Origin of the sequence: Collimonas sp. OK242, assembly GCF_900107095.1 — a bacterium.
GTDB lineage: Bacteria > Pseudomonadota > Gammaproteobacteria > Burkholderiales > Burkholderiaceae_D > Collimonas.
On record NZ_FNOR01000024.1, the window covers coordinates 1 to 45493 of the forward strand.

General features: G+C 56.2%; 39 protein-coding genes, 2 rRNA genes, 1 other RNA gene and 1 pseudogene. 16 read left to right on the plus strand and 27 right to left on the minus strand.

Annotated features, from left to right (window positions below; genetic code table 11):
- Positions 1-307, plus strand: a 307-nt coding sequence (locus tag BLV81_RS24375) for a hypothetical protein (RefSeq protein ID WP_304441241.1), incomplete at its 5' end; no start/stop codon positions are given.
- 134 nt (positions 308-441) lie between these two features.
- Here BLV81_RS24375 and BLV81_RS24380 read toward each other — a convergent pair.
- The 4 genes and pseudogenes from BLV81_RS24380 to BLV81_RS21200 form a co-directional block, all read right to left on the minus strand.
- Positions 442-573, minus strand: a pseudogene (locus BLV81_RS24380) (ESPR domain-containing protein); the annotation flags it as partial.
- Positions 574-716: 143 nt separating this feature from the next.
- Positions 717-1061 carry a DUF4019 domain-containing protein gene (locus tag BLV81_RS21185; protein WP_092359900.1) on the minus strand — a complete coding sequence of 115 codons (345 nt, stop codon included), beginning with the start codon at positions 1059-1061 and terminating at the stop codon, positions 717-719.
- Between the two features lie 1104 nt (positions 1062-2165).
- The gene (gene ylqF / locus BLV81_RS21195; RefSeq protein ID WP_092359902.1) at positions 2166-3107 is read right to left on the minus strand and encodes a ribosome biogenesis GTPase YlqF; all 942 of its coding nucleotides are present in this window, start codon (positions 3105-3107) and stop codon (positions 2166-2168) included.
- Between the two features lie 165 nt (positions 3108-3272).
- Positions 3273-4214, minus strand: coding sequence for a histone deacetylase family protein (locus tag BLV81_RS21200; RefSeq protein WP_092359903.1), 942 nt, complete (start codon positions 4212-4214; stop codon positions 3273-3275).
- Between the two features lie 247 nt (positions 4215-4461).
- On the opposite strand from BLV81_RS21200, the gene BLV81_RS21205 reads away from it, so the two are divergent.
- From BLV81_RS21205 to mltB, 4 genes are read left to right on the plus strand one after another with little or no spacing between them, the layout of a single operon-like run.
- Positions 4462-5382, plus strand: coding sequence for an AAA family ATPase (locus BLV81_RS21205; protein WP_092359904.1), 921 nt, complete (start codon positions 4462-4464; stop codon positions 5380-5382).
- A 44-nt stretch (positions 5383-5426) separates the two neighbouring features.
- Positions 5427-6428: a DUF58 domain-containing protein gene (locus tag BLV81_RS21210; RefSeq protein WP_092359938.1), complete on the plus strand. Its 1002-nt coding sequence runs from the start codon at positions 5427-5429 to the stop codon at positions 6426-6428.
- 8 nt (positions 6429-6436) lie between these two features.
- Positions 6437-8551: a transglutaminase TgpA family protein gene (locus tag BLV81_RS21215; RefSeq protein ID WP_255365407.1), complete on the plus strand. Its 2115-nt coding sequence runs from the start codon at positions 6437-6439 to the stop codon at positions 8549-8551.
- Positions 8542-9681, plus strand: a complete 1140-nt coding sequence (gene mltB / locus BLV81_RS21220) for a lytic murein transglycosylase B (protein WP_092359906.1) — start codon at positions 8542-8544, stop codon at positions 9679-9681. The genes BLV81_RS21215 and mltB overlap by 10 nt, the downstream gene beginning before the upstream one ends.
- A 2-nt stretch (positions 9682-9683) precedes the next feature.
- Here the strand turns inward: mltB and BLV81_RS21225 are convergent, their stop codons facing one another.
- Positions 9684-10220, minus strand: coding sequence for a YaeQ family protein (locus BLV81_RS21225; protein ID WP_092359907.1), 537 nt, complete (start codon positions 10218-10220; stop codon positions 9684-9686).
- Between the two features lie 186 nt (positions 10221-10406).
- Between BLV81_RS21225 and BLV81_RS21230 the strand changes: the two genes are divergently transcribed.
- Together BLV81_RS21230 and BLV81_RS21240 are read left to right on the plus strand one after the other, a co-directional pair.
- A complete protein-coding gene (locus BLV81_RS21230; RefSeq protein ID WP_092359908.1) occupies positions 10407-10979 on the plus strand; it encodes a DUF1415 domain-containing protein in 573 nt (190 codons plus the stop codon).
- A gap of 410 nt (positions 10980-11389) precedes the next feature.
- Positions 11390-11722: a hypothetical protein gene (locus BLV81_RS21240; protein WP_092359910.1), complete on the plus strand. Its 333-nt coding sequence runs from the start codon at positions 11390-11392 to the stop codon at positions 11720-11722.
- Between the two features lie 46 nt (positions 11723-11768).
- On the opposite strand, the gene cysM is transcribed toward BLV81_RS21240, so the two are convergent.
- From cysM to gyrA, 16 genes are all read right to left on the minus strand, one after another.
- Complete coding sequence (gene cysM, locus BLV81_RS21245) at positions 11769-12671, minus strand: cysteine synthase CysM (protein ID WP_092359911.1); 903 nt, start codon at positions 12669-12671, stop codon at positions 11769-11771.
- Between the two features lie 203 nt (positions 12672-12874).
- Positions 12875-13216, minus strand: coding sequence for a ComEA family DNA-binding protein (locus BLV81_RS21250; protein ID WP_092359912.1), 342 nt, complete (start codon positions 13214-13216; stop codon positions 12875-12877).
- Between the two features lie 162 nt (positions 13217-13378).
- Complete coding sequence (rfaE1, locus tag BLV81_RS21255; RefSeq protein WP_092359913.1) at positions 13379-14320, minus strand: D-glycero-beta-D-manno-heptose-7-phosphate kinase; 942 nt, start codon at positions 14318-14320, stop codon at positions 13379-13381.
- A 4-nt stretch (positions 14321-14324) separates the two neighbouring features.
- The gene (locus BLV81_RS21260; RefSeq protein WP_092359914.1) at positions 14325-15719 is read right to left on the minus strand and encodes a UDP-glucose dehydrogenase family protein; all 1395 of its coding nucleotides are present in this window, start codon (positions 15717-15719) and stop codon (positions 14325-14327) included.
- Between the two features lie 54 nt (positions 15720-15773).
- Positions 15774-16949 carry a lipopolysaccharide assembly protein LapB gene (lapB, locus tag BLV81_RS21265; protein WP_092359915.1) on the minus strand — a complete coding sequence of 392 codons (1176 nt, stop codon included), beginning with the start codon at positions 16947-16949 and terminating at the stop codon, positions 15774-15776.
- Between the two features lie 100 nt (positions 16950-17049).
- The gene (locus BLV81_RS21270) at positions 17050-17364 is read right to left on the minus strand and encodes a LapA family protein (RefSeq protein WP_092359916.1); all 315 of its coding nucleotides are present in this window, start codon (positions 17362-17364) and stop codon (positions 17050-17052) included.
- A gap of 213 nt (positions 17365-17577) precedes the next feature.
- A complete protein-coding gene (locus tag BLV81_RS21275; protein WP_092359917.1) occupies positions 17578-17883 on the minus strand; it encodes an integration host factor subunit beta in 306 nt (101 codons plus the stop codon).
- 29 nt (positions 17884-17912) lie between these two features.
- Positions 17913-19628, minus strand: coding sequence for a 30S ribosomal protein S1 (rpsA, locus tag BLV81_RS21280; protein ID WP_092359918.1), 1716 nt, complete (start codon positions 19626-19628; stop codon positions 17913-17915).
- A gap of 205 nt (positions 19629-19833) precedes the next feature.
- The gene (gene cmk / locus BLV81_RS21285) at positions 19834-20505 is read right to left on the minus strand and encodes a (d)CMP kinase (protein ID WP_092359919.1); all 672 of its coding nucleotides are present in this window, start codon (positions 20503-20505) and stop codon (positions 19834-19836) included.
- Positions 20506-20596: 91 nt separating this feature from the next.
- The gene (locus BLV81_RS21290) at positions 20597-24100 is read right to left on the minus strand and encodes a DEAD/DEAH box helicase (protein ID WP_092359920.1); all 3504 of its coding nucleotides are present in this window, start codon (positions 24098-24100) and stop codon (positions 20597-20599) included.
- A 14-nt stretch (positions 24101-24114) separates the two neighbouring features.
- The gene (gene aroA / locus BLV81_RS21295) at positions 24115-25455 is read right to left on the minus strand and encodes a 3-phosphoshikimate 1-carboxyvinyltransferase (protein ID WP_092359921.1); all 1341 of its coding nucleotides are present in this window, start codon (positions 25453-25455) and stop codon (positions 24115-24117) included.
- Positions 25455-26354 carry a prephenate dehydrogenase gene (locus tag BLV81_RS21300; RefSeq protein ID WP_092359922.1) on the minus strand — a complete coding sequence of 300 codons (900 nt, stop codon included), beginning with the start codon at positions 26352-26354 and terminating at the stop codon, positions 25455-25457. The genes aroA and BLV81_RS21300 overlap by 1 nt, the downstream gene beginning before the upstream one ends.
- A gap of 68 nt (positions 26355-26422) precedes the next feature.
- Positions 26423-27529, minus strand: coding sequence for a histidinol-phosphate transaminase (gene hisC / locus BLV81_RS21305; RefSeq protein ID WP_092359923.1), 1107 nt, complete (start codon positions 27527-27529; stop codon positions 26423-26425).
- A 39-nt stretch (positions 27530-27568) separates the two neighbouring features.
- The gene (gene pheA / locus BLV81_RS21310) at positions 27569-28642 is read right to left on the minus strand and encodes a prephenate dehydratase (RefSeq protein ID WP_092359924.1); all 1074 of its coding nucleotides are present in this window, start codon (positions 28640-28642) and stop codon (positions 27569-27571) included.
- 98 nt (positions 28643-28740) lie between these two features.
- Positions 28741-29847 carry a 3-phosphoserine/phosphohydroxythreonine transaminase gene (gene serC / locus BLV81_RS21315; protein WP_092359925.1) on the minus strand — a complete coding sequence of 369 codons (1107 nt, stop codon included), beginning with the start codon at positions 29845-29847 and terminating at the stop codon, positions 28741-28743.
- 133 nt (positions 29848-29980) lie between these two features.
- Positions 29981-32638, minus strand: a complete 2658-nt coding sequence (gene gyrA, locus BLV81_RS21320) for a DNA gyrase subunit A (protein ID WP_092359926.1) — start codon at positions 32636-32638, stop codon at positions 29981-29983.
- Between the two features lie 269 nt (positions 32639-32907).
- Between gyrA and BLV81_RS21325 the strand changes: the two genes are divergently transcribed.
- The 6 genes from BLV81_RS21325 to ssrA all read left to right on the plus strand — a co-directional run bounded on the left by BLV81_RS21325 (position 32908) and on the right by ssrA (position 40364).
- Positions 32908-33594 (plus strand): OmpA family protein, encoded by a 687-nt coding sequence (locus BLV81_RS21325; protein WP_176992926.1) that lies wholly within the window; start codon positions 32908-32910, stop codon positions 33592-33594.
- Between the two features lie 279 nt (positions 33595-33873).
- Complete coding sequence (gene ompA / locus BLV81_RS21330) at positions 33874-34506, plus strand: outer membrane protein OmpA (RefSeq protein WP_092359928.1); 633 nt, start codon at positions 33874-33876, stop codon at positions 34504-34506.
- 145 nt (positions 34507-34651) lie between these two features.
- Positions 34652-35347, plus strand: coding sequence for a bifunctional 2-polyprenyl-6-hydroxyphenol methylase/3-demethylubiquinol 3-O-methyltransferase UbiG (gene ubiG / locus BLV81_RS21335; RefSeq protein WP_092359929.1), 696 nt, complete (start codon positions 34652-34654; stop codon positions 35345-35347).
- 87 nt (positions 35348-35434) lie between these two features.
- Positions 35435-36097, plus strand: coding sequence for an HAD family hydrolase (locus BLV81_RS21340; RefSeq protein WP_092359930.1), 663 nt, complete (start codon positions 35435-35437; stop codon positions 36095-36097).
- A gap of 155 nt (positions 36098-36252) precedes the next feature.
- Positions 36253-39915: a DUF748 domain-containing protein gene (locus BLV81_RS21345; protein WP_092359931.1), complete on the plus strand. Its 3663-nt coding sequence runs from the start codon at positions 36253-36255 to the stop codon at positions 39913-39915.
- Between the two features lie 86 nt (positions 39916-40001).
- Positions 40002-40364: a transfer-messenger RNA gene (gene ssrA, locus BLV81_RS21350) on the plus strand.
- Between the two features lie 131 nt (positions 40365-40495).
- Here ssrA and BLV81_RS21355 read toward each other — a convergent pair.
- The 3 genes from BLV81_RS21355 to BLV81_RS24485 form a co-directional block, all read right to left on the minus strand.
- Positions 40496-41299 (minus strand): flagellar brake protein, encoded by an 804-nt coding sequence (locus tag BLV81_RS21355; RefSeq protein ID WP_092359932.1) that lies wholly within the window; start codon positions 41297-41299, stop codon positions 40496-40498.
- 94 nt (positions 41300-41393) lie between these two features.
- Complete coding sequence (locus BLV81_RS24315) at positions 41394-41522, minus strand: hypothetical protein (protein WP_255365408.1); 129 nt, start codon at positions 41520-41522, stop codon at positions 41394-41396.
- Positions 41513-41833: a diguanylate cyclase gene (locus BLV81_RS24485; RefSeq protein ID WP_092359933.1), complete on the minus strand. Its 321-nt coding sequence runs from the start codon at positions 41831-41833 to the stop codon at positions 41513-41515. The genes BLV81_RS24315 and BLV81_RS24485 overlap by 10 nt, the downstream gene beginning before the upstream one ends.
- 184 nt (positions 41834-42017) lie before the next feature.
- On the opposite strand from BLV81_RS24485, the gene BLV81_RS21365 reads away from it, so the two are divergent.
- Together BLV81_RS21365 and BLV81_RS21370 are read left to right on the plus strand one after the other, a co-directional pair.
- The gene (locus tag BLV81_RS21365; RefSeq protein ID WP_092359934.1) at positions 42018-42833 is read left to right on the plus strand and encodes a transporter substrate-binding domain-containing protein; all 816 of its coding nucleotides are present in this window, start codon (positions 42018-42020) and stop codon (positions 42831-42833) included.
- Positions 42834-43045: 212 nt separating this feature from the next.
- On the plus strand, positions 43046-43372 hold the full coding sequence (locus BLV81_RS21370) for a barstar family protein (RefSeq protein ID WP_092359935.1): 327 nt from the start codon (positions 43046-43048) through the stop codon (positions 43370-43372).
- 7 nt (positions 43373-43379) lie between these two features.
- On the opposite strand, the gene BLV81_RS21375 is transcribed toward BLV81_RS21370, so the two are convergent.
- Positions 43380-43835, minus strand: a complete 456-nt coding sequence (locus tag BLV81_RS21375; RefSeq protein WP_092359936.1) for a GNAT family N-acetyltransferase — start codon at positions 43833-43835, stop codon at positions 43380-43382.
- Positions 43836-43992: 157 nt separating this feature from the next.
- On the opposite strand from BLV81_RS21375, the gene BLV81_RS21380 reads away from it, so the two are divergent.
- Positions 43993-44838, plus strand: a complete 846-nt coding sequence (locus BLV81_RS21380) for a patatin-like phospholipase family protein (RefSeq protein WP_092359937.1) — start codon at positions 43993-43995, stop codon at positions 44836-44838.
- A 116-nt stretch (positions 44839-44954) separates the two neighbouring features.
- On the opposite strand, the gene rrf is transcribed toward BLV81_RS21380, so the two are convergent.
- Both rrf and BLV81_RS21390 read right to left on the minus strand, forming a co-directional pair.
- Positions 44955-45067 (minus strand): 5S ribosomal RNA (gene rrf, locus BLV81_RS21385).
- A gap of 190 nt (positions 45068-45257) precedes the next feature.
- Positions 45258-45493 (minus strand): 23S ribosomal RNA (locus BLV81_RS21390); the annotation flags it as partial.

Here is a 45493-nt window from a genome sequence, read left to right on the forward strand (position 1 = left end):
CGAAGTTGAGGTCGATAACGACGATACATTACTGTTGGTTGTGCTCAGACCGGTCGACAACGAGGCAATGCCGGTCGACAGCGAGGTGACATTACTGTTGGTCGAACTCAAACCGGTCGACAAAGAGGTTTCCGCTACTCGTGACGTGCTGATGCCTGTCGAAGTTGAAGTCGACAGCGATGTCACATTACTGTTGGCGGTGCTCAGACCGGTGGACAAAGAGGTTTCCGCCACTCGTGACGTGCTAATACCAGTCGACAGACTGCCTACAGTTGTCGATGTAGATGTCGACAAACTGTTAAGGTAAATTCTGGTGTTGTTAACGTAGTTAACGCATGTAGGATCGGCAGTGTACATAGTGCCACCGCTCCCTGAAGTACATTGCGCCTCTGGCAATGTTTGTGCAAACACGTAATTAGGCGCAAACAAGAACAATTGCGCTGCGACCCCGACCGTCACCAATGCCCCGGTTACCGCTGAACTACTACGCTTGCCGCGAGCCGCAGTATTTTCGGAAACGGCGACCCAGGTGCCAAGTACTTCGCTATAAACGGTGCGGTAAATTTTATTCATGACTGGCTCTATGCAAATGGTGGTACGGCTTACGGCATGGGATCAGACTGATCGCGCATGCGAGACCACATGGAATTTGAAAATTGAGGGGTTTCTGAAGGATGCGGAGCGAACGCCGACAAGGCATTATTTGGCCGCAGTCTCTATCGACTCGTACTCATACTCGTAGCCAACTGGCCCTCGTCCGACCAGTGCATGCCGCCGATGTAACCGATCCAGGTTTTCCGGTCCGACTGCCCCTTCATCAAGGCAGCGCTTTGCTCCCACATCTGCCCTGCCTGATCGGCATCGGCCAATGTCAGCCATTGACGTGCGGCGCTAATGGCGGCGTATGCAGATTGCGCCATCGCACTTGCCGAAAGCGACATGCTCACGGTAAATAGCAGGATCAGTTTCGCAAGGCTGAAAGGCATGCCGAGCTTGTTGCGCAGCAGTGCCGCGCTATGCGCCAGCCCTTTGAATGAAACCATCTGATGCAACTTACCCATCTTTCCCCCTCGAAAATTTGGCACTTCCCTGACCAAAGAGAACTCGGCTTCATCGCATCAAAGATGGAAAGTTCAAGTGATTTGGCCACTTGCCTCAAACCTCGAGTGAAAAATTAGGAGCTCTGATAATTTGTAAAGCTGGCGGAATTTTGTGCCGCTTTTGCCGCCATCAAAAGTTAACAATATTTGACTTTAAATAACATTCTCAGATGTCTTGAGTTCTTCGCATTCGTTCTTCCATTGTGCAAACGCTACCAAATCCACGCATATGCCTTGTCAAGCCGGTGAAGCACTTAGCCCAAAAGGATGACATTCCATCGTGCGCGGCGCAGGTTTGCATCTGTGCGTTTAACTGACTGCCTATTGCTGCAATTTGAACGTCAATAAATGTCCAAACTCATGTTTTACGAAACGATGCAAATGTTAATTTCAATTGGCATTTATGTCATTAAAATAAGTTCCCCAAAGTCTCCAATAAACAACGAAAAAATTTATATATGACGATCTATTTTTTTAAATAAATCATGATTTTTCAATTTGTTTTTCAAAAAAATATGCCTGAAAGCCTTATGAATACTGGCATAGTCAAGTTATACAAATTTCATATATCACAATCAAAAAAATTTCGAACCTAAAAATAAAAAGGTAACAATTGTTCACATAGCTAAAGTGGAAGCTCTCTAATCCAAAGCAAATCTCTCAGCATATTTCCGCATGGAAATGATAAATATGTTTCTTCCAATTAATAAAATGATAATCGAAGAAATTTTCAATAAAAAAATTGACAATCACCGCAATAAGTCGCCAATTCGATGTAAAAACAACATTTTATGTGGCGGCAATTACAACGAATTAAACGGTGAACAGAAGCCCTCATGCATCCTCGAAAAGCTAGAATTCGCGACAATACCGGGCATGTGAAGTGATTTGATAAAAGTGCGGCTTATTCCATCGCCAGACGTAGCGACGTAAATAGAAATGTAAATTTGATTGTCAATTCAGCCATGCAGCTGCTGTTTCGAAAGCGACACATACGTCAACTCGGGACAATAAAAAACCCGCAGCGACATGGTCGTTGCGGGCTTATAGCGAAGCTGAGGCGCGCTATCTCGTATTGTTCTGATTGCTCTGATTGTCGCTTTCCGCCTCTGCCGCAGCATCAGCCAGACGCTGCGCTATTTCCTCTTGGTGGCGCGCCAGCAAGGCGGCACGGGTTTGCGGTGTTTCCAGGCTAATGCGGCCAAGCGCGCCGGTACGATAATCTTGCAACAAGGTATGCGCGGCCTTCTCCAGGTCAAGATCGCCGCCCTTGAGGCGAAAGCCGCGACGCAGCGCTACGCCTTCGATTACGCTGACGCCATCGATACCTTCCGTCTTGATGCCGTAACGCGCCGCCAGCAAGGGTGCGTAGCGAATCAGCAGCTCGTCGGCCAGAAACGTCGCGACCTCTTCCTCAATCAGTGCGTTAGTGCCTATGGCGTGGCTGGCGGCCAGCATCAGGCCGTCGCTCGGGTGGGCGATCTTCGGCCATAGCATGCCAGGGGTGTCGATCAACACCATATTGTTACCCAGGTAGAGGCGTTGCTGAACCTTGGTCACGGCCGGCTCATCGCCTACCGCCGCCACGCGGCGCTTCAGCAAGGCGTTCATCAGCGTCGATTTGCCGACGTTGGGTATCCCCATGATCATCATGCGCAATGGCTTCAGGGGCGTGCCGCGGTGCGGCGCCAGCGTCAGGCACAAACCAGGTATCTTGGCGACATCCGAAGGCTTCTTGCAGCTCAGCGCCACTGCATGCACGTTTTTCTGGCTGTTGTAATACGCAATCCAGGCCTGTGTGACGGCGGGATCGGCCAGATCGCTCTTATTGAGAATTTTCAGGCAGGGGCGCTGGCGAAACACGCGCAGCTGTTCGATCATCGGATTGCAACTGGCTTGCGGCAAACGGCCGTCCAGCACTTCGATCACAAGATCGACCTTCTCCATAGCTTCCGCCGCCTTCTTGCGGGCGGCGTTCATGTGACCTGGGAACCATTGTATGGACATGCGTTGTCTTGTCTGACTAAAATAAACCGCTATTGTACGGACTTATTTCGGTTCTACCTTGGGTTCTACCTTATCCTTGACGCCGCTCTCTATGTGGCCAAGGGCGGTAAATCGCCGTTAGCCCGGCGTTCTTCGCGTCTTGCCCATGGTCCTGCGACCGCATAATTATTCGAGTTCGGCCAATACTTTCATATGAGCAACCACGCTGCGCCCCAGCGCCGACAGGTTGTAGCCGCCCTCCAGGCAACTGACGATGCGGCCTTGTGCATGCTGGGCAGCGACTCGCATGATCTGCCGGGTGAGCCAGGTATAGTCGGCCTCGACCAGGCCCATCTGCGCCATATCGTCTTCTCTGTGCGCATCGAAGCCGGCGGAAACAAAAATCATCTGCGGACGGTGCGCATCCAGCGCCGGCAGCCATTGTTCTGCCACCAATTGCCGCACTATGCTGCCATCGCTATAGGCTGACACAGGAATATTGACGGCATTGTCACCCTCTTCCGGCTCGGTACCGCTGTACGGGTAAAACGGGTGCTGGAAAAAACTCACCATCAGCACGCGCGGATCCTGCGCAAAAATCTGTTCGGTGCCATTGCCATGATGGACATCGAAATCGACAATCGCCACCCGCTCCAAGCCGTGCGCCTCAAGCGCGTGGCGAGCCGCAAGCGCAATGTTATTGAACAGGCAAAATCCCATGGAGGCGTTCGAGGTGGCGTGATGTCCGGGCGGACGCACCGCGCAAAACGCGTTGTCGATGTCACCCGCGATGACCGCGTCAGTCGCGGCCAATGCAGCGCCTGCGGCACGTAGCGCCGCTTGCCAGCTATGCGCGTTGACTGAAGTATCGGGATCCAGCGGATAGATGCCAGCCGTGCCGGCCAAAGCCAGGCTATGTTCGCGCACCCGGGCGATCATGGCTGCACTGTGAACCCGCGCCAGGTCGCCCTCGCGCGCCAATGGCGGACTACGGTGATCCAGCAACTGGTCGATACGGCTGGCGATCAGCTGGTCTTCGATCGCCTGTAGCCGCGCCGGCGATTCTGGATGCCCTGGGCCCATGTCGTGCAGCTTGCAGTCAGGGTGAGTGTAGAAAGCAGTAGTCAATTGATCTCGCCAAAGGTCTTGCCGCAAATAGTGCTGTAAATCGAGCTGCGAAACGGTGCGGCAACATGACTAGTGTACCCAAGAAACGGGACAATAATGAGCAGATGCACATACATCGTCCTAATCCGCGGCGGGAAATCAGGGCCGCCTTAAGAAAAACCCCATAATTCCTAGGCTAATTCCAGGGAAGTTTGTATGATTCTCTCTCCCGACTCTCTCTATTATGCTGCCCTCACCAGACAAACCCATGTTCGCAAAAATCCACGCAGTTGCACAGCAAGTCGGTCAAATAGTCGTCGGCAAGGATCATCAGATCCGCCAGGCATTGGTGTGCCTGCTGGCGGGCGGCCATCTTCTGATTGAGGATGTGCCCGGTGTCGGCAAGACTACCTTGGCGCATGCTCTGGCCATTTCCTTGGGGCTGCGCTTCAATCGCCTGCAATTTACCAGCGATCTGCTGCCGGCGGACGTGGTGGGAATCTCGGTTTTCGACCGCGAGAAAAGCAGCTTTGTGTTTCATCCGGGGCCGGTGTTCACCCAGGTGCTGCTGGCCGATGAAATCAATCGCGCCACGCCCAAGACCCAGTCAGCGCTGCTGGAAGCGATGGAAGAACGCCAGGTCACCGCCGAAGGCGTCACGCGCGACCTGCCAGAGCCGTTCTTCGTCATCGCAACCCAGAACCCAGCCCATCAGGTTGGCACTTTCGCCCTGCCCGAGTCGCAACTGGATCGCTTTCTGATGTGCTTGTCGCTGGGGTATCCGGACGCCACCGCCGAGCGCGCGCTGCTGATGGGGGAGGATCGCCGCATCTTGCTGAAATCCATCGCCCCGATGATGCAAGCCGCTGAGTTAATCGAAGCCAGGCTGGCATTGAAGCAGATCCATACCTCAGCCTCATTGATCGATTACATACAGGCGCTGACGCATGCTTCGCGCCAAAATGGCTTGTTTGCAGAAGGCATGAGCCCGCGCGCCGCAATCGCATTGCTGCAGGCGGCCCGGGCCTGGGCTGCCATGGAAGGCCGCAACCATGTCATTCCCGAGGATGTCCAGGCGGTATTGGTCCCCGTGACAGCGCATCGCCTGCGTCCGCTGAAAGCGCACGCAGGCAGCACTCTTGGTGCGCGCGACCTGGTGTTGCAGTTGATGAAATCGGTCGCGGTGTAAACCGCTAACCGCCCTTGCTTCGCTATCAGTCTGCGACCGCCACCATGCTGACCTCTCTCCGCAAACGATTCCGGGATTGGCTGGATCGGTCCTTGTTCCAGCTACGCGATGCCGAACCGGGAGAGGTTTTTCTCACCCAGCGGCGGGTATTCATCGTACCGAGCAAACCCGGTCTTGCTTTTGCCGTCATGCTGATATTGCTGTTCTTATGTTCCATCAATTACAACCTGAGCCTTGGCTTTGGCTTGACCTTCCTGCTGGCTGCCTGCGCTGTCATCGACATGCATCTGACTTTCCGTAACCTGGCCTATTTGCATCTGACCGCCGGCAAGGTAGCTGCGGTATTCGCCGGCGAAGATGCGCTGTTCGAGCTGCATCTGGCGAACCGGCGCAAGCATACCCGTTATGCGATCCGGCTCGGCTTCATCGGACGCGGCTTGCCGGCCATGGAACGGGCGACAGATGTCACGGCCCATAGCACCAGCCATCTGACGCTGGCGGTCACCACCACCCGTCGCGGCTGGCAGCCGGCGCCCAGGATACGTTTGCAAACGCGCTTTCCGCTTGGCTTGCTGCGCGCCTGGAGTTACTGGCAACCGGATAGCAAAGCCTTGGTCTACCCGCAGCCGGAAGCCTCGACCTCGACCCCGCCGCTGCCGCTGGCGCCCATCGAAAGAAGCGATGGCGACGGCGTCGCCGGGCATCAGGATTTTGCCGGGATCCGGACCTATCAAAACGGCGACTCGCTCAAGCACCTGGCCTGGCGCCAAATCGCCAGGCTGGATACCGATCTCGACCCCAAGCTGATCACCAAGCAGTTCGAAGGCGGCGCGGTCAGCGATTTATCGATTGATTTTGATGCGCTGCCTTACGACATGGCGCTCGAAGACAAACTCTCGCGCATGACGCGCTGGATACTGGAAGCGGAAGCACGCCAGCTGCCGTATGCGTTCCGCCTCGGCGACAACATCCATGCCGCAGCACTCGGACCGGCCCATCAGCGCGCCTGTCTGCGCGCGCTGGCGCTATACCAAGGTGCGCCATGAACCGGCCCATGCAACAGCTCAGAGCCGAGCTTGAGAGCAAGCCCTTGTTCCGCAACTCAAGCACGTATATGCACATGCTGCCGCGCGACAAGAGCGATACCTTGCTGCTGCTCAGCGCCTGCGCCATGGTGTTGCTGCCGCATTTTTTGCATCTGTTCTGGTGGGCCTCGCTGATCTGCGGCGGGCTGCTGCTGTGGCGCGCCTGGATTACCTTGCGCGGCCAGCGCTTGCCGCCGCTATGGCTGTTGCTGCCGCTGGCGGCACTCGCCATGGCGGGAGTCTATATCGATTTCCACACCTTGCTCGGACGCGATGCCGGGGTGGCGATGCTGGCGTTATTGCTGACGTTTAAATTACTGGAAATGCGCGCCCGGCGGGATTTGTTCGTGGTGCTGCTGTTGAGTTTCTTTTTGCTGCTTACCGGTTTTTTCTATTCGCAATCCATGCTGTCCTTGCTGTGGATGATGGCGACCCTGGTGCTGATCTTGACGGCACAGCTATCGTTTCAATATACCGGCCTGGTGCCGCCACTCAAGCAGCGGCTGCGCCTGGGCGCCTTGGTGCTGGCCATGGCGTTGCCGCTGACGCTGATTCTGTTTTTGCTGTTTCCGCGAATCCAGGGGCCGTTGTGGGGCTTGCCTGGCGATGCCCACGGCGGCCGTACAGGTTTGTCGGACAGCATGGCGCCCGGCAATATCGCGCAACTGGCTCTATCCGATGAGATTGCATTCCGCGTCAAATTCATCGATGCACCGCCCGCCCCTGCCAAGTTGTATTGGCGGGGCGCGGTGCTGAATGATTTCGATGGCCGTACCTGGACGCAGGGACAGGCAAGCGATCCTGCAGCCGATACCGCGCCTCATATTCAGGCCGTGTCCAACCTTAGCCTCAATCCCGACCCTGGCTCGTCAACTACAGTACGCCAGCAAATAACGATGGAAGCGAATGGCCAGCGCTGGCTGTTTGCGCTGGAAACGCCGCAACTGGCGCCGGCGCTGGAGGGAATTCCGGTGCGGCTGACGGCAGAGCATCAGATTCGCGCAGCACGCGCGATCAATGAGCGCGTACGCTACGATGTCACCTCGAATCTGAAACCCGCGCCATCGGATCCGATATCAACGAGCGGCATGCAACAGGCGCTGGCGTTGCCGAATAATTTTAATCCGCGCACCCAGGAATTTGCGGCCGACCTGCGTAAAAAATGGCCCGACGACGCTGCGCTGGTGAGCGCCGTACTGAGTTTCTTTCGCCATGAAAAATTCAGCTACACGCTAGAACCGCCGCTGCTGGGCAGGGATAGCGTCGACGATTTTCTGTTTTCCAGCCGCGCCGGCTTTTGCGAACACTATGCCAGCTCCTTTGTGGCGCTGATGCGCGCAGCACGGATTCCCGCGCGCGTAGTGACCGGTTATCAGGGCGGTGAAATCAATGCGGTCGATGGCATGATGACGGTGCGCCAGTCCGACGCCCATGCCTGGGCCGAAGTCTGGTTGCCGCCGCGCGGCTGGGTAAGAGTCGACCCGACTGCGGCGGTGGCGCCGAGCCGGATTGAAACCCAGCTCAGCAATGTGCTGCCGCGCTCTTTCTTCGGCAACCTGCTGGGCGGCGCTGCCGGCCAGGCCAACTGGTGGTCCGGCTTGAACGCCTCGGCCGCTCTGCTGCGCGCCAATTGGGAAGCGCTAGGCAACGGCTGGAACCAATGGGTGCTGAATTACACGCCGGCGCGGCAAATGGGTCTGATGCACTGGCTTGGATTTGACGGATTCGACTGGCGCAGCCTGATCATCCTGATGCTGGCCGTCGGCACGGTTGCGGTCGGCAGCGTCACCTTGCCTTTGCTGTTGGCGCGAAACAAGAGCAATCCGCTCGATACTGTATACTCTTCGCTGTGCGCGCAGATGGCGCGGCGTGGCATGGCGCGCAACAAGCATGAGGGGCCGGACACTTACGGTCGCCGGCTGTGCGCAAGTAACTCGCCGCTAACGCCATCTGTCAAAATAGCGGTCAAGCGCTTCATGGCATTGTACGAGGCCCTGCAATACGGCGCCGACTACGGGCCGGACAATAAGCCGCCAGCGCCTTTAATGGCACAACTAAAATTACTGCTCTCCCAATGTCGATGAAATCAACTCCCGGTCTCCATACTGTCGTCCAGCTTTGCGCTATCGCACTGGCGATCTCGGCAAGTCCCAACCTGCTGGCGCAGCAAAGCAACTCCGGCAAGACAGCTTCGACAAGGGTCCAGGCACAGATACGTAAGGTCAGCAGCAATGCCGACGATGGAGAATTCGCCAATTTCGCCGACTGGAAAGAAGTCTCGGCTTTCATCGACCAGATGGTCGAAAAGAACGGCTTCGACCGAGCCGAGCTGGTCACCATGTTTAACAAGGTGCGCTATATCGACAGCGCCATCCAGTTGATGAAACCCGCGCCGGCGAGCAAGCCTAAGAACTGGGCAGCCTACCGCGCCCGTTTTGTCGAACCGGTGCGTATCCAGGCCGGCGTCGATTTCTGGAATAGCTATGCCGATGCCTTGAGCCGCGCAGAATCGCAATATGGCGTACCGGCGGAAATCATCGTCGGCATCATCGGCGTCGAAACCGTCTACGGCCGCAATGTCGGGAGTTTCAGGGTCATGGATGCCATCACCACGCTGGCATTCGACTATCCGAATACGCCTACGCGCGAGGCACGGATGCAGTTTTTCCGCAGCGAGCTGGAAAATACCCTGCTGTACGCCAGGGAATCGGGCATCGATCCATTTACCTTGTTGGGCTCATACGCCGGCGCCATCGGCTGGCCGCAGTTCATGCCGAGCAGCATACGTCAGTACGGCGTGGATTTTGACGGCAAGGGGAAAATCGATTTACGCAATTCGCCAATCGATGCGATTGGCAGCGTCGCCCACTACCTGGCAGAGCACGGCTGGAAAACCGGCATGCCCATCGTCTTCCCGGCAACGCTTTCGACCGACACCAGTACCGAAAACCGCTGGCAGGCATTTATCGGCCAGGGCCTGGAAGCCAAATATTCGCTGGATGACCTGACTGCGGCAGGCGTGGTGCCCGGCGTAGTGCTGCCGAATGACATGCGATTCGGCCTGGTCGACTTGCAAAACGGCCAGGGACCGGCCGAGTATTGGCTGGGCACCGATAATTTCTTCTCCATCACGCAATACAACCGCAGTTTCTTTTATGCGATGTCGGTGGTGGATCTGGGGCGTGCGGTGCGGGTGGCTCGTGACCAAAATTAAAATCAGGGATTGCTGACGCTAAGTTCGACTTCCACGGTCTGGTCGCCGGCGGTCAGCCAGATCTGCGCATCCTGGATCGTGCATTGCAGCTGCATGTTGCGCTGGGCGAAGCAGGTCAAGGCCTCGCTGCTGGCCGCGGCAATATTGATGACGGTCAGGTTGCGGGCGCGCGCCACTTTGCTGCTGATCTGATTCCACCAGATGTGGCTGGTGCTGCTGTAGCTGTATACCACCACCTGCGCCGCCCGTCCGCAAGCCTTGAGAATGCGCTTTTCATCGGGTTGACCAACCTCAATCCAGAGATCAATCGCACCGGTCAGATCCTTGGCCCACAAATCGGGCTCATCGGCATCCGACAGGCCTTTGCCGAATGCCAAAGCGGCCGATGCGTGACGGGCGAAAGCCAGCAGGCGCACCATCATACGTTCATCGGTTTCCGACGGATGACGCGCCAGCGTCAGGGCGTGCTCCTGATAATAATGACGATCCATATCGGCAATTTGCAGATCGGCTTTGAAAATAGTTGCTTTAAGGGCCATAACGCCTATTGTTATATATAAGTTGAATCAAACCCGGCCTGTCGCAATCACGGGATCGGAAGAATAACCCGATTTCTGCCCGATGGAGCACGAATGGCGTAGATATATGCGCGCCGGCAAGGCTTGAAGCCGTCAGGTTCACCCTTACCTTTGTCTTAACACCTTGCAAATATTGATACTTACCCCATGACAACTTCTGCATCAGCAACATTATCGCCATTCTCCAGCGAAGTAATCGCTCACACAAAATTGTGGCTGGAGCGCGCTGTGATCGGACTCAATCTCTGTCCTTTCGCCAAGGCGGTGTTTATAAAGGATCAGATCCGCTACGTCGTCAGCACAGCGCAGACGCCGGAAGAGCTGTTGGCGGACCTGGCGAAAGAGCTGGAATTTCTGCACCAGACAGATCCGGAGGCAGTCGACACCACTTTGCTGATACATCCCGATGCATTACGCGATTTTTTGGACTACAACGATTTTCTTGATGTCGCCGATGCAGCTGTCGATGAACTCGAGCTGGATGGAGAAATCCAGGTTGCCAGCTTTCATCCTGACTATCAGTTCGCCGACACCGAGGCGGACGACATCAGCAACTATACCAATCGTGCGCCCTACCCGACCTTGCATCTGTTACGCGAAATTAGCGTCGAACGCGCAGTCGATGCATTCCCGGATGCATCCGAGATATTCAACAAGAATATGCAAACCTTGCATCAATTGGGTTTAGCTGGCTGGCAGAAAATATTGAGGGAGGGATAGACAAAAACAAATTTTATTGCTATTTTATTAATTAAAATATGTTGTAAAAATGGTTTTCCTTGCAATTTTTACGGAAAGTTACTAAATAGTAATAGACATCGTAATAAGAAAATTTTAAATTGAGCTTGTGCAACTTATTTGTATATTTGGTCACTAAACAAAGGTAGGTTGTTTGTTACCAATGTAATGTACAACATGCTGTGCAATGTACTTAGCGGTATCAGCTGTACCATGAAGAAAAAGATAGGGAGTTTCTTTATGACAAATATGTGCTCAAAATCAGTATAAAATACGGCAATCTTATAAGGCTGCCAATAAAACTGGGAGGTGCACTTGGTAATAGTTCGGTATAAATTGCACAAACACTTCCCATATATCAACTAGGATAACGGAATCAATTGATTATGACTATGAATACTACCCCAGACGCACCAACTAGCAACAAGCTCGATGAGCAGGTGACCTATGACCCAAACCACCTGCTGGATTCATTAATCGACAAGTTGCATTTGAAAAATGATGCGGCACTTTCGCGCTCGCTAGAAGTAGCGCCACCGGTCATCAGCAAGATCCGCCATCGCCGCTTGCCGGTTGGCGCATCGCTGCTGATCCGTATGCACGAAGTCAGCGATCTGACTATTCGTGAGTTGCGTGCGTTGATGGGCGATCGTCGCGAAAAATTCCGTATCAGCGACAAGCAATTCAAGCCAAAGAGCAAGATCGAAGCCGAAAAGCTGAAGTAATCAGCATGTCGGCAAGGTCCGGAGTTCCTGCCTGAAGCAGTTTGCTTCAGGCAGGGAAGACACCTGTAGATAAATAACGATCGCCGCGATCGCAAACGACGAAAACAATCGTCGCGTTTTCTACCTGCTGTGAAATCCTGATTGCTACTTCGCAGCCCCCCCCTGTAGATATCCCGCAGAAAATCCCCTCTTCACTTGCCAGTCTGCGCGCCATATGTTCGGACGCGGCCTGACTGACTGACTCAATCTGGTCCACCCTGGAATGCTCGTATATCTTTGGCAGATAGGCTTCCGGCCACTTTCTGATACCTGGAATTTGCGAACCTTCTTCCGGCTGCGCACCGATTATGCGGATCGCCTGATTCTGTTCCTTCAGGTAGGTGGAAACTCCCATGATGGTGCCGGTGGTGCCCATCGCGCTCACAAAATGCGTGATGCGCCCTTCGGTGTCGCGCCAGAGCTCGGGACCGGTGGTTTCATAATGCGCCAGCGGATTGTCCGGATTGGCAAACTGGTCGAGGATCAGTCCCGCACCGTCTTTTTGCATTTTTTCGGCCAGATCGCGCGCATATTCCATGCCGCCGGTCTTGGGAGTGAGAATGATCTTGGCGCCGTACGCAGCCATGCTTTGACGCCGTTCCTCGCTCAGGTTTTCCGGCATCAACAACACCATCTTGTAGCCGCGCATGGCAGCCACCATCGCCAGGGCAATGCCGGTGTTGCCGCTGGTTGCCTCAATCAGGGTATCGCCCGGTTTGATCTGGCCGCGCGCTTCGGCGTGCTTGATCATCGACAACGCCGGCCGGTCTTTCACCGATCCGGCTGGATTGTTGCCTTCCATCTTGCCCAGGATAACGTTATTTCGTTGCGCGGCGTCGCTGCCGGGGATGCGTTTGAGTTGTACCAGAGGCGTATTGCCGATTGTGTCTTCGATAGTCAGATAAGGCATAGTGTGTGCAGGCGTCTCGTCCAAAAAGCTCATTTTAATATGAGACTTTGTTAGGCGTATGAAAGCCTGACAAACCGGATCAAATAGTACTTGGCAAGCACACAAGCGGTCTTAAAAAGAAAAAACCCCGAAGTGCGGACGGGGCGAAGTAGCTGCATCATGTATTGTCTGCCTGGATTGAAACGGGTAGCTGCCGGGACACCCTACTTGCCCTTGGCTACCGGCTTGGCTGCCGGCTTGGCCGCAGCGGTGGCAGGCGCCGTTGCGGCCTCTCCGCCCACCTTCGGCTTACCGTTCACCAGCAAGCCAGCCTGTGACAGCTTGACCGATTTTTTGTCGCCAATGCCTGGCACGCGGCTTTGAAAATCGGCCCAGTCTTTGAAGTTACCGCCTCTGCCACGTTCGTCGACAATACGTTTAGCGGTAGCGGAACCGATGCCCTTGATACCGTTCAGGGCGGACAGATCGCCTTTGTTGACGTCGACCTGAGCGAAACTGGCGGTGGCCATCAACATGCCGGCTATCAGCAATAATTTTTTCAGCATTTCGTCTTTCTCCCATGAGTGTGTTGGTGAAACAAATGATCAATCAGACGCGAAAACGTCCAATTAATTATAATCACGGGCACACGGAAAATTGACGTTTACACCACAAACAAGATTTGACTTAGCCAGGAGCGGCGTTCCGCAAATAGTAAATATGGAAGGCTATCCCAGCAATTCTTCGCGGCTGACGGTTGCCGTACCGAGTTTGCCGACCACGATGCCGCCAGCACGGTTCGCCAGCGCGACGGCGTCGGCAATCGGCAATCCGGCTCCCAGCATCACTGCCAGCGTGGCAATCACGGTATCGCCGGCGCCGGAGACGTCGTATACCTCACGCGCCATGGCAGGGAAATGGCGGATTTCCTTCTCGGTATATAAACTCATTCCTTCTTCCGAGCGCGTCAACAGCAACGCTTCGAGTTGCAGGGAGGTGCGCAGCTTTTGCGCTTTCGCGGTCAGCTCTTCTTCATTCTTCCAGCTGCCGACAATATGCTTCATCTCCGATTTATTCGGCGTCAGGACGGTCGCTCCCGCATAACGCGAGAAGTCATCGCCCTTGGGATCGACCAGGATACATTTACCGGCTTGCCTGGCGGCCGCAATCATGTCCGCCACATTGACCAGGCTGCCTTTGGCGTAATCGGACAAGACGATCACCTGATATTGCGGTAACAGAGTGTTGAAACGAGTCAGTTTGTCGCGCAATACGGCATCGGTCGGGGCTTCTTCAAAATCGATGCGCAGCAATTGCTGCTGGCGGCCTATGACGCGCAATTTGATGATGGTCGAGATGGTCGGATCCCTCGCCAGGAAACTGTCGACCCCCATCTCGCCCAGCATGCTGTCGACGGCGTCGCCAGCCTCGTCCTGGCCCACCACGCCTAGCAAGCCGGCGGCACCGCCCAAGGTAGCGATATTACGCGCCACGTTGGCGGCGCCGCCCAGACGCTCTTCGCGCTTTTCAACCCGGACCACAGGCACCGGTGCTTCTGGCGAAATCCGGCTTACGTCACCGAACCAGTAACGGTCCAGCATGACATCGCCGACCACCAGGATCTGTACGTTTTCAAAGGAAGCGGGCAGCTTGTAGGCAGATGTATTCATGTTCTTATCCACGCGCCAGCACCGAACGGCCGATACCGTAATACTCGAAACCCAGCTCGCCCATCACCTCGGGCTCGTACAAATTACGGCCATCGAAGACGAGCGGCGTCTTGAGCAGCGTTTTTACCTGCTCGAAGTCGGGGCTGCGGAAGGTCTTCCACTCGGTCACGATGACCAAGGCGTCGGCATTTTGCAAAGCATCGGTCTGGTTGTCGCAAAAGCGGATGCGCTCAAAGGCGCCAGGCGTAGCGGCAAGATCCAGCGCCAATACCCGCTTGGCCTCGGTCATCGCTACCGGATCATGCACCGCCACGCTAGCGCCGCGCGCAATCAGTTCGCCCAGCAGCACGCGCGATGAAGCTTCGCGCATGTCATCGGTATTCGGCTTGAACGCCAGGCCCCACAATGCAAAATGCTTGCCGCTCAGGTCCGCGCCGAAACGCTCGCAGATCTTTTGTCCCAGCACGTGTTTCTGGTTGTTATTGACTCGTTCAACCGCGCGCAGGATATGCAATTCCTGGCCATATGCGCGTGCGGTGCGTTCCAGCGCCTGCACGTCCTTGGGGAAACAGGAACCGCCGTAGCCGCAGCCGGCGTACAGGAAACTATAGCCGATGCGCGGGTCGGAACCGATGCCATGGCGCACGGCTTCGATGTCGGCGCCGACCTTGTCGGCCAGGTTGGCCAGTTCATTCATGAATGAGATGCGGGTCGCCAGCATCGCATTCGCTGCGTATTTGGTGAATTCGGCGGAACGTACATCCATCCAGAATGTGCGTTCGTGGTTACGATTGAACGGCAGGTACAGCTGCTTCATCAGCGCTTGCGCCTGCTGGCCTGAGGCGCTTTCGTCGCAGCCGATGACGATGCGGTCAGGCCGCATGAAATCTTCGACGGCAGCGCCTTCTTTCAGGAATTCCGGATTGGAGACGACCGAGAATTGCGGCGCCTCGCCGCTCAGCTTACGTGCGTCCAAACGTGCATCCAACTCGGCCTGGATCGCTGCGCTCACCTTGTCTGCGGTACCTACCGGCACCGTCGACTTGTCGACGACGACCTTGAAGCCGGTCATATATTTGCCGATGTTGCGGGCCGCGGCCACCACGTATTGCAGGTCGGCGGAACCGTCTTCATCGGGCGGCGTGCCGACAGCGATAAACTGCACCTGGCCATGCGCTACGCTGGCGGCAATATCGGTGGAAAAATGCAGGCGTCCGGCAGCGCGATTACGGCTGACGATTTCAGACAGGCCCGGTTCATGGATAGGAATGCCGCCGCTATTGAGCAAGTCGATCTTGCGTTGATCCAGATCCAGGCAAAATACATCGTTGCCCAATTCGGCCAGGCAAGCACCTGTGACCAAACCGACATAACCGGTACCGATAATAGTAATTTTCATGTTATTCCGTGAATGCGCTGCGCTGCCCGCTATAGATATGTCGGGCCAGCAGGATTAATTCATTACGTTCAATTCTTCAGTACGGCGCGGCGGGTAGGTTTCCCATCGGCTGCACCCCGGGCATTGCCAGTAGAACTGACGTGCCTTGAAACCGCAGTGACTGCATTGGTAACGCGCCAGCTTCTGCGTATAACCATGCACCAGATTCTTGACTACCGACAGCTCGCTATGCATTTCCGGCGCGATTTTCATCAAGCGTGCTTCCAGCAGCTTATCCAGGCCGAGCAAGGTCGGCGTACGCCGCAGTTCATCGCTCACCAGCTGATTGGTGGCTTCCACGCCATCCAGCTCCAGCACGGCCTTGAACACCACTTCCAGCAGATCGATGGAAGATGCTTCGGCCAGATAGGAGCGCAGCAAGCTGACGCCCTCATGTGGCCGTCCAACGGCACGGTAGCCATCCATCAAACGCTGGGCCACCAGCGCCACATGCGGCACGCTTTGCTGCTCGACCCGGCGCCAGGCATGCAATGCCGCCTCGACGTCGCCCTGAGCCAGATGCACGTCGCCCAGCAACATGGTGGCGCGCACGCTGTTGCGGTCGTTTTTCAGCGCCTTTTCCAGCAGAGACATGGCGGCCTCGGGATGACCGTCCACCAATTCATCCTGCGCCAGTTCACAATAAAACTGCGCAATTTCCTTTTGCCGTCCGCCGGCGCCGGATTGCTGCAGAGTCTGGGCCGCCTCAATCGCGCGTAGCCATTCTTTTTCGCGCTGATAGATTTCGAGCAGAGCACGCCCTGCTTGCGCCCCGTATTGGCTGCCGGCGAGCAAATTGAAGCTCTCTTCGGCGCGATCCAGCAAACCGGCTTTCAGGTAATCCTGTCCCAGCTCATATTGCGCGTGCAGGCGATGCTCTTGCGCCAGATCGGGGCGCGCCAGCAAATTCTGGTGCACCCGGATCGCGCGCTCGGTCTCGCCGCGGCGGCGGAACAGATTGCCTAGTGCGAAATGCAGCTCCGCGGTTTCCGGATCGAGCTTGACGATTTCGATGAACGCATCGATAGCCTTGTCAGGCTGTTCGTTAAGCAGAAAATTCAAACCCTTGAAATACCCACGGGGCAAACTGCGCGACTCGGATATCAGTTGATTGATATCGACCCGTGCGGCGATCCAGCCTAATCCAAAAAAGACCGGGATACCGAGTAACCACCAAATTTCAAATTCCATACGGACTGTGCTTTATGCGTGACCTGAATCTCAGGTGTGAATTGCCGGCAAGCTGCCGCTGCAAAGTACAGCGATGCAGCAAATTAAATACTTGGCGGCATTATATATTCTTGATGCTGTCCGGTTGCGGTGCTTGCGATTCTGCCAGCCGTTGTGCTTCTTGTTCTTTTTGCAGGGAAGTCAGTGCTTTTTTTGTTTTTGAGGCATTGCGGCGGTGACGGAATACGGATGGCGCCATCGCCAGGACGCCAAGGATCGCGCCAAAGACAAAGAAGCCCAGCAGGAACAGCACCAGCGGTCCTTGCATCGTCGTGCCAGGGAAGAACTGGAGATCGACGTTGCCTTTGTTCTGCAAGGCGAATCCAAAAAATACAACGAAGAGCAAGATCGAAAGAATTCGGGAAATGATTTTCATGATGCCTTTCCGTTTGATTGGGTAATAGCGGGTAGCAAACGCGCTACTCGAATGTGCAATTGGCCGGCTTGAATCTTGCCATATTTACAAATCCAAGGCTAATACGCAAACAATATAACTTTAAATGATGCGAAATTGTACGTGAAAAAAAACGGCATCCGAAGATGCCGTTTCGATTTGCTCACGCATTAACACTAACTCAGCAACTACAACTCAGTCCTCTTGAATCGGTTGCCCGACCATCGCGTCGACCCGTTCGCGCAATTCCTTGCCAGGCTTGAAGTGCGGCACCCGTTTTTCGGGCACCATCACTTTGTCGCCGGACTTGGGATTACGTCCGATCCGCGGTGGCCGCCGATTCAGCGCAAAACTGCCGAACCCGCGAATCTCGATACGCTGGCCGGTCGCCAAGGCGTCCGTCATTGCATCGAGTATGGTTTTCACCGCGTAATCCGCATCCTTAGCTACCAGTTGCGGATAACGCTCGGCCAAGCGGGCAATCAGCTCCGACTTTGTCATTAGCTTTTACTCGCTCAGTTAATTATTGCTTAGTTCTTGCTGTTATCGAGCTTTGCCTTCAACAGTGCACCCAGGCTGGTTGTGCCGGAAGCAGCATTGGAGTCCGAAGACAGCTTTTGCATTGCTTCCTGGGTTTCAACATTGTCTTTCGCCTTGATCGACAGCTGGATGCTGCGAGCCTTGCGGTCGATGTTGATGACCATGGTTTCAACAGTGTCGCCAACTTTCAGGTGGGTACCGGCATCTTCCACGCGATCGCGGGAGATTTCGGATGCACGCAGGTAGCCTTCGACTTCTTCCGACAACTGGATCACTGCGCCCTTAGGCTCAACCGACTTGACCGTACCGGAAACCAGTGCGCCCTTGTCGTTCATTGCAGCGAAGTTGTTGAATGGATCGCCTTCCAGTTGCTTGACGCCCAGGGAAACGCGCTCACGCTCAACGTCGATTGCCAGAACGATGGCTTCCAGCTCATCACCCTTCTTGAAGCGACGCACGGCTTCTTCGCCGGTTTCAGTCCAGGACAGATCCGACAGATGCACCAGACCGTCGATGTTACCTGCCAGGCCGATGAACACGCCGAAGTCGGTGATCGATTTGATCGCGCCCTTAACTTTGTCGCCCTTTTTGTGGGTAACAGCGAAATCGTCCCAAGGATTAGCCTTGCATTGCTTCATGCCCAGGCTGATACGGCGACGGTCTTCGTCGATTTCCAGAACCATGACTTCAACTTCATCGCCCAATTGAACGACTTTGTTTGGCGCCACGTTCTTGTTGGTCCAATCCATTTCGGAAACGTGGACCAGGCCTTCGATACCTTGTTCGACTTCAACGAATGCGCCGTAGTCGGTGAGGTTGGTGACTTTACCGAACAGACGGGTGCTTTGCGGGTAACGACGCGACAGACCGGTCCAAGGATCGTCGCCCAGTTGCTTGACGCCCAGGGAAACGCGATTCTTTTCTTGATCGTACTTCAGAACCTTGGCAGTGATCTCTTGACCGACCGTCAACACTTCCGATGGGTGACGAACACGACGCCATGCCAGATCGGTGATGTGCAACAGGCCGTCGATGCCGCCCAGATCCACGAATGCGCCATAGTCGGTGATGTTCTTGACGACGCCGGTAACGATGGTGCCTTCTTTCAGGGTTTCCATCAGCTTCTGGCGCTCTTCGCCCATCGAAGCTTCGATAACCGCGCGACGCGACAACACAACGTTGTTACGCTTGCGATCGAGCTTGATGACCTTGAATTCCATGGTCTTGCCTTCGAACGGCGTAGTGTCCTTGACCGGACGGGTGTCGACCAGCGAACCCGGCAGGAAGGCACGGATGCCGTTGGTCAGAACGGTCAGGCCGCCCTTGACCTTGCCATTGACAGTACCTGTCACGATCTCGCCGGACTCCATCGCTTTTTCCAGCGAGAGCCACGATGCCAGACGCTTGGCCTTGTCGCGCGACAGGATGGTGTCGCCGAAACCGTTTTCCAGCGATTCGATAGCGACGGAGATGAAATCGCCGACAGCTACTTCGAGTTCGCCGTTGTCATTTTTAAATTCTTCAATTGGAATGAAGGCTTCTGACTTGAGGCCAGCGTTGACGATAACGAAGTTATGGTCAAGGCGCACGACTTCAGCAGAAATCACTTCACCAGAACGCATGTCTTGACGTGACAGCGATTCTTCAAACAGCGCGGCAAATTCATTTGCGCCGGCAGATGCAGGGGACAGAACAGTGATTGACATAGTTTTGACTAGTTTGACAGTATTGCCGCCTTATCTACGTAATGTACCTACTAAGATGCGGTCAATATTGGGTTAGGTTTTTCAACGTCCGGCCAGACTTTGCGTCAGGCCGAACACCAAGGTGCTGCAAAAAAACAACGCAAAAACAAGACATTCGCATGTCTTTTATTTTTGCTTGCGATAAAACACCCCTCACACTACTTGTTCAGACAGGCTTGGCAGCGGCGTACCAGCTGAGTACTTGTTCGACCGCCTGGTCGGCAGTCATTGCAGAAGTATCCAGCAAATACGCCCCTTCCGCGGCCTTTAACGGTGCCGAGCTGCGGTTGCTATCGCGCGCATCACGCTCCGTCAAATCCTTTGAGAGGTCTTCCATATTAGCAGAAAAACCCTTGTCAATCAATTGCTTATGGCGTCGCAGGGCCCTGGCTTGAACGCTGGCGGTCAAAAACACCTTCAAGCCGGCATGCGGGAAAATCACCGTGCCCATGTCGCGGCCGTCGGCGACCAGCCCGGGATGTTGCCGAAAACTCAATTGCAGGCCAAACAAGGCTTGCCTGACGGTTGGTATTGCCGCAATTTTCGAGGCGAGATTGCCGACTGCTTCCGCCCGGATATCATTCGACACATCTTCGTTCGCCAGGAAAATGTGGGCGCCGTTGAAATGACAATGCAGATGCTCGGCGGCCTTGGCCAAGGCGTGCTCATCGTCCAGCGGTATGGCGCGCCGCATCACGGACAAGGCGGTCAGCCGGTACAAGGCGCCGGAATCGAGGTAATGGAAACCCAGGTGCTGTGCAACTTTTTGCGCCACCGTGCCTTTGCCGGACGCCGTTGGGCCATCGATCGTGATGACAGGGATGTGGGGACTGGGCATAGGGATACTCGATGGTTATTCGAAGCTTATTCGAAGGTTATTGTTAATTATTAACTATTGATGAAATTATTGCCGGTATGAAATGCGGCGATCACTCGGACAAAGGTGCAAAAATTGCCTGCAGATCGTCTTGCGTCAATCCGACATTCTGGCTTTCACCCTCGGGAGAAAGCATTGCCTGTGCCAGATCGGCTTTCTTCTGCTGCAGCAACTGAATGCTTTCCTCTACCGTACCCTTGGCAATCAACTTGTAGACAAATACCGGCTTGTCCTGGCCGATGCGCCAGGCGCGGTCGGTGGCCTGGCTTTCCGCAGCCGGATTCCACCACGGATCGTAGTGAATCACGGTATCCGCCGCGGTCAGGTTGAGGCCGACGCCGCCCGCCTTCAGGCTGATCAGGAATACCGGCACCTCGCCGTCCTGAAAGCGGCGCACCGCCTCTGCCCGGTCCAGCGTGGCGCCGGTCAGCAAAGCATAAGCGATATCGCGCTGCTGCAGTTCGGCGGCGATCAGCGCCAGCATACTGGTAAATTGCGAAAACACCAGAATGCGCCTATCTTCCTGGCGCAGCTCGTCCAGCATGTCCATCAATTCCAGCAGCTTGGCTGACGGCACGTCAGCTTGCGCCGCCTCGGCTTGCTGCGATTCAGTCTTGAGCAAACGCGGATCGCAGCAAGCCTGGCGTAATTTCAGCAAGGCCTCAAGGATCACGATATGGCTGCGCGCTACGCCTTTCTTGGCGACTTCTTCGCGCACTTTCTTATCCATCACCAGACGCACGTTTTCATACAGATCGCGTTGCGCCCCGCTCAGTGTCACGGAACGCAGCATCTCGGTTTTCGGCGGCAGCTCCTTGGCGACCTTGTCTTTGGTACGGCGCAGCAGGAAGGGCTTGATGCGGCGGCTTAACAACGCGCGCCGGGCAGCGTCGCCCTGCTTCTCGATCGGCTGCCGGAAATCCCGGTTAAAGGATTTTTCATCTCCCAGCAAACCCGGCAGCAGGAAATGAAACTGCGCCCAAAGCTCGCCCAAATGATTTTCCACCGGTGTCCCGGTAAGACAAAGACGATGCCGGGTATTGAGCAACGCCACGCTTTGCGCCACCTTGGAGCGCGGATTCTTGATGTAGTGCGCTTCGTCCAGGATCAGCAAATGGAAGGCATGTTCGCGCCAGCGCTCTTCATCCCGTGGCAGCAAGGCATAGGTGGTCAAGACCAGGTCGAACTCGCCGATCTGTTCGAATTGTTCCAGCCGCTGTTTTCCTTGCAAGACCAGCACCCGCAAATCCGGCGTAAAGCGTGCAGCCTCCTGTTGCCAGTTGTCCATCAGGCTGGTGGGCGCAATCACCAGGGCCGGTGCGCTCAGGCGTCCGCTTTGCTTCTCAATCAGGATATGCGCCAGGGTCTGCACGGTTTTGCCCAAACCCATGTCATCGGCCAGGATGCCGGCCAGATCGTATTCACGCAGGAACTGCATCCACGCCAATCCTTCCAGCTGATAATCGCGCAATGTCGCTTGCAGCCCGGATGGCGCGGCAATCTTCTGGATGCCGCCGAAGGTACTGAGTTTCTGTCCCATGCTGCGCAGGCGATCGCCGCCGACCCAGCGCAACTTGGCGCCGGCATCCAGTTCCGCCAGGCGCGCCGCATCGAGCGCAGATAAACGTATCGGAGCGTCCGGCTTTTCCGCGAAATACAGCTCGCCCAAGGTGTTCAGGATCGGCTTGATCCGGCCCCAAGGCATGGCGACATGGACGCCATCCGGCAAGCGCACCAGCAATTCATCCTGGTCGTCACGCTGGGCCAGCGTGCGCGGATCGAAATCCTGCGGCGCCTGGCGAATCAAATTGACCAGCAACGGCAGCAGCGGCACGCGCTGGTGGTTGACCACGATGCCCAGTTCAAGCTCAAACGGGGTGTTGGCGGCCAGGTTGCCGGCCGCGTCGGCTGCTTCGTCAACTTCGGCGTACCAGTCTTCGACCGCAGCGACATCAAAGCGGTATTCGGCACGTTTGTCGATCAGCCAGCCCTGCGCTGCAAGTCTTGGCAAACCCTCTTTTGCAAAGCGTATCCAGGACGACTGGTCCGGCTGCATGAACATGCCCGGCATCATCGCCAGCGGATGTTGCGTACCTTGCAGGGGCTGCATGCCAAGCGCAGTCAGCGTCTGTCCGAAGGCGGCTTCGGCATCCTGGTCGCGCACGATCTGCTCGATACCTGCGGACGTGTTGCGGCTTAGCGTTGGCGTGAATCGGGTGGCGGCGATTTCACCGTCATAACGAAAATGCAGTTCAGCAAAATCCTGCATCAGCGGATTGCTGACGCTGGGCAAACTTCCCAGCACCAGTAACGGCTGCGGCGCAATATCCTTGCGGATCGTCTGCGGCACTTGCGGCGGGAACGGAATCACATCGTTCAAACCTTGCGTCAGCAATTGCTGAGCGACGGCCAGGCGATCTTTAGGGTCGAGCAAAGGTGCTTGTATCACCAGATCGTTGAGCGCCTTGCTGGAAATCCTGGCGTTGCGATGCGGCAGCAACAGCTCTCCGCACGACAGATTATCGATATACCAGGGCGGCTCGGTCGGCAGCAGGTAATCGACGTTTTTCCGCAAATGTCCGGACGCGATCTGGGACCCCGGCTCGGACTCTGCCTCTGCCTCGAATTGCCAGCCGAGCTGCCACTTGTCGCGCGCGGCGTCGCGGCTATCGTCCACTGCTTCATACCAGGCCAAGCTGGCGCAACGCGTAGCGGCAAGCTGCAAAGGATAAGCGGTGCCTTTGGCCAGATCGGCCAGGGAATTGGCCCATAACAAGCGCTGCTGCTGCAGCAACGAATGCAGCAATTGCGCACCGAGCTTGCCGCTCAGTTCGCAAGCCGCGTGTTGCGCATGGTTGCCGTCATTCTGGGCGACAAACAAACCGATCAAATCACGATCTTCCGGACTCAGGAATACGGCAGGATCGGATAGCAGGCGCGGCACGTCGGTCACTGGCTGCGTTGATGAAAACTGGCCGTTCGGGCGCTGCTGCGCCTTGCATAAATGCAGCACGGCTTTCTTGCCGTTATAAGCGGCGGTCAGGACAAAAACCACTTGATGCGTGGCGACCTTCTGGCGTAATCCGGATGGCTGCGCCGGCGCCGATCCGAGCGCGGCGATTTCACTTTCCACCCGTGCCAGCCAGGCTTCCATCGGACGCGCAAGCGGTGCATGCGCGTTGGCTTTAGACTCAAGCACAGGTCTTGCCGGCGCCGCCGGCTGAATTTGCGCTTGCAGCAGCGACGGCTTGCCGGCAGGGATCGTCAGTTGATCTGCGGATGAGCGCTGCAGATATTCAATCAGGGCTGCCGCCACGTGCTTGCAATTGGATCCGACCGGGCAGGAGCAGACGCTGTCGATGTCCGGCGTATCGCGAAACACAGATAGCGTGATTTCCTGTTGATAGATGTTGCTGCCGCTGCCCTGCACCGTGGCGTTGAGGACGTCGCCGTCCTGCTCCACCGCAAGCACACGCCGCTGGCGTACGTATTCCTGACCGCGGTCATAGGTTGCCTGGTGCAACACGTCGCGCACATCGGCAAGTGTCAAATTCATGCGCGGCCGCTACCTTACAATAAAGTCTGCTCGGCGATTTGCGCGAACACGGTGAAATAATCGGGGAAAGTCTTGGCGACGCATTGCGGGTCATTGATGCGCACGGTGGTGCCGCGCAACGCTGCACCATCCAGCGAGGCCAGCGAAAAACACATCGCCATGCGATGATCGTCGTAGGTATCGATAGTCGCCGCCTGCAGTTGCGAGGGCGGTGTCACCCGCAGGTAATCGCTGCCCTCTTCAATCGTCGCACCGAGTTTGCGCAACTCGGTCGCCATCGCGCTGAGGCGGTCGGTTTCCTTGACGCGCCAGCTGGCGATATTGCGCAAGGTGCTGGGACCGTCGGCATATAACGCAGCCACTGCAATCGTCATCGCGGCGTCAGGGATGTGGTTGAAATCGGCATCGATGGCTTTTAACACGCCGCTCGACGATGCTTCAATCCAGTTGTCGCCCATGGTGATGGTGGCGCCCATCTGTTGCAAAGCTTCGACAAAACGGACATCGCCCTGGATGCTGTTGTTGCCGACACCCTCAACCCGCAACGGTCCGCCGGCAATCGCGCCGGCTGCCAGGAAATAAGATGCGGAAGAGGCATCGCCTTCAACGTGGATGACCTTCGGGCTTTGATACTGCTGGCCGGCCGCAATGGTAAACGACTGCCAGCCGTCGCGCTCCACGGTCACGCCGAAACGCTGCATCAGGTTTAGCGTGATTTCAATGTAGGGCTTGGAAATCAGCTCGCCGCTCACCTCTATCGTCACCGCTTCATGCTTCGCCATCAACGGCGCCGCCATCAGCAGGGCGGTCAGGAACTGGCTGGAAACATTACCGCGTACCTGCATGCGCCGGCTATGCAACTGGCCGCGCTGGATATGCAATGGCGGATAGCCGGCAACACCAGTGTAGGCGATCCGCGTGCCGACCGCATTCAGGGCGTCGACCAGGTCGCCGATCGGCCGCTCGTGCATGCGCGCCACGCCGTGCAGGGTGTAGTCGCCGCCCATCGCAGCCAGGGCCGCGGTCAGCGGGCGAATCGCGGTGCCGGCGTTGCCCATGAACAGATCGGCCTGGTGCACCGGGAAACTGCCATTGCTGCCGTGCACGGTATAAGTCTGCGTGCCTTCCGCCTGTTCCCAGACCACGCCCAATTGCTTGAGCGCCATCAGCATGACCAGCGTATCGTCTGATGCCAGCAAATCAAGAATGCGGGTGGTGCCACCGGCCAGCGCCGCCAGCAGCAAAGTGCGATTCGAAATGCTTTTGGAACCGGGCAGTTTGACCGTACCCTGCACTCGCGCCACTGGGTGCAGATCTATGTATTCAGGATAGTGTTGCTTGCGTTGCGTAGTCATTACTCTCTACCTTCCTTGTTCTGTTGTTCCGCCGCCTCGATGGCGCTGATCCAATTGTGCCTGGCTTGTTGTGCGTTGCTGTAGATGGCTTCCAGTGCGGGGCCGTCGCCGGCCGCCAGCAAACCGCGCAAGCGCGTCAATTGCAGCAGGTAAGCATCCAGCTCGCTCAGCAAGGCGCTCTGGTTTGCCAATGAAATATCACGCCACATTTCCGGCGATGAACCAGCGATACGCGTGAAATCGCGAAAACCGCTGGCGGCGTATTGAAACAGCGAAGCCGCGTGCGGCTTGTTGGCGATATCGTCCACCAGCGCATACGCCAGCACATGCGGCAAATGGCTGACTGCGGCAAAAATCGCGTCATGCTGCTGTGCCGACAAGCGATGTATCAGCGCTCCGCACTGTTGCCAGGCAGCCGCGACCCGGGCGACATCTTGCTCGGCATTTTCCGGCAGTGGCGTCAACACCACTTTCTTGCCGACATACAGCTCGGCCAGTGCTGCCTCGGGACCATTCTGCTCGCGGCCGGCAATCGGATGGCCCGGTACAAACTGGGCGATCTTGTCGCCCAGCGCCACGCGTGCAGCCGACACCACATCGGATTTGGTGCTGCCGGCGTCGGTCACGATAGTGCCTGCCTGCAGATGCGGCTGGATGCTGGCCAGGATCGCACCGGTCTGCGCTACCGGCGCCGCGATCAGGATCAGGTCGGCCCCGGTGACGGCCTCGGCCACCGAGGTGGCGATGACGTCGATAACGCCCAGTTCCTGTGCGCGCTGCAAGGTTGTGAGATGACGGCCGACGCCGACCAGCTGCTCCACTACCCCGGCCTTTTTCAAGGCCAGGGCAAAAGAACCGCCTATCAGTCCCGCACCAAATATTGCGATTTTCTTGAACACGAGTGATGCTTTAATAAAAATTAGTCGAAGCCAAACGGAGCTAAACGAAGCTAAAATTAGCGCCGGCGTCAGCCCAGCAGCTTTTTCAGTGCATCGATGAAAGCCGCATTTTCATTCGGCAAACCGATGGTGACGCGCAGCCATTGCGGCAAGCCATAGTTGGCGACCGGGCGCACGATGATGCCCTGTTTCAGCAATGCCAGATTGACGCGCGCGCCGGCAGCCTCATCCTCGCCGACTTTGACCATGACGAAATTACCGAACGAAGGCACATATTCCAAGCCCAGCGCATCGAAAGTCTGCGTCAGCTGCTTATATCCGTCGCGATTCAGTTCTGCGCTACGCTGCAGGAAAGCGGTATCGTTCAAGGCCGCCACCGCTGCGGCCTGCGCCAGCGAGTTGACGTTAAACGGCTGGCGGATCCGGTTCAGCAAATCGGTGATCGCCGGCTGCGCGATGCCGAAGCCGATGCGCAGGCCGGCCAGGCCGTAGGCCTTCGACATGGTGCGCGAAACCAGCAAGTTGGGATATTTACGCACCCAGGCGATCGATTCGTATTGCAGCTCCGGCGGCAGGTATTCATTGTAAGCCTCGTCCAGCACCACCACGATGTGCGCCGGCACCCGGGCCAGGAAAGCCTCGAGCTCGGCGGCCGGGACGAAACTGCCGGTAGGATTATTCGGATTGGCGATGAAGATCAGCTTGGTGTCGTCGGTGATGGCGGCTGCCATCGCTTCCAGGTCATGGCCGTAATCCTTGGCCTTGACCACGATGGCGCGCGCGCCGACCGCCTGAGTGGCCAGCGCATACACCACAAAAGAATATTCCGCATACATGGCGGCCTGGCCCGCTTGCACGAAAGCGTGGGTGGCCAGTTCAAGAATATCGTTGCTGCCGTTGCCAAGCGTGATCCACTCTGCCGGCACATCATATTTGGCAGTGATGGCTGCTTTTAAATCGAAGCCGTTGGCATCCGGATAACGGCCGATATCGGCGACCGCCTTTTCCATTGCCAGCCGGGCCGATTCCGGCATCCCCAGCGGATTTTCGTTGGACGCCAGCTTGATGATATTGGCTTCGTCCAGACCGAACTCGCGCGCGACTTCGGCAATCGGCTTGCCGCCCTGATACGGGGCGATAGCGCGCACATATTCTGGACCAAATTTAATTGACATTGTCTGCTTTCAAAACAAAATATTAAGTTAAATGTTTGCTTAAAAACTACGAGGATACGACCCCAGCAGCTTGTAGAACGCGGCGTTTTGCTGCAGTTCCGCCAGCGCCTTGGCTACCTTGTCGTCCTCTGCATGGCCTTCGACGTCGACATAGAAATAGTATTCCCATGCGCCCATGCGCGCCGGCCGCGACTCGAAACGCGTCATGGAAACGCCATGCTTGGCGAGCGGCGCCAGCAACTTGTACACAGCGCCGGCCTTGTTCGCCACCGACAGCACCAGCGAAGTCTGGTCCTTGCCGCTGGCGCCGTTTTTCAGGCGGCCGACCACAGCAAAGCGCGTGCGATTGTGCGGGTCATCCTGGATATGGGCGCTGACAATTTCCAAGCCGTATTTTTGCGCAGCGATCTCGCCGGCAATCCCTGCCACCGCAGCATTTTCACTGGCCATGCGCGCCGCTTCGGCATTGGAAGCAACCGCCTGCCGTTCGATATTCGGGTAATGCTGGTTGAGCCAGGCGTTGCATTGCGCCAGCGCTTGCGAGTGCGCGCAAATGCGGGTGACGGCATTCATGCTGCCGTCTTTGCTCATCAGGCTGTGATGTACCGGGATCGACACCTCGCCGCTGATGCTGAGCGTGGTCTGCAACAACAGATCGAGGGTGCGATTGATCACGCCTTCGGAGGAATTTTCGATAGGCACCACGCCGAAATCCGCGGTGCCGGCTTCCGCCGCGCGAAATACTTCGTCAATCGATACGCAAGCCAAACCCTCCACCGCGTGACCGAACTGCTGGTACACCGCCTGTTCGCTAAAGGTGCCGGCCGGGCCCAGATAGGCTACCGTGACGCGCTTTTCGAGAGCGCGGCAAGCCGACATCACTTCGCGGAAAATGGTTTGCACGTCGCTGCCTTGCAGCGGGCCGGGATTGCGCTCAGCCACCTTTTGCAAGACTTGCGCCTCGCGCTCAGGACGGAACACCGGCGCATTGGTCTCGGCCTTGACGTGGCCGACCTCTTGCGCGATTTGCGCACGCCGATTCAGCAAAGCCAGGATTTCTGCGTCAATCGCATCGATCTGCTGACGCAGGGGGAGGAGTTTATCTTCGCTCATGTTTTACAGTATTTCTATCTCTGGTTCTATTCTGGTTCTATTACCGGGCCAAGCAGATCATCGCCAACCGCAGCTGTCCCGGCCAATGCCGGACCTGGTTAGCCGCGCTGCTTTTCGAATTCTTTCATGTACGCCACCAAGGCTTGCACGCCGGCCAAAGGCATCGCGTTGTAGATCGACGCGCGCATGCCGCCGACCGACTTATGCCCCTTCAATTGCAACAAGCCGTTTTCTTGGGCGCCGCTCAAGAAAGCCTGGTTCAGCGTTTCATCTGCAAGGAAGAAAGGCACGTTCATGCGCGAGCGGCTATTGCTGGCGATTTTGGTCCGGTAGAAATCGGTGGAATCCAGATAGTCATACAGCAGCGCCGCCTTGACGATATTGCGCTGCTCCATCGCGGCGACGCCGCCCTGCTTCTTGAGCCATTGGAACACCAGGCCGGCGATATAAATCGCATAGGTCGGCGGCGTGTTGTACATGGAATCGTTGTCGGACACGATTTTCCAGTTGAACGCGGAAGGGCAAGCCGGCAACGCATGGCCGAGCAAATCTTCGCGCACCAGCACCAAGGTCAATCCGGCCGGGCCGATATTCTTTTGCGCACCACCGTAGATCACGCCGTATCTGGAAACATCCACCACGCGCGACAGGATGTGCGAAGACATGTCGGCAACCAGCGGCGCGTTATTGGTTTCAGCTGCGATATCGGGCGTGAATTGATATTCAACGCCGTCAATGGTCTCATTGGTGCAGATATGGACGTAGGCCGGATCTTTGGACAACTGCCAGCTGTCGCGCTCAGGAATTTGCGCGAAATGAATGTCCTCGGAAGAGGCGGCAACGTTGACGTTGCCGTAGCGCCGCGCTTCTTTCAGCGATTTGGTCGACCAGGAACCGGTATTGATGTAGTCGCTGGTGGCCGGCTGGGATCGACCGTCGCGGCCCAGCAGGTTAAGCGGAATAATCGCGTTCTCGGCAATCGCGCCGCCTTGCATGAACAGCAGTTTGTAATTGGCCGGAACCGCAAACAACTCGCGGAAATCGTGCTGCGCCGCTGCCAGAATCGACATGAATTCTTTGCCGCGATGACTCATTTCCATCACGGACATGCCACTGCCTTCCCAGTCCAGCATTTCGGCGGCAGCTTGCTGCAGCACCTCTTTCGGCAATACCGCGGGACCAGCAGAAAAATTATAGATAGGCATGATGAATGTCGTCAGATAAAGAACCAGAACAGAGAGTGACTACGAACCAACAGATGGCGTTACTGTGTTTTTACAACCTTACTTGCATAAAACCATGCGCGACTCAGCTTACGGGCTGAGCCGCGCTACTTCTTTACTCTGCCGCCGGGTCGGCATCGCTGCCGGCATCAGCGCCAGGCCCAGCTTCAGCAGCCTCAACAGCTTCGACCTCGGCATCAGACTCGACCACGCGCTGCAAACCGCTCAGCTTGTTGCCGTCTTCCACCGCGATCAGCGTCACGCCCTGGGTCGCGCGGCCCATCTCACGGATCTCTGCAACGCGGGTACGAATCAGGATGCCGCCGGTGGTGATCAGGATGATTTCGTCGCTAGGCTCAACCAAGGTAGCGGCGACTACCTTGCCGTTACGTTCGCTGGTCTGGATCGCGATCATGCCTTTGGTGCCACGGCCATGGCGGGTGTATTCGGTGATCGGGGTACGTTTGCCGAAGCCGTTTTCGGTTGCCGTCAATACCGATTGCTGTTCGTTTTCCGCGACCAGCAAGGCGATGACCTGCTGGCCTTCCTCCAGATTCATGCCGCGCACGCCGCGTGCCGTACGGCCCATCGGACGCACATCGTTTTCATCAAAGCGTACTGCCTTGCCGGAATCCGAGAACAGCATCACGTCATGCTGGCCGTCGGTCAGTGCGGCGCCGATCAGGAAATCGCCTTCATCCAGATCGACCGCAATGATGCCGGCCTTGCGTGGATTGCTGAAGTCCGACAATGGCGTCTTCTTGACGGTGCCAAGGCTGGTCGACATGAAGACATAGCGGTCTTCAGGGAAGCTGCGGTTATCGCCGGACAATGGCAACACCACGGTAATCTTCTCGCCATCCTGCAGCGGGAACATGTTGACGATAGGCTTGCCGCGCGAGTTGCGCGAACCTTGCGGCACTTCCCAGATTTTCAGCCAGTACAAACGGCCGCGATTGCTGAAGCACAAAATGTAATCGTGGGTATTGCCGACGAACAGCTGGTCGATCCAGTCGTCGTCCTTGGTGGCCATCGCTTGCTTGCCGCGGCCGCCGCGCTTTTGTGCGCGGTATTCCGAGACCGGTTGCGATTTCATGTAACCGGTATGCGACAAGGTCACCACCATGTCTTGCGGCGTGATCAGATCTTCGGTGCCGAGATCGGTAGGATTCAATTCGATCTGCGAACGACGCTCATCCTTGTTGCCGATGCCGTATTCGTTTTTGGCCGCGGTCATTTCATCGGTGATGATAACGGTGACGCGTTCCGGCTTGGCCAGGATGTCCAGCAAGTCGGCGATCTGCGCCATCACGTCTTTGTATTCGTTGACGATCTTGTCTTGCTCCAGACCGGTCAGGCGTTGCAGGCGCATTTGCAGGATTTCCTGCGCCTGGTCGTCCGACAGACGGTACATGCCGTCAACTTGGATACCGTAATGCTTAGGCAGATTCTCTGGACGGAAGGACTCGATGCCGCCGATGTTTTCGTCGCCGGTACGGGCCAGCATTTCACGTACCATGGAAGAATCCCAGGCACGCGCCATCAGCTCGGATTTCGCTACCGGCGGGGTCGGCGCGGCTTTGATGAGAGCGATGAAGTCATCGATATTGGCCAGCGCCACCGCCAGGCCTTCCAGCACGTGGCCGCGTTCGCGCGCCTTGCGCAATTCGAACACGGTACGGCGCGTGACGACTTCGCGGCGGTGCGACAGGAAGCATTCCAGCATCTGCTTCAGGTTCAGCAGTTTCGGCTGACCGTCCACCAGCGCCACCATGTTCATGCCGAAGGTGTCTTGCAGCTGCGTTTGCTTGTACAGATTGTTCAGCACCACTTCGGCTACTTCGCCGCGCTTGAGCTCGATCACCACGCGCATGCCGGATTTGTCCGACTCGTCGCGCAGATCGGAAATGCCTTCCAGCTTCTTGTCGCGCACCAGTTCGGCGATACGCTCCAGCAATGCCTTCTTGTTTACCTGGTACGGCAACTCATCGATGATGATCGCGGTGCGGCCTTCACGGCCGAATTCTTCGAAGTGGGTCTTGGCCCGCATCACCACGCGGCCGCGGCCGGTGCGATAACCATCGCGCACGCCGGATACGCCGTAGATGATGCCGGCGGTCGGGAAATCCGGAGCCGGGATGATTTCGATCAGCTCGTCGATCGTGCAATCGGCGTTGCGCAATACGTGCAAGGCGCCGTCGATCACTTCGGTCAGATTGTGCGGCGGGATATTGGTCGCCATACCGACCGCGATCCCGGACGAACCGTTGATCAGCAGGTTCGGAATGCGCGTCGGCAACACCGACGGTTCTTTTTCCTTGCCGTCGTAGTTCGGCACGAAATCGACGGTTTCCTTGTCCAGGTCGGCCAGCAATTCACCTGCGATCTTGTCCAGGCGGCACTCGGTGTAACGCATCGCTGCCGCGCCGTCGCCGTCGATCGAACCAAAGTTGCCCTGGCCGTCAACCAGCATGTAGCGCAGGGAAAACGGCTGCGCCATGCGCACCAGCGTGTCATAGATCGAGGCGTCGCCATGCGGGTGATACTTACCCATGGTCTCACCGACCACGCGCGCGCACTTCACGAACGGGCGATTCCAGACGTTGTTCATTTCATGCATCGCGAACAAGACCCGACGATGCACCGGCTTGAGGCCGTCACGCACATCCGGCAGCGCACGGCCGACGATTACGCTCATCGCGTAATCGAGATAGCTCTTGCGCATTTCTTCTTCGAGGGAAATTGGGATTGTTTCTTTAGCGAATTGATCCATTTAGCGAGTCGGCCAATCTTTACTTGGGTTGATCAATATAGAACCAGCGTTCGCAAGCGGTCTGCCAACTGGTGGCGAAACACGATTTGAAACGAAGGTATAACCGCGTGATTTTAGCACGCGAGAGAGGCTATTCTGGCTTTTCAGGCAAGGCGGTCCAGGCCGAAAACCTGCCGGCCCGGAAAAATATGTTTAAATGCCGCCTTGCCCGACTATCCGGCGATCTTAAAAACAATCTCGCCGCCGCCATTTCTCTCAGGAAACAATTTATGCGTTCTTCATTTGCGCTCTGCCTATTGCTAGGTTCGGCCCTCGGCACTGCGTCCAATCCCGGCTTCGCCCAAGCCACCGTGGTTCAGGCGCCCACTGAAAAAAGTGCTTATTTACAAGATGGACGCGGCCCTATCGTTCGCAGCCAGGATGGCATGTGCTGGCGCTCCGGTTATTGGGAGCCGGACGACGCAGTTGCCGGCTGCGACGGCGCCTTGGTAGCGCCGGTAATGAAGGCCAGCGCACCGGCACTGGTTGCCAATCCGATGATTGCCAGCAATGAAGTCGCCCCGGCAACTGTGAGTGCGCAATGCAACATCAACGTGACGCTGGCGAGCGACCAGAATTTCAGCTTCGGGAAGGCAACATTAACTAATGCGGCCAAGCAACGCATTGATCAGCAGCTGATTGCCAAACTGACACGCTGCGCCAGCGCCGACCTCATAGTAGTCACCGGCCATACCGATCGTCTTGGAACTGCAGAATACAACCAGAAACTGTCAGTGCAACGCGCCGCCAATGTTGCCAATTATCTAAAAAGCAAAGGCATCGCAAATAAAATAGAAATCGTCGGCGCCGGCGCATCCGATCCAGCATTGAACTGCAGCAACAATTTGAGTCGCAAAAAGCTGCTTAGTTGCCTGAGCCCTAACCGCAGAGTCGTAGTAAAAGTACAAGCCAATTAAAATAAAATGGATAGTTTTCTTGCACCGATGTAAGATGTTGCCCGTGGTACTGTTTTCATAATGCCATGTTGTATGAAAACAACGAAGCAGGCGAAACGTGGGCTGGATCATTTGGCATCCTTCGCTAGCGCTTGAAGCCTGTGGCAGAATGGTGGTCAAGTTCATTGCGTGTGGTCAAACCTACACGTAACGGCCTGAACCACGTGGTACTATCCAATTTTTGATGTCGTATATTAGTTGCGCAGTTAATCTGCGGATATCTCAACCGAGAGGAGAAACATGAATAAATTAGCAAAACTCGTCTTCGCTGCGTCCGCAGTCGTCGCACTCTCTGCCTCCGCGCAGGAAATCAAGGATATCCAGGCAAACACTCCTAACAGTGCTTATGTGCAAGATGCACGCGGTACTATCGCACGTGACCCGTACGGTCTGTGCTGGCACACCGGCTACTGGACACCAGCTGATTCGGTTCCAGGTTGCGACGGCGAAATCGCTCAAGCTGCACCTGCTCCAGCTGCACCAGCTCCTGCACCAGTTGCTCCTGCACCAGCGCCGGTTTCGCAAAAGGTTACTTTTGCTGCTGACGCATTCTTTGACTTCGACAAAGCTGTCCTGAAGCCAGAAGGCAAAGCCAAGCTGGATGATCTGACATCGAAACTGGGCGCAATCAACCTGGAAGTCATCATCGCTGTTGGCCATACTGACTCCGTCGGTTCAGTTGCTTACAACCAAAAATTGTCGGTTCGCCGCGCTGAAGCTGTTAAGGCATACCTGGTACACAAGGGTGTCGAAGCTAACCGCGTCTACACTGAAGGTAAAGGCAAGTCGCAACCGGTCGCTGATAACAAGACCGCTGCTGGCCGCGCTAAAAACCGTCGCGTTGAAATCGAAGTTGTTGGTACAAACAAGTAATCGACTCAAGCTTGATCAGAACCCCGCCCTGGCGGGGTTTTTTTTCGCATAAAACATCAGCCGCAGTTGATTTGGAAACTTTCGGCGATGGCTTTTAATCAGACAACAAACCGCAAAACCGTACTTTCCAGCTATGATTCAACCTATGAACGCAGACCCGTCAGAACTCAAGAAATTCAGCGACCTGGCTCACCGGTGGTGGGACCCTGAATCCGAATTTCGCCCTCTGCATGAAATCAATCCCTTGCGCCTGGAGTGGATCAACTCACGCGCACCGCTTGCCGGCAAGAATGTGCTGGATATCGGCTGCGGCGGCGGCATCCTGGCTGAATCGATGGCAAGGAAAGGCGCTATCGTTAGCGGCATCGACTTGTCCGACAAAGCCTTGAAGGTTGCCGATCTGCATAGCCTGGAGTCCGGCATCGAAGTCCGTTACGAGAAAATCGCCGCCGAAGAAATGGCCGGCCGCGAAGCCGGGCAATTCGACGTCGTGACCTGCATGGAGATGCTGGAGCACGTACCCGATCCGGCATCCATCGTGCGCGCCTGCGCCACATTGGTGAAACCTGGCGGCCAAGTGTTTTTCTCGACCCTGAACCGCAACCTGAAAGCCTATCTGCAGGCGGTCCTGGCAGCTGAATACCTATTGCGCATGCTGCCCAAAGGCACGCATGACTACGACAAGTTCATCACGCCGGCGGAACTGGCGCAATTCGCCCGCAACGCCGGGCTGACGGTCGATGTGATGCGCGGCATGAGCTATAACCCGCTCACACTGCTCTACTCGCTCAACCAGGATACCAGCGTCAACTATCTGATGGCTTGCACCCGGCCCGGCTAGGCGCCTTGCTTTGGCAGGCGCCGCACTGCCTGCCCACCTGCTTGCCGGCCTGCTTGTTAGCCGATTATTCGTATTTTAGGAATTACCATGCCCTTGCCAATGCCGCGCGCCATTCTGTTCGATCTTGACGGTACGCTCGCCGACACTGCCCCAGACCTGGCGGCGGCGCTTAACCGGCTGCGCAACGATCGCGGTTTGAGCAGCACTCCCTACGAACAACTGCGGCCACACACGTCAGCCGGTGCACGCGGCATGATAGGCGCCGCCTTCGGCCTGCAGCCGGGCGATCCCGACTATGAGGAATTACGGATCGGCTTCCTCGCTCACTACGCCGCCGCGCTGGCAGTCGACAGCACCCTGTTCGACGGCATACCGGCGCTACTCGACGATCTGCGCCAGCGCAATCTCGGCTGGGGAGTGGTGACCAACAAGGCTGCCAAATTTACCGATCCCCTGGTTGCACAGATCGGCCTGGCGGATGCCGACTGCGTCATTTCCGGCGATACCACGGCCCATTCGAAACCCCATCCGGAGCCGCTGCTGGAAGCTGCACGACGCCTCAATTTACAGCCGCAGGAATGCTGGTATGTCGGCGACGATCTGCGCGATATTCAAGCCGGCCGCGCGGCCGGCATGGCTACCGTCGCCGTGGCCTGGGGCTATTGCGGCGAGAGCGCGCCGCACACATGGGAAGCAGACGCCCTGATCGAGACGCCACTTCAATTGCTGGCACTGCTGCCGCGGCACTGATTTCCAGGTACGGAATCAGCGCATACGCTTGTGCATGATTGAACATTGATCGATTGAGCGGCAGCCTGCCGCCGGCCGGTTCGAAGAATTGAATACATTAACGGGCAAGACTGTCTGGCGGTATATTGTGGACATCCTTGCCCAAAGGAATAAAAATGGCAAACCTCCCACGTCCTTCCTGGCTGCCGCGCGCCATGCGCTGGACCGGCATCACCGTTATCGTCTTGCTGGTATTGGCACTGATCAGCTGGCTGGCGGTGCCGCCGGTCGCCAAACACCTGGTCGAACAACAAATCGAAGCCCAGATCGGCCGCAAGGCAACGGTCGGCAAGATCACCTTCAATCCTTTCACCCTGACGCTGACGGCATCCGATTTCACGCTCTATGAGCAGGACAAAACCACCGCGGCGTTCTCGGCAAAAACACTGCTGGTCAACGCCTCGTCGGCCTCGCTGTTCCGACTGGCGCCGGTGCTGAACGAAGCCAGGCTGGTCAATCCCAATCTGCATATCGTGCGCACCAGCGCCGACGGCATCGGCCGCTACAATTTCTCCGACGTCATCGATCGCATTCTGGCGATGCCGAAGAGCGACAAGCCTGCCCTGTTTTCAGTCTCCAACATCCAGCTCGAAAACGGCAGCATCAAGTTCGATGACAAGGTGACCAACAAACTGGTGACTATAGAAGCACTCAACATCGGCCTGCCTTATGTGTCGAACTTCCCCAGCAAGGTCGACACCTTCGTGCTGCCGCATGTCTCGGCCAAGGTCAACGGCACGCCGTTCGATTTGAAAGGACGTAGCAAACCATTCGCCGGCAGCATGGAAACCGCGCTGGCGATCGATATCGAACAGCTCGATGTCGCCAGCTTCGTGGCGTTTTCTCCGGTAGCGCTGCCGCTGGCCATCCAGAGCACCAAACTATCGACCAAGCTCGACCTGACGTTCTTGCGCAGCAAGGACAAACCTGAAGTATTGCTATCGGGAGCGATCAAACTGGCCGACGTCGCATTGGCTGACAAGGACGCAGCGCCGCTGCTCAAGGCACAGGCGATCGACATCCAGATGAATAAGCTCAACGTCCTCACCGGCAGCGCCGCACTCGATCAGATCGAGATCCGGCAACCGGAAGTCTGGGTCAACCTGAACGCCAATGGCAGCCTGAACTGGGCTGCCCTGAGCACGCCAGCCGCCAAACAGGAAATTGTGAAGGATGCCCCCCAAAAGAAAGCAGGCCCATCGCCGCAAATGACCCTGGCCAAGCTCGCTATTCACGACGGTACGGTCAATTGGCTGGATGCAGCCAATGCGTCGCCAGCGTTGAACCTGCAGGTCAAGAACGTGGCGCTGAATGCGACCCAGCTATCGCTGGCAGCCGATGCAAAACCTGCTACCGTGACGCTCTCCAGCGGCACTGAAGGTGAACAGCATATCCAGTTCATCGGCCAGATCACTCCCGCCAAAGGCATGGTCGCCGGCAAGGCCAGCATCAACGCCTTATCCCTCGCGCAGTACCAGCCCTATGTCAATCGCTCCCTGGCAGCAGTGCTATCCGGTCAGTTGTCACTCAACACCTTGCTGGCGGTGGATGGCAGCCGCGTCCGCTTGCATCAACTGGGTATCGATGTCGACGATCTCAAAGTGACAGCAAAAACGAGCGCAGGCGGCAGCATCGGCGCCAAGAAGATCAAGCTGGAAAACGCCAGCGTAGATACCGAAACGCACACTTTCAATGCCGATGCATTGCGTCTCGCAGGCATACAGGGCGACGTGCGCAGGGACGCCCAGGGCAAACTCAATCTGCAACAATTCGTCGCCAACACCGGTGGCGCGAACAAGGCGGCCGCCAACGCATCCGCCAAAAAAGCCGGACCGGACTGGGTCGCCACCCTGAACCAGTTTGCCGTCAGCGACAGTAGCCTTGCTTATCAGGACGATGCGGTAAAACCGGCGGTCAAGTTGCGCGCCGACGGCCTCAACCTGACCGCCGAAAATATCTCCAGCAAACTGGACAAGCCGATCAAGGTCGCCCTTCATACGCAGCTCAATACAACCGGAAAATTATCGGTCGACGGCAGCGTCGCAGCGCAAATGAAATCCGTCGCGCTCGATCTCGACGCGCAAAATCTGCCGGTCGCCGCGCTACAGCCCTATTTCACCGATTATCTGAATGTGGCCCTGACTTCGGGCCTGGCCAGCAGCAAAGGCAAGTTATTGCTGACACTGCCCGGCGGCCGCCAGGAACTCGCCACCAGTTATAACGGCAACCTGCGGCTGGCGAATTTCCGGGTGCTCGATAAAGAAAATTCAGCGGATTTCCTGAAATGGAAACTGCTCGACGTCAGCGGCATCGACGTCAATATCGGCGGCGCCCAGCAACAGCACGTGACCTTGGCAAAAATCGCGCTCAACGATTTCTATGCGCGCATCATCTTGTCCGACACGGCCAAGCTCAACTTGCAAGATATCGTGGTGTCGAAGAACGCGCCGGCAGGCGCACCGGCACCTTCGCTGACTTCGGCCGAAGCAGGCAAGCCGGTGCCGCAAAAGACCACAAAAACCACTGCTGAAGGCAGCACCACGGTGGCGCCGATCGCGCCTGCCGCACCCAAGGCCAATGCGCCGGTGATCAAAGTCGGCCAGATCGTCATCAAAGGCGGCAACATCAACTACACCGATAACTTCGTCAAGCCGAACTACACCGCCAACATGACTGGCATGAACGGCACAGTCGGCGCGATCGCCTCCGACAAGCCGCAGCCGGCGCCTATCGACTTGAACGGCAAGATCGATAACGATGCGCCGGTCGCCATTTCCGGCTCCCTGAATCCCCTGTTCAAGCCGATGTTCCTCGACATCAAGGCCAGCGCCAACGGTGTCGAACTGCCACGTTTGACGCCGTATGCCGCCAAGTACGCCGGCTACGCCATCGAAAAGGGTAAGTTGTCGATGGATGTCAGCTACCGCATCGAAAACGATAAGCTGGTAGCGCAAAACAGTGTGCGTATCGACCAGTTAACATTCGGTGACAAGATCGACAGTCCAACTGCAACCAAGCTGCCGGTGCTGCTGGCGGTAGCGTTGCTGAAAGACCGTAACGGCCAGATCAATATCAACCTGCCGATTTCCGGCACCTTGTCGGATCCGGAATTTTCGATAGGCGGCATCATCGTCCGCATTTTCGTCAATCTGATCGTCAAAGCCGTCACCTCGCCCTTCGCATTGATCAGCTCTGCCTTCGGCGGCAGCGGCGGCGACGAACTCGGCTACGCTGAGTTCGCCCCTGGCTCGGCCACTCTCACCGCGGCCACGCAAAGCAAGCTGGATACCATCGCCAAGGCCCTGACCGACCGCCCGGCGCTGAAGCTGGACCTGATCGGCCGGGTTGACCCGAAAACCGATACCGACGGCGTCCGTCAGCAAGTTCTTAACCGCAAACTGAAAGCACTGAAGCTCAAGGATTCGGTCGACCAAAGCGACAATGCCGAATCGGACGATGTGACCCTGAGCGATGCCGACAAAGAAAAATACATGGGCAAAGTGTACAGCTCCTTAAAATTCGACAAGCCCCGTAACGTCATCGGCCTGGCGAAATCGCTGCCGACCGCGGACATGGAAAAACTGATCGTCGCCAATACCCCGGTGACCCAGGACGCCTTGAGCGCGCTGGCAACCCGGCGCGCCGAGGCGGTCCGCAAATATCTGGAAACCAAGGGCCAGATCCCGCTCGAACGGATTTTCCTGATAGCGCCTAAATTGACTGCCGATGACATCAAAGACAAGGGCCAGCCGAATCGGGTCGACTTTGCGCTGAAATAAGGGTTAAGGAGGGTTAAAGCCCTGGTTTCAATACAGGCAAGGTCCTGACACGAAGACCCCAAGTACGCTACAATGGAGGTCTGCTTGGGGGCGACCTGGTTTCGACGTGGGTTACAAAGCAGCGCAGGGCATACCGAGGACCGACTACCTCGTAAATACAATCGGAATAGATCTAACTGCAAACGATAACTCGTACGCACTAGCCGCTTAATAACCGGTTAGCTCTACACCATCTCGTCCCTGGGGTGGGCTGGTAAAACAGCGGTAGAGTCATTTACAGGGAATCGCCTTTAGTCGGGTTACTTGGCTAAAAGTTAAATTTAGGTGACTCGCCTGAACGAAGCGTGTGCGTCCGCGTCGGCTGGGTTAAATCAAATGACAGCACTAAGTATGTAGAACTGTCTGTAGAGGACTTGCGGACGCGGGTTCGATTCCCGCCGCCTCCACCACCAATAACAAAGGTCATCCTTCAGGATGGCCTTTTTTTATTGGAATTCGAAGTAATGGAATGAAATGCAAAAACGACGGTGACCGCAAGCTACCCACTGCGATATGACGATTCAAATTCACGGATTCATATCTACCGCCGGTTTCGACTCAGTTCCAGGAAGGTAATCAAGCGCTGCAAGCTTGCCTCCTTGGCTTTCGGCAAAGTCAAAAAGCGGCAACCGAAGTGATAAATCGGATCGTTGAAGGTTTGGCTGTTGTGAACGAAGGTGATTCTCAGCTCTGATTGCATCGCGCCGAGATCACGATAATCAAATGTAGCGTCTGTCAACGCCATCCCGATTGCCAGTTCGCCTGTGCTGGCATCGGTGGAGCGCAGCCGGATACCGGTCAGAGACAGATCGACAATATCGAAGCTTATGCGCCGCTTGTCGGGCAAGGTGGCGGTGCAGATGTACGGGTTGGCGATGGGGGTTTCGACACGAAAATGTTCGCGTCGCTGTATGCGGTACAGATTTTTGGGAAGCTGTGATTTGAACGCCGGCAAACCGTCATGCAGGTGCGGCTGCGGCCGGCCGCAAACGAATTGGATATGGACGCCCGATTGCATGCCGGAAAACAGGTTTTCGTCGGATTCCTGCAAACGCAGGTTTTCTGCTTCGCTGGCGCCGTAATCGTAAAGGAAGGTCCCAGCGCGTTCGTCTACCGCCAGGATACGGGTGACGATACGCTCGCCATACCTCCCAAACGCGACATTCAGGAAATCCATTTGGCGCACGAATTTGCGTAGCACGTTCGCGATCTCTTTCGGATTCGAGATCCGGAAATCCTCAAGCGCGGCCAACGATGCGGTCAGCGTTGAAGGCCGGTACGTCTCTACCCCTACGCCTGATCCCGCTTCTACCCCTGTTTCTGATACCCGATTGGTTGTTGTCATTTTATTTCCAATATCTATCAAAATCCCATCCCGGCGTAAGGATGCCGCAGATTGTGAAATTTGTTGTAAATATTTGCAAATTTGAGACAGTTTTTTAGAGATTATCCGGCTGTTTCAGCATGCCATAGCTGAAAATCCTGCGCATCGCCACTTCAGCAAGGTCGGCGCGCATACGCTGGCCGCATGCTTTCGCAGTTGCGTGGTTGGCATAATTCAGCGGCACGACGAACTCCTCCCCGCCGCACCACATCGCCGATGCGCCCTGGCGAAAAACTGAGGTGTGCGATCGCCGGCCTCGTGTCCGCGGCTGTCGTTGATCTGCTTAAAATGGTCGAGGTCCAACACCAGCGCAGCGAGCGGCTGGTCATAGCGCACGCTGTTTTCCAGTTCGACGTGGGATTGCCCAAGGCTACACAAGGACCGCTCCCGCTTCACGAAGCATAACGAAACGGGCTGCGGCGTCAAGACTGATCTCAGATCCCTTCTATGCGTTGCATTTGAGTTTATCCGTTCATCGGCGATCACGGATATCACCTTGTATCTCTACAGTTTCTGCATAAATTCGCAAGAAAGAAACAGCGCGAAGCAATTCCCGATTATTCCGTATACAAACTTTCCACCCAGACATAAAATCCTGTGCCTGGCGTGCGTTGCCGTAGCGCCGCTCGCCGTTGAAAAATAGATATGGGTTCGTTCAATTAATTCTGGGAGTCGTCTTGTGAAGCGTTACACCGGTGTATTTGCATGTATTCTTGTCTACTCCATTGCCTTGGCTGGCACCCTGCTGCCGGCCCGCGAAAGCCGCGCCGATGCACTGGAAGATGTGCAAAATCGCCGCGCGATACGCATCGCCGTGCCTAAAGATACGCCGCCGTTCGGCTCAGCAAATCAATACAAGGCACTGGAAGGATTTGATGTATCGATCGCCAGGATGATCTCGCTGGAACTGGGCGTCAAGCTGGATATGGTGCCATTGGATAGCGGCGAGCGCATCCCTGCGCTATTGAACCGGCATGTCGATCTGGTCATCTCCAGCCTGGGTAAAAATGCGGAACGCCAAAAGCAGATCGATTTTTCACAGGCTTACGCGCCGTTCTATCTAGGCGTCTTCGGCGCCCCGAATCTCGACGTCAAGAATGCTGCGGGATTGGCTGGCAAGAGCATCGCAGTGCTCAAAGGCTCGATCGAGGACGGCGAGTTGAGCAAGATTGCACCGGCGTCGACCAATATCAAACGCTTCGCCACCGAACCGGAGGCCGTGAAATCGTATTTGCAAGGTGAATCCACATTGCTGGCCGCAGGTAATGTCCTGATTTCCGCCTTTAGCAAAGAGCAAGTGGAAGCAACCCAGCTGAAAATCGTGCTGAAGGACTCGCCCTGCTTTATCGGCGTTAACAAAAACGAACCTGCCTTGCTCGCTAAGGTCAACACCATGCTGAGCCGCATCAAGCAAAACGGCATGCTCAACGTCAATTCTCAGCGCTGGTTCAAAGTGCCGTTGCCGGAGAGCGTGTTGCATAGCGCTGTCGAGTAAGGCGGCGGGGCCGCGCTGGAACGAATTAAAAAGGGATTCCGCGGCAGGGATCCCTTTTTCGTTTGTCGGGTAAGCTCATTTATTAAGCGTCGTATTAAGCTTGTGTATGGTTGACACCGCAAATGTGGCTACCGTGAAACGCATCGCGCAATTTGTCGCGGCAGATGTGATAAATTCGGCCAACGATCTGGAAGATAAGCAGGAGAAAACATATGCCAAGCGCCCGCCTGAATGGCGAAATCATCACCGACTGGGATAGCTTTCATACCGAATGCGCGGAGGTATTCGGTTTCCCCGAGTTCTATGGCCGCAGCATGAATGCCTGGATCGATTGCCTCAGTTATTTGCGCGACGAAGACGGCATGAGCAAGTTCCGCTTGCAGGAAAACGAGGTGCTGAACATTGAGGTATTGCACAGCGAAAAACTGCGCCAGCAAGCCGCCGAGATCATCGAAGAATTGGAATTTTGCGTCGCTGCGATCAATGAACGCTACGAGGACTATGGCGAAAAGCCGGCGTTAACGCTGACGCTGCGGTGAAGTAGGGCTAGCGCGATGGGCGCAGATAATAAATGTCCCATTCCTCTTCTGCGAGAAATTCAAAGCCATTGCGCTGGTAGAAACGATTGGAGTCGCTCCCCCTCAGGGCGCCTACGCGCAGTGGCATTGACTGCTCATCTGCTTCCTTGAAGATTTGCGCGAGCACCGCTGCCCCAATCCCCTGCCCCTGACTGCCAGGACGAATATAGAGATGATCCAGCAGCAACTGGTCCTGGGCTGGTTTGACTACGACAAAACCGACTTTCAGCTCGTTCGCTATTACGTGCCGCGTATGTGGGACTGAAAAATTGGAACGGAACCGTTCTCTCGCCCGAACCGGATCAAAACGGCCGATGCGTTCAAGGCTCTCACGCATGGCGGCTATGCGCAATGCGACCAGTTCTTCGAAATCGCCTTCAACTGCCTGGACCAGCGTGATGAGTGATTGGTTCGATGCGGACATGTGCGCTTTCAGAATGTGCGTTTAATTGATCCGGCAATTTTATCTGAATCTCTGAATCCTGGATCGCCCCGCCCCTGAGCGCTGGCGCGCCGATGCATGCTGGAGTACGCTATATACGTCGCCATGTACCGCCTATGGCCGTTCACAGGTTACCGCTATGGAAAAGACTGCATTTGTATTCGCCGGCGGTGGAAGTCTTGGTGCAATTGAAGCTGGCATGTTGCGAGAACTGATCGCTTCAGGTGTACGCCCCGATTTCCTGGTCGGCGCCTCTGCCGGTGCGATCAATAGTGTGTTTTTCGCCTATCAGCCACATACGGCCGGCACGATGCGTCTGGAGTTTTTGTGGCGGGGAATCCGGCGCCGGCAGATCCTGCCTTGGTCGATTCTTTCGGTGCTTGGCGCCGCCCGCGGTACGCATCTGGTCAATCCGGCGAAGTTGCGCAGCCTTCTTTATGAACATTTCGGTAATCGTACGCTGGAAGATGCCGATCTTCCGGTTCATGTGGTCGCCACCGAGATGAAAACCGGCAATGAAATTGTTATTTCCACCGGGCCGGCGGTCGATGCGGTATTGGCAAGCACGGCTATTCCGGGCGTCTTTCCACCGGTCTCTGTAGACGGAAACATGCTGATCGATGGCGGTGTCGCCAACAATACGCCTATCTCTACCGCGATACGGCTTGGGGCAACACGCGTCATCGTGCTTGCCACCGGTTTCACCTGCGCCGAGCGACGGCAACCGAAAGGCGCGCTTGAGCACGCCATGAGCGCGCTCAATTTGCTGGTTGCACGTCAATTGGTATCTGATCTGGAACGTTGGGCATCACATGCTGCAATAGCTGTGGTTGCTCCGCTATGTCCGCTGGACGTCTCGCCGTACGACTATAGCCAGTGCGGCCTGCTGATAGACCGGGCGGCGGCGGAAACCCGTCGCTGGCTGGAGGCCGGCGGACTGGATAGCCACGATATTCCCGGGTCGCTCAGGCCGCATTCGCATTGATGGGAATTAATCAAAAGCTGGCGATGTAGTGGCCAGTAATACGATGCTGCCCAAACAAACCGAATCTCCAAAGCAAAAACCCTCTGAACGTTGGTTCAGAGGGTTTTTTAATAAAAGCCTGACGATGACCTACTTTCACACTGGTTGCAGCACTATCATCGGCGCAAAGTCGTTTCACGGTCCTGTTCGGGATGGGAAGGGGTGGTACCAACTCGCTATGGTCATCAGGCATAACTTGTAACCGTTGTTCGTTCTCCAGGTGGAGCAACGCGCAACGCAATCTAGAAGAAGTAGTTTTTTATACCGGACTCACTGTTGTTTTCACAGCAGAGCGAGTCCGGTTGGGTATGAATGTCCAAACGGTGATTTGATTCACCTTGGCAAACAAATAAGCTCATCATATAACCTGCTAAGGTTATAGGGACAAGCCTCACGGGCAATTAGTACTGGTTAGCTTAACGTATTACTACGCTTCCACACCCAGCCTATCAACGTCCTGGTCTCGAACGACCCTTTAGGGGAATCTAGTTCCCGGGAAATATCATCTCAAGGCAAGTTTCCCGCTTAGATGCTTTCAGCGGTTATCTCTTCCGAACTTAGCTACCCGGCAATGCCACTGGCGTGACAACCGGTACACCAGAGGTTCGTCCACTCC

Bases quoted from the DNA above. Each gene is read 5' to 3' on its own strand.
- BLV81_RS21185 (WP_092359900.1), bottom strand. From the start codon at position 1,061: ATGGGTAAGTTGCATCAGATGGTTTCATTCAAAGGGCTGGCGCATAGC.
- ylqF (WP_092359902.1), bottom strand. From the start codon at position 3,107: ATGTCCATACAATGGTTCCCAGGTCACATGAACGCCGCCCGCAAGAAG.
- BLV81_RS21205 (WP_092359904.1), top strand. From the start codon at position 4,462: ATGTTCGCAAAAATCCACGCAGTTGCACAGCAAGTCGGTCAAATAGTC.
- BLV81_RS21210 (WP_092359938.1), top strand. From the start codon at position 5,427: ATGCTGACCTCTCTCCGCAAACGATTCCGGGATTGGCTGGATCGGTCC.
- BLV81_RS21215 (WP_255365407.1), top strand. From the start codon at position 6,437: ATGCAACAGCTCAGAGCCGAGCTTGAGAGCAAGCCCTTGTTCCGCAAC.
- mltB (WP_092359906.1), top strand. From the start codon at position 8,542: ATGTCGATGAAATCAACTCCCGGTCTCCATACTGTCGTCCAGCTTTGC.
- BLV81_RS21225 (WP_092359907.1), bottom strand. From the start codon at position 10,220: ATGGCCCTTAAAGCAACTATTTTCAAAGCCGATCTGCAAATTGCCGAT.
- BLV81_RS21230 (WP_092359908.1), top strand. From the start codon at position 10,407: ATGACAACTTCTGCATCAGCAACATTATCGCCATTCTCCAGCGAAGTA.
- BLV81_RS21240 (WP_092359910.1), top strand. From the start codon at position 11,390: ATGAATACTACCCCAGACGCACCAACTAGCAACAAGCTCGATGAGCAG.
- cysM (WP_092359911.1), bottom strand. From the start codon at position 12,671: ATGCCTTATCTGACTATCGAAGACACAATCGGCAATACGCCTCTGGTA.
- BLV81_RS21250 (WP_092359912.1), bottom strand. From the start codon at position 13,216: ATGCTGAAAAAATTATTGCTGATAGCCGGCATGTTGATGGCCACCGCC.
- rfaE1 (WP_092359913.1), bottom strand. From the start codon at position 14,320: ATGAATACATCTGCCTACAAGCTGCCCGCTTCCTTTGAAAACGTACAG.
- BLV81_RS21260 (WP_092359914.1), bottom strand. From the start codon at position 15,719: ATGAAAATTACTATTATCGGTACCGGTTATGTCGGTTTGGTCACAGGT.
- lapB (WP_092359915.1), bottom strand. From the start codon at position 16,949: ATGGAATTTGAAATTTGGTGGTTACTCGGTATCCCGGTCTTTTTTGGA.
- BLV81_RS21270 (WP_092359916.1), bottom strand. From the start codon at position 17,364: ATGAAAATCATTTCCCGAATTCTTTCGATCTTGCTCTTCGTTGTATTT.
- BLV81_RS21275 (WP_092359917.1), bottom strand. From the start codon at position 17,883: ATGACAAAGTCGGAGCTGATTGCCCGCTTGGCCGAGCGTTATCCGCAA.
- rpsA (WP_092359918.1), bottom strand. From the start codon at position 19,628: ATGTCAATCACTGTTCTGTCCCCTGCATCTGCCGGCGCAAATGAATTT.
- cmk (WP_092359919.1), bottom strand. From the start codon at position 20,505: ATGCCCAGTCCCCACATCCCTGTCATCACGATCGATGGCCCAACGGCG.
- BLV81_RS21290 (WP_092359920.1), bottom strand. From the start codon at position 24,100: ATGAATTTGACACTTGCCGATGTGCGCGACGTGTTGCACCAGGCAACC.
- aroA (WP_092359921.1), bottom strand. From the start codon at position 25,455: ATGACTACGCAACGCAAGCAACACTATCCTGAATACATAGATCTGCAC.
- hisC (WP_092359923.1), bottom strand. From the start codon at position 27,529: ATGTCAATTAAATTTGGTCCAGAATATGTGCGCGCTATCGCCCCGTAT.
- pheA (WP_092359924.1), bottom strand. From the start codon at position 28,642: ATGAGCGAAGATAAACTCCTCCCCCTGCGTCAGCAGATCGATGCGATT.
- serC (WP_092359925.1), bottom strand. From the start codon at position 29,847: ATGCCTATCTATAATTTTTCTGCTGGTCCCGCGGTATTGCCGAAAGAG.
- gyrA (WP_092359926.1), bottom strand. From the start codon at position 32,638: ATGGATCAATTCGCTAAAGAAACAATCCCAATTTCCCTCGAAGAAGAA.
- BLV81_RS21325 (WP_176992926.1), top strand. From the start codon at position 32,908: ATGCGTTCTTCATTTGCGCTCTGCCTATTGCTAGGTTCGGCCCTCGGC.
- ompA (WP_092359928.1), top strand. From the start codon at position 33,874: ATGAATAAATTAGCAAAACTCGTCTTCGCTGCGTCCGCAGTCGTCGCA.
- ubiG (WP_092359929.1), top strand. From the start codon at position 34,652: ATGAACGCAGACCCGTCAGAACTCAAGAAATTCAGCGACCTGGCTCAC.
- BLV81_RS21340 (WP_092359930.1), top strand. From the start codon at position 35,435: ATGCCCTTGCCAATGCCGCGCGCCATTCTGTTCGATCTTGACGGTACG.
- BLV81_RS21345 (WP_092359931.1), top strand. From the start codon at position 36,253: ATGGCAAACCTCCCACGTCCTTCCTGGCTGCCGCGCGCCATGCGCTGG.
- BLV81_RS21355 (WP_092359932.1), bottom strand. From the start codon at position 41,299: ATGACAACAACCAATCGGGTATCAGAAACAGGGGTAGAAGCGGGATCA.
- BLV81_RS21370 (WP_092359935.1), top strand. From the start codon at position 43,046: ATGCCAAGCGCCCGCCTGAATGGCGAAATCATCACCGACTGGGATAGC.
- BLV81_RS21375 (WP_092359936.1), bottom strand. From the start codon at position 43,835: ATGTCCGCATCGAACCAATCACTCATCACGCTGGTCCAGGCAGTTGAA.
- BLV81_RS21380 (WP_092359937.1), top strand. From the start codon at position 43,993: ATGGAAAAGACTGCATTTGTATTCGCCGGCGGTGGAAGTCTTGGTGCA.